The organism is Campylobacter concisus (assembly GCF_002913865.1).
In the GTDB taxonomy this organism is placed as follows: Bacteria; Campylobacterota; Campylobacteria; order Campylobacterales; family Campylobacteraceae; genus Campylobacter_A; species Campylobacter_A concisus_AM.
Genome location: NZ_POYX01000023.1, coordinates 1 through 57,671, shown reverse-complemented (window position 1 = coordinate 57,671; position 57,671 = coordinate 1). Strand labels below are relative to the sequence as shown.

54 protein-coding genes (1 of these 54 running past the window's edge) are annotated in these 57,671 nt (G+C 40.6%); 51 read left to right on the top strand and 3 right to left on the bottom strand.

Features of this window, described 5'->3' with window-relative positions; all coding sequences use genetic code 11:
- The 25 genes from CYP77_RS01550 to CYP77_RS01430 all read left to right on the top strand — a co-directional run.
- On the top strand, positions 1 to 499 hold the final stretch of the coding sequence (locus CYP77_RS01550; protein ID WP_103567235.1) for a UDP-glucose dehydrogenase family protein. Its footprint begins 824 nt before the window's first position; 499 of the gene's 1,323 nt are visible here — the last part of the coding sequence; its start codon lies off the left edge, out of view; the stop codon is at positions 497 to 499.
- Positions 496 to 942, top strand: coding sequence for an ecotin (locus CYP77_RS01545; protein ID WP_103567236.1), 447 nt, complete (start codon positions 496 to 498; stop codon positions 940 to 942). Before CYP77_RS01550 ends, CYP77_RS01545 begins: the two co-directional genes overlap by 4 nt.
- The gene (locus CYP77_RS01540; RefSeq protein WP_103567237.1) at positions 939 to 2,171 is read left to right on the top strand and encodes a nucleotide sugar dehydrogenase; all 1,233 of its coding nucleotides are present in this window, start codon (positions 939 to 941) and stop codon (positions 2,169 to 2,171) included. Before CYP77_RS01545 ends, CYP77_RS01540 begins: the two co-directional genes overlap by 4 nt.
- An 8-nt stretch (positions 2,172 to 2,179) precedes the next feature.
- Positions 2,180 to 4,309 carry an STT3 domain-containing protein gene (locus CYP77_RS01535; protein ID WP_103567238.1) on the top strand — a complete coding sequence of 710 codons (2,130 nt, stop codon included), beginning with the start codon at positions 2,180 to 2,182 and terminating at the stop codon, positions 4,307 to 4,309.
- On the top strand, positions 4,309 to 5,826 hold the full coding sequence (locus CYP77_RS01530) for an MATE family efflux transporter (RefSeq protein ID WP_103567239.1): 1,518 nt from the start codon (positions 4,309 to 4,311) through the stop codon (positions 5,824 to 5,826). The genes CYP77_RS01535 and CYP77_RS01530 overlap by 1 nt, the downstream gene beginning before the upstream one ends.
- The gene (locus tag CYP77_RS01525) at positions 5,827 to 6,588 is read left to right on the top strand and encodes a glycosyltransferase family 25 protein (protein ID WP_103567240.1); all 762 of its coding nucleotides are present in this window, start codon (positions 5,827 to 5,829) and stop codon (positions 6,586 to 6,588) included.
- Entirely contained in the window at positions 6,589 to 7,521 is a 933-nt protein-coding gene (locus CYP77_RS01520) for a glycosyltransferase family 2 protein (protein ID WP_103567241.1), read from the top strand.
- Positions 7,518 to 8,576 carry a glycosyltransferase gene (locus CYP77_RS01515; protein ID WP_103567242.1) on the top strand — a complete coding sequence of 353 codons (1,059 nt, stop codon included), beginning with the start codon at positions 7,518 to 7,520 and terminating at the stop codon, positions 8,574 to 8,576. The genes CYP77_RS01520 and CYP77_RS01515 overlap by 4 nt, the downstream gene beginning before the upstream one ends.
- Positions 8,573 to 9,616 carry a glycosyltransferase gene (locus CYP77_RS01510; protein ID WP_103567243.1) on the top strand — a complete coding sequence of 348 codons (1,044 nt, stop codon included), beginning with the start codon at positions 8,573 to 8,575 and terminating at the stop codon, positions 9,614 to 9,616. Before CYP77_RS01515 ends, CYP77_RS01510 begins: the two co-directional genes overlap by 4 nt.
- Positions 9,613 to 10,737: an N-acetylgalactosamine-N,N'-diacetylbacillosaminyl-diphospho-undecaprenol 4-alpha-N-acetylgalactosaminyltransferase gene (pglJ, locus tag CYP77_RS01505; protein ID WP_103567244.1), complete on the top strand. Its 1,125-nt coding sequence runs from the start codon at positions 9,613 to 9,615 to the stop codon at positions 10,735 to 10,737. Before CYP77_RS01510 ends, pglJ begins: the two co-directional genes overlap by 4 nt.
- The gene (locus tag CYP77_RS01500; protein ID WP_103567245.1) at positions 10,730 to 12,829 is read left to right on the top strand and encodes an STT3 domain-containing protein; all 2,100 of its coding nucleotides are present in this window, start codon (positions 10,730 to 10,732) and stop codon (positions 12,827 to 12,829) included. The genes pglJ and CYP77_RS01500 overlap by 8 nt, the downstream gene beginning before the upstream one ends.
- Positions 12,830 to 12,831: 2 nt before the next feature.
- Positions 12,832 to 13,947 carry a N,N'-diacetylbacillosaminyl-diphospho-undecaprenol alpha-1,3-N-acetylgalactosaminyltransferase gene (pglA, locus tag CYP77_RS01495; RefSeq protein ID WP_103567246.1) on the top strand — a complete coding sequence of 372 codons (1,116 nt, stop codon included), beginning with the start codon at positions 12,832 to 12,834 and terminating at the stop codon, positions 13,945 to 13,947.
- Positions 13,940 to 14,545: an undecaprenyl phosphate N,N'-diacetylbacillosamine 1-phosphate transferase gene (gene pglC / locus CYP77_RS01490; RefSeq protein WP_103567247.1), complete on the top strand. Its 606-nt coding sequence runs from the start codon at positions 13,940 to 13,942 to the stop codon at positions 14,543 to 14,545. The genes pglA and pglC overlap by 8 nt, the downstream gene beginning before the upstream one ends.
- Positions 14,532 to 15,122: a UDP-N-acetylbacillosamine N-acetyltransferase gene (pglD, locus tag CYP77_RS01485; RefSeq protein WP_103567248.1), complete on the top strand. Its 591-nt coding sequence runs from the start codon at positions 14,532 to 14,534 to the stop codon at positions 15,120 to 15,122. The genes pglC and pglD overlap by 14 nt, the downstream gene beginning before the upstream one ends.
- 49 nt (positions 15,123 to 15,171) lie before the next feature.
- Positions 15,172 to 16,263, top strand: coding sequence for a UDP-N-acetylbacillosamine transaminase (gene pglE / locus CYP77_RS01480; protein ID WP_103567249.1), 1,092 nt, complete (start codon positions 15,172 to 15,174; stop codon positions 16,261 to 16,263).
- On the top strand, positions 16,264 to 18,045 hold the full coding sequence (gene pglF / locus CYP77_RS01475; RefSeq protein ID WP_012140180.1) for a UDP-N-acetylglucosamine 4,6-dehydratase (configuration-retaining): 1,782 nt from the start codon (positions 16,264 to 16,266) through the stop codon (positions 18,043 to 18,045). It abuts the gene before it with no gap.
- Between the two features lie 2 nt (positions 18,046 to 18,047).
- On the top strand, positions 18,048 to 18,944 hold the full coding sequence (locus CYP77_RS01470) for a PDC sensor domain-containing protein (protein WP_009294679.1): 897 nt from the start codon (positions 18,048 to 18,050) through the stop codon (positions 18,942 to 18,944).
- A complete protein-coding gene (gene hisH / locus CYP77_RS01465) occupies positions 18,941 to 19,552 on the top strand; it encodes an imidazole glycerol phosphate synthase subunit HisH (RefSeq protein WP_103567250.1) in 612 nt (203 codons plus the stop codon). Before CYP77_RS01470 ends, hisH begins: the two co-directional genes overlap by 4 nt.
- The gene (gene hisA, locus CYP77_RS01460) at positions 19,552 to 20,262 is read left to right on the top strand and encodes a 1-(5-phosphoribosyl)-5-[(5-phosphoribosylamino)methylideneamino]imidazole-4-carboxamide isomerase (RefSeq protein WP_103567251.1); all 711 of its coding nucleotides are present in this window, start codon (positions 19,552 to 19,554) and stop codon (positions 20,260 to 20,262) included. Before hisH ends, hisA begins: the two co-directional genes overlap by 1 nt.
- 63 nt (positions 20,263 to 20,325) lie before the next feature.
- Entirely contained in the window at positions 20,326 to 20,691 is a 366-nt protein-coding gene (locus tag CYP77_RS01455) for a chemotaxis response regulator CheY (RefSeq protein ID WP_002939933.1), read from the top strand.
- The gene (locus tag CYP77_RS01450; protein WP_103567252.1) at positions 20,691 to 21,524 is read left to right on the top strand and encodes a 50S ribosomal protein L11 methyltransferase; all 834 of its coding nucleotides are present in this window, start codon (positions 20,691 to 20,693) and stop codon (positions 21,522 to 21,524) included. Before CYP77_RS01455 ends, CYP77_RS01450 begins: the two co-directional genes overlap by 1 nt.
- Positions 21,517 to 23,442 (top strand): ATP-dependent zinc metalloprotease FtsH, encoded by a 1,926-nt coding sequence (ftsH, locus tag CYP77_RS01445; RefSeq protein ID WP_103567253.1) that lies wholly within the window; start codon positions 21,517 to 21,519, stop codon positions 23,440 to 23,442. The genes CYP77_RS01450 and ftsH overlap by 8 nt, the downstream gene beginning before the upstream one ends.
- 2 nt (positions 23,443 to 23,444) lie before the next feature.
- Positions 23,445 to 24,062 (top strand): phosphatidylserine decarboxylase, encoded by a 618-nt coding sequence (locus CYP77_RS01440; RefSeq protein WP_103567254.1) that lies wholly within the window; start codon positions 23,445 to 23,447, stop codon positions 24,060 to 24,062.
- Between the two features lies 1 nt (position 24,063).
- The gene (gene pssA / locus CYP77_RS01435) at positions 24,064 to 24,795 is read left to right on the top strand and encodes a CDP-diacylglycerol--serine O-phosphatidyltransferase (RefSeq protein WP_103567255.1); all 732 of its coding nucleotides are present in this window, start codon (positions 24,064 to 24,066) and stop codon (positions 24,793 to 24,795) included.
- 140 nt (positions 24,796 to 24,935) lie between these two features.
- A complete protein-coding gene (locus CYP77_RS01430) occupies positions 24,936 to 26,450 on the top strand; it encodes a 2-isopropylmalate synthase (RefSeq protein WP_103567256.1) in 1,515 nt (504 codons plus the stop codon).
- A gap of 905 nt (positions 26,451 to 27,355) precedes the next feature.
- On the opposite strand, the gene CYP77_RS01425 is transcribed toward CYP77_RS01430, so the two are convergent.
- Together CYP77_RS01425 and surE are read right to left on the bottom strand one after the other, a co-directional pair.
- Complete coding sequence (locus tag CYP77_RS01425) at positions 27,356 to 28,006, bottom strand: tRNA threonylcarbamoyladenosine dehydratase (protein WP_103567257.1); 651 nt, start codon at positions 28,004 to 28,006, stop codon at positions 27,356 to 27,358.
- Positions 27,996 to 28,772 carry a 5'/3'-nucleotidase SurE gene (surE, locus tag CYP77_RS01420; protein WP_103567258.1) on the bottom strand — a complete coding sequence of 259 codons (777 nt, stop codon included), beginning with the start codon at positions 28,770 to 28,772 and terminating at the stop codon, positions 27,996 to 27,998. The genes CYP77_RS01425 and surE overlap by 11 nt, the downstream gene beginning before the upstream one ends.
- A gap of 102 nt (positions 28,773 to 28,874) precedes the next feature.
- On the opposite strand from surE, the gene lpxB reads away from it, so the two are divergent.
- The 25 genes from lpxB (at position 28,875) to CYP77_RS01295 (ending at position 55,410) form a co-directional block, all read left to right on the top strand.
- Positions 28,875 to 29,909 (top strand): lipid-A-disaccharide synthase, encoded by a 1,035-nt coding sequence (lpxB, locus tag CYP77_RS01415; protein ID WP_103567259.1) that lies wholly within the window; start codon positions 28,875 to 28,877, stop codon positions 29,907 to 29,909.
- A 3-nt stretch (positions 29,910 to 29,912) separates the two neighbouring features.
- Positions 29,913 to 30,398, top strand: coding sequence for a transcription elongation factor GreA (gene greA / locus CYP77_RS01410; RefSeq protein ID WP_012001423.1), 486 nt, complete (start codon positions 29,913 to 29,915; stop codon positions 30,396 to 30,398).
- 63 nt (positions 30,399 to 30,461) lie between these two features.
- Positions 30,462 to 31,253 carry a UDP-2,3-diacylglucosamine diphosphatase gene (locus tag CYP77_RS01405; RefSeq protein WP_103567260.1) on the top strand — a complete coding sequence of 264 codons (792 nt, stop codon included), beginning with the start codon at positions 30,462 to 30,464 and terminating at the stop codon, positions 31,251 to 31,253.
- A complete protein-coding gene (locus tag CYP77_RS01400; protein ID WP_012001425.1) occupies positions 31,253 to 32,206 on the top strand; it encodes a chemotaxis protein in 954 nt (317 codons plus the stop codon). Before CYP77_RS01405 ends, CYP77_RS01400 begins: the two co-directional genes overlap by 1 nt.
- A gap of 8 nt (positions 32,207 to 32,214) precedes the next feature.
- Complete coding sequence (locus CYP77_RS01395; RefSeq protein WP_103567261.1) at positions 32,215 to 34,566, top strand: hybrid sensor histidine kinase/response regulator; 2,352 nt, start codon at positions 32,215 to 32,217, stop codon at positions 34,564 to 34,566.
- A gap of 10 nt (positions 34,567 to 34,576) precedes the next feature.
- Entirely contained in the window at positions 34,577 to 35,074 is a 498-nt protein-coding gene (locus CYP77_RS01390; RefSeq protein WP_021087872.1) for a chemotaxis protein CheW, read from the top strand.
- A gap of 8 nt (positions 35,075 to 35,082) precedes the next feature.
- Positions 35,083 to 35,709: a phosphoserine phosphatase SerB gene (gene serB, locus CYP77_RS01385; RefSeq protein ID WP_103567262.1), complete on the top strand. Its 627-nt coding sequence runs from the start codon at positions 35,083 to 35,085 to the stop codon at positions 35,707 to 35,709.
- Between the two features lie 4 nt (positions 35,710 to 35,713).
- Positions 35,714 to 36,706: a transaldolase gene (locus CYP77_RS01380; RefSeq protein WP_103567263.1), complete on the top strand. Its 993-nt coding sequence runs from the start codon at positions 35,714 to 35,716 to the stop codon at positions 36,704 to 36,706.
- Positions 36,706 to 37,866 (top strand): type IV pilus twitching motility protein PilT, encoded by a 1,161-nt coding sequence (locus CYP77_RS01375; protein ID WP_103567264.1) that lies wholly within the window; start codon positions 36,706 to 36,708, stop codon positions 37,864 to 37,866. The genes CYP77_RS01380 and CYP77_RS01375 overlap by 1 nt, the downstream gene beginning before the upstream one ends.
- Positions 37,867 to 37,933: 67 nt before the next feature.
- Complete coding sequence (locus tag CYP77_RS01370; RefSeq protein ID WP_002939542.1) at positions 37,934 to 38,470, top strand: 50S ribosomal protein L25/general stress protein Ctc; 537 nt, start codon at positions 37,934 to 37,936, stop codon at positions 38,468 to 38,470.
- Positions 38,471 to 38,481: 11 nt separating this feature from the next.
- Positions 38,482 to 39,030 carry an aminoacyl-tRNA hydrolase gene (pth, locus tag CYP77_RS01365; RefSeq protein WP_103567265.1) on the top strand — a complete coding sequence of 183 codons (549 nt, stop codon included), beginning with the start codon at positions 38,482 to 38,484 and terminating at the stop codon, positions 39,028 to 39,030.
- Entirely contained in the window at positions 39,027 to 40,091 is a 1,065-nt protein-coding gene (locus CYP77_RS01360) for an LptF/LptG family permease (protein WP_103567266.1), read from the top strand. The genes pth and CYP77_RS01360 overlap by 4 nt, the downstream gene beginning before the upstream one ends.
- A gap of 55 nt (positions 40,092 to 40,146) precedes the next feature.
- Positions 40,147 to 41,370, top strand: coding sequence for a diaminopimelate decarboxylase (lysA, locus tag CYP77_RS01355; RefSeq protein ID WP_103567267.1), 1,224 nt, complete (start codon positions 40,147 to 40,149; stop codon positions 41,368 to 41,370).
- Entirely contained in the window at positions 41,354 to 42,433 is a 1,080-nt protein-coding gene (pheA, locus tag CYP77_RS01350) for a prephenate dehydratase (RefSeq protein WP_103567268.1), read from the top strand. Before lysA ends, pheA begins: the two co-directional genes overlap by 17 nt.
- On the top strand, positions 42,433 to 43,530 hold the full coding sequence (gene hisC, locus CYP77_RS01345) for a histidinol-phosphate transaminase (protein ID WP_103567269.1): 1,098 nt from the start codon (positions 42,433 to 42,435) through the stop codon (positions 43,528 to 43,530). Before pheA ends, hisC begins: the two co-directional genes overlap by 1 nt.
- A gap of 4 nt (positions 43,531 to 43,534) precedes the next feature.
- Positions 43,535 to 45,232, top strand: coding sequence for a flagellar basal-body MS-ring/collar protein FliF (gene fliF, locus CYP77_RS01340; protein WP_103567270.1), 1,698 nt, complete (start codon positions 43,535 to 43,537; stop codon positions 45,230 to 45,232).
- Complete coding sequence (gene fliG / locus CYP77_RS01335; protein WP_012001435.1) at positions 45,232 to 46,263, top strand: flagellar motor switch protein FliG; 1,032 nt, start codon at positions 45,232 to 45,234, stop codon at positions 46,261 to 46,263. The genes fliF and fliG overlap by 1 nt, the downstream gene beginning before the upstream one ends.
- A complete protein-coding gene (gene fliH / locus CYP77_RS01330) occupies positions 46,260 to 47,126 on the top strand; it encodes a flagellar assembly protein FliH (RefSeq protein WP_103567271.1) in 867 nt (288 codons plus the stop codon). The genes fliG and fliH overlap by 4 nt, the downstream gene beginning before the upstream one ends.
- A complete protein-coding gene (gene dxs, locus CYP77_RS01325) occupies positions 47,119 to 48,945 on the top strand; it encodes a 1-deoxy-D-xylulose-5-phosphate synthase (RefSeq protein ID WP_103567272.1) in 1,827 nt (608 codons plus the stop codon). Before fliH ends, dxs begins: the two co-directional genes overlap by 8 nt.
- A gap of 71 nt (positions 48,946 to 49,016) precedes the next feature.
- Positions 49,017 to 49,427, top strand: a complete 411-nt coding sequence (locus tag CYP77_RS01320; RefSeq protein WP_009294652.1) for a Fur family transcriptional regulator — start codon at positions 49,017 to 49,019, stop codon at positions 49,425 to 49,427.
- A gap of 139 nt (positions 49,428 to 49,566) precedes the next feature.
- Entirely contained in the window at positions 49,567 to 50,973 is a 1,407-nt protein-coding gene (locus CYP77_RS01315; RefSeq protein ID WP_258032391.1) for a CHAD domain-containing protein, read from the top strand.
- Between the two features lie 13 nt (positions 50,974 to 50,986).
- Positions 50,987 to 51,709 carry a bifunctional demethylmenaquinone methyltransferase/2-methoxy-6-polyprenyl-1,4-benzoquinol methylase UbiE gene (gene ubiE / locus CYP77_RS01310; protein ID WP_103567273.1) on the top strand — a complete coding sequence of 241 codons (723 nt, stop codon included), beginning with the start codon at positions 50,987 to 50,989 and terminating at the stop codon, positions 51,707 to 51,709.
- Positions 51,702 to 52,868 carry an exodeoxyribonuclease VII large subunit gene (xseA, locus tag CYP77_RS01305; protein WP_103567274.1) on the top strand — a complete coding sequence of 389 codons (1,167 nt, stop codon included), beginning with the start codon at positions 51,702 to 51,704 and terminating at the stop codon, positions 52,866 to 52,868. Before ubiE ends, xseA begins: the two co-directional genes overlap by 8 nt.
- Before the next feature lie 2 nt (positions 52,869 to 52,870).
- Positions 52,871 to 53,950 carry a phosphoserine transaminase gene (gene serC, locus CYP77_RS01300; RefSeq protein WP_103567275.1) on the top strand — a complete coding sequence of 360 codons (1,080 nt, stop codon included), beginning with the start codon at positions 52,871 to 52,873 and terminating at the stop codon, positions 53,948 to 53,950.
- On the top strand, positions 53,950 to 55,410 hold the full coding sequence (locus tag CYP77_RS01295; RefSeq protein ID WP_103567276.1) for a class I SAM-dependent methyltransferase: 1,461 nt from the start codon (positions 53,950 to 53,952) through the stop codon (positions 55,408 to 55,410). Before serC ends, CYP77_RS01295 begins: the two co-directional genes overlap by 1 nt.
- A 30-nt stretch (positions 55,411 to 55,440) precedes the next feature.
- Here CYP77_RS01295 and CYP77_RS01290 read toward each other — a convergent pair whose 3' ends face one another.
- Positions 55,441 to 56,181 carry a sulfite exporter TauE/SafE family protein gene (locus CYP77_RS01290; RefSeq protein ID WP_103567277.1) on the bottom strand — a complete coding sequence of 247 codons (741 nt, stop codon included), beginning with the start codon at positions 56,179 to 56,181 and terminating at the stop codon, positions 55,441 to 55,443.
- A gap of 144 nt (positions 56,182 to 56,325) precedes the next feature.
- Here CYP77_RS01290 and CYP77_RS01285 point away from each other — a divergent pair, with 144 nt between their 5' ends.
- Complete coding sequence (locus tag CYP77_RS01285) at positions 56,326 to 57,597, top strand: anthranilate synthase component I family protein (protein WP_103567278.1); 1,272 nt, start codon at positions 56,326 to 56,328, stop codon at positions 57,595 to 57,597.
- Positions 57,598 to 57,671: the final 74 nt, after the last annotated feature.

The window sequence follows — 57,671 nt, the reverse complement described above, 5'->3', positions numbered from 1 at the left end:
CTACACAGCCAGACAAAACGGCTTTGAGCCAGAGCTTTTAAACGCGGTCGAGTCAAGAAATAAGGCTCAAAAAAGAGTGCTGTTTGAGAAAATTTATAACTTCTTTGGCAGCGATTTGAAGGGCAAAACGATCGCGCTTTGGGGGCTTGCGTTTAAGCCAAATACCGATGATATGAGAGAAGCTAGCTCGCTAACTTTGATAAAGCTTTTAAATGAAGCTGGCGCAAAAGTGGTGGCATATGATCCAAAAGCAAGCGAAGAAGCTAAAAAATATATGCCAAATTTAGATATAAAATATGCTAAAAATAAGTATGATGCTCTTGATAATGCCGATGCTATGGTGCTTGTGACTGAGTGGAGCGAGTTTAGATCGCCTGATTTTATGGAGATCAAAGAGAGGCTAAAAAATGCTGTCATATTTGATGGACGCAACCAGTATAACGCCAGAGCTTTAGCCGAGTATGGCTTTAAGTATTTTCAAATAGGCGTCAAAGCGTGAAGCAAATTTTATCTTTTCTTGTAGCTTGCTTGCTGCCTTTTACGCTCTTAGCTAGCGAAACGGCAGGTAAAAACAAAGCAAAAATGCAAGAGCAGGTTTTTGAGCTACCTATCTCAAAGATGCCGAATGATTATTTTAAATATGAAGCTGCATTTTTTAAAGAGGTGCAAACGGATTGCGAATTTGCTATGCTAGAGGGCGGAGGCTTAGATAAAAAAGAGGATAAAAGCGGGGTTTATTATGAATTTAGTGCAGAGGATGTGCCACTTAAATCTTGCGACGGCAAAAATAAAAAGAGGCAAATTTATTATGAATTTACTCAAATTTTGCCTGGCGCTAGCCCCATAAGGATCGTAACTCCGCAAGGTGTAAGCGCAGAGATAAGAATTTATGAACGTGTAGAAACAATAAAACCAAAAATTTTAAAAAGGAAAGAGAAATGAAAATAGCAGTAGTAGGACTTGGATATGTGGGACTTCCACTAGCAGCAGCTTTTAGTGAAAAGTACGAAGTAGTCGGCTTTGACGTAAATGCAAAACGTATAGAAGAGCTTAAGAGTGGCTATGATAGAACGCTTGAACTTAGCAACGAGCAGATGAAAAAAGCTATCGATAATGGCATGAAATTTAGCCTAAATTTAGATGACATCAGAAGCTGCAACTTCTTCATCGTAACCGTCCCAACTCCGATAGATAAGAACAAACGCCCTGATCTAACCCCAGTGGTAAAAGCGACCCAGAGCGTAGCAAAAGTGCTTAAAAAAGGCGACATCGTTGTCTATGAGAGCACCGTTTATCCAGGCGTTACAGAAGAAATTTGCGTGCCACTTCTTGAAGAGAGCGGGCTTAAATTTAATAAAGACTTCTTCTGCGGCTACTCTCCAGAGCGCATAAACCCAGGGGATAAAGAGCACACGGTAACTAAGATCAAAAAGATCACAAGTGGCTCAACTCCAGAGATCGCTGACAAGGTCGATGAAGTATATCGCTCTATCATCACAGCTGGCACTCACAAAGCTTCAAGCATCAAAGTAGCAGAGGCTGCAAAGGTCATCGAAAACACCCAACGCGACATCAACATCGCCTTTATAAACGAGCTTGCGATGCTGTTTGAAAAGCTTCACATCAACACTATCGACGTTTTAGAGGCGGCTGGCACTAAGTGGAATTTCTTAAATTTCCGTCCAGGTCTAGTCGGCGGTCACTGCATCGGCGTAGATCCATACTACCTAACTCACAAAGCTCAAGAAGTGGGCTACAACCCTGAAATGATCCTAGCAGGTCGCCGCATCAACGATGATATGGGCAGATACGCAGCCGATCAGGTGATAAAACTAATGATAAGAAAAGGCGTGCTTATCAACAAAGCGCGCGTGCTTGTTCTTGGTATGACATTTAAAGAGAACTGCCCAGATATAAGAAACTCTCGCGTTATAGACGTGGTTGATGAGCTAAAAGACTTTGGTTGCAAGGTCGATGTGACTGATCCTTGGGCTGATAGCGCTGAGGTAAAACATGAGTACGGCTTTGATCTAGTAAAAGAGTATAACCTAGACGACTACGACTGCATCGTGATCGCCGTAGCTCACAATGAATTTAAAAAGCTCAACCTAAAAGGCCACTTGGTTTATGATATAAAAAATATCTACCCAGAGGCTGACGCTAGGCTGTAAGGAATTTAGTGCACAAAGTAAGCGTAAATTGTAAAATTTTACTTATCTTTCTAGCTGCTTATCTGTTTGGATTTGCAGCTAGGATGCTTTGGGTATTGTGGGCAAAGGATATGCCAGAGTTTTACTTTAATGGCGAATTTATGCTTACGACAAATGACGCATACTATTACGCAGAGGGCGCTAGAGATATGCTGGCTGGTTTTCATCAGCAAAATGACTTTAGCCCCTTTAATCACCCAATCTCAACCATAGTTTTTTATATTTGCAAAATTTTACCTTTCAAGATCGAAAGCGTGATGTTTTATATGAGTGCGCTTTTAGCACCTCTTATCGCGCTTCCAGTTATCTTGATATCAAATGAGTTTAAAGCTCTAAAAGCTGGAGCTGTGGCTGCATTTATGAGCGTTATCTTGCCAGGCTATCTTGTAAGAACGTCGCTTGGCTACTTTGATAGCGATATGCTAAATGTCACGTTTGCGCTTTTTATCATCTATCTTTTGATCAGGCTTTTAAACGCAAATGAACTAAAATTTATCGTTTTACCAGGGTTTTTTGTATCGCTTTATCTTTGGTGGTATCAAAGCTCTTATGCCCTTATTTTGAGCATTATCTTTATCTTTTTTCTCTACACGCTTGCTTTTATGCGAAGCAGGACAGAAAACTACCAAGCGATATTTTTTATGTTTATAAGCATTGTTAGTTTTAATATTTTTTCAAAAGATCCACTCATTGCAAACAAAATTTTGATTTTAAATTTAGCGGTCATTGCTTTATTTTACGCCATTTTTTGCAAATATAAAAAACTACTTTCACCTAGAAATTTGAGCATTTTTCTAGCTATTATGCTAGCTATTTTTATCTATTTTGGCGGTTTTGATTTTATCATCTCAAAGATTGGCAGTTACGTTTTAAAAAGCAGCTCAGAGGTTGCAAGTAAATTTCACTTTATAAGCGAATACACGCTAATTGATGAGGTAAAAAGCACTAGCCCATTATATTTTGTCTATTTCATGGCTGGAAATATCCTTATTTTACTAGCTGCAGCGATTGGTTATTTGACGCTTTGTTTTAAATTTCGCCCATTTTTACTTAGTTTGCCACTGCTTGGACTTGGCGCTTTATCGCTATTTGGCGGAGTTAGATTTGCTATGTATATAACGCCACTTGTTGCACTTGGTTTTGGATATTTCTTACACTTTTTTTTAAATTTATTTGATCTTAGAAATTCTCTTAAAAATTTATCCTTTTTTATTTTTGCAGCTGCTGCGCTTGCTCCAAATTTAGATATCGCCTACTCTTATAGACCTCATACTTTGATCACGCATGAAGAGGCAACAGCGCTTGATCAGTTAAAAAAGACTGCTAAGCGCGATGACTACGTGCTTTCGTGGTGGGATTATGGATATGCGGTAAGGTACTTTGCTGATGTTAAGACGCTAAATGATCCTGGCAGACAAGGCGGTGAGAACGGCTATTTTGTTAGCCTTGCTTTAAGAAAAGATGAGGCAACCTCGGCCAAGCTAGCTAGAGTAGTGAGCGAGTATAGCGACATCTCGTTTGAGAAAAAGAGTAGAGCGCTAGAAGAAATTTTAAAAGATCACAATACAAGCGATCTAAACCTCTTTTTAAACCAGCTTAAAAGCGTAAATTTCACTCTGCCAGCAGCAAAAAAAGAGGTTTTTTACTATCTTGTGCCAGATATGATAGATATCGCTCCAAACATATTTAGATATAGTTACATTGACGTTATGAGTGGCGAGAAGTCAAAAGAGGAGTTTTTTTACTACATTAGTCCTATAAATAGCGTTAGCGAGGCTGGCATAGATCTTGGAAATGGCTATATCTTGCCACTAAAAGAGCCAAAATTTATCACACAAAATGGCGAAAAAGTGGCTGTAAAGTCCTTTTATAAGATAAAAGGCTCTGGCAAAGAGCTACAAATAGATGAAAAAACTATCAATGAAAAGGCGAAAATTTCTGTTTTGTTTTTAGAGGACTATGCGCGCGTGGTTTTAGTTGATGAAAATGCCTTAAATTCAGCTCTTGTACAGCTTTTTATATTTGAGCGAGCCGATGAGCGATACTTTGAGCCATTTGTCATCTCAAGTGGCGTAAAAATTTACAGGTTAAAAGTCTAATGCTAATCAATCTAATAAGCTCTATCGTCGTTTTTGTCGTATCAATGGGCATAAATTTCTTTCTTACGCCATTTATCTTAAAAAGCCTTGGCAATGAGGCTTTTGGCTTTGTAGGCCTTAGCAACGCCATCGTTAGCTACGCCGCAGTCGTAAGTGTAGCCATAAACTCAGTCAGCGGCCGCTTCGTCGCTCATGCGTGGCACAAAAAAGATCTAAGCCTTGCAAACACCTACTACTCATCAGTGCTTGTTGTAAATATCTTCTTTTGCGCCGTTGTCGTAGTGCTTAGCTCTGTTTTCATACTAAATTTGCAAAGCTTTTTAAACGTCCCTGAAAATTTACTTTTTGATGTGAGAATGACCCTTGTTTTTTACTTTATAAATTTCTGCGTTGGGCTATTTAATGGCGTTTTGACGGTCTGCGCCTTTGTGACAAACAAGCTTTACCTGCTCTCCATCAGAAATGCCATCTCAAGCGCGATCCTAGCAGCCCTTATCGTGGCACTCTTTTTCTTTTTTAAGCCGTTCATTTCATACATCGCCATTTCAGCGCTAGTTGCTAGCCTTTTTGTCTTTTTTAGCACCATTTTTATGTCGGCTCGCATCACACCGGAGCTAAAATTTAGCCTTAATAAATTTGACTTTTCTAAGATAAAAGAGCTTTTAAGCTCTGGCATTTGGAACAGCTTTAACGCGCTAAATCGCATACTTTTAACAGGCATGGACCTATTTATTTGCAACATTTTTGTAAATGCAAACGCCACGGGTCTTCTTTCAGTCGCCAAGGCCGCCCCTATCATACTGGAGAGCTTTGTAGCGCAGCTTAGCGGTATCTTTGCGCCAAAATTTGTCGAGCTTTACTCTAAAAATTTGATCACGGACCTCATAAACGAGGCTAAATTTTCGATGAAGGTGATCGCCTTTGTGATGAGCGCTCCAGCCGCATTTTTCGTCGTTTTTGGGCTGGATTTCTACACGCTTTGGCTACCTTTTAAAAGCGCAGATGAGGTCAAATTTATCTACAACGTCTCGATGATTACGCTAGTGCCCATTGTCTTTATAAGCTTTGTTTTCTCGCTTTTTAACCTTGATAGCGCGACAAACAAGCTTCGCCGACCAGCCATTGCCAACACTATCCTTGGCGTTAGCACGATCATAGCGCAGATCGCACTGCTTAAATTTAGTGACTACGGCGTTTATGGTATCGTCATCGTCGCAGCCATTTTTTATAGCATAAGAATTCTTGGCTTTGACCTTATAAATGCTGCTTTAAATTTAGAGGTGAAGCTCACCACGTTTTACGGGGTTTATTTTAAAAATTTAGCCGTTTTTGCGCTCTGCGTGCTTGCGATGTTTGCCTGCAAGGACTTTGTGAGCCTAGATAACTGGCTAAAATTTGCCATCTTTGCTGCGATATACGCCAGCGCAGCTTATGTTTTGGGATATTTTTTGTTTTTTAATGCCTTCGAGCGAGGCATAGTCTGGCGTAAAATTTTAAAAAAATTTAAAAGGTCTTAAATGAATGAAATTTATCTGATCTCTTTGGCAAAAGACACTAAAAGGCGCGAGCTTTTGCAGCAGAAATTTAGCTCTTATAATAGCTTTAATCTAATAGACGCAGTCGATGGCAGGGAGCTAAACGCGAGGGAGTACTACAAGATCATTTCGCCATCATTTAAAGCTTACGGCAAGGTTTTAAGCCCTGCTGAGGTTGGCTGTTCGCTCTCGCACGTAAAAGCTTATGAGGCATTTTTAGCAAGTGATGCGAAATTTGCACTCATATTTGAAGATGACGTGATCGGAGATGATGAGGCGATAAAAGAGGCCTTTTTAGCAGCTAGTAAGATGCCTGAAAACAGCGTGCTGATATGTGGCATGCAAGATGGACTGGAGGGCAGGTTTAGCGCCTTTGGCAAAAAGGTGGATGCTAGCCTAAGTAGGCCGCTTTGGCAGGTCTCAAAGCACTCATTTTCAAGCATTTATAGAGCAGGGGCTTATGTGCTAACCAAAAAAAGCGCTAAAAATTTGCTTGAAATTCACAAAAATGCGCTTTGTACGACCGATGTTTGGGACTATTTGCTAGGCGTTAATGGCATGCAGATGTATTTTTGCGACCTTTTTGCACACCCAACTGATCTAAGCGGCTCAAACATCGAGGGCGAGCGCCTTGAGAGGGGATACAGTGCAAATTTAAAGGCCTATATAAAAACAATTAAATTTATACTTTTCTCACGCCTTGAAAAGCTTCAAGGCTATGAGAGAATTTTTAAAAGGGGCTAAATGAGCGAGCCATTAATTAGCATCGTAACCGCGACTTATAAGCGTCCAGAGCTTTTACAAAAGGCCATAAAAAGCGCTCTAGCTCAAAGCTATAAAAACCTAGAGATAGTTGTAACGGACGATGGCGATGACGAGAGTGCGAGAGAAATTTGTAAGAGTTTTAACGACGCAAGGATCAAATTTGTAAAAAACACCACTCACAAAAAGAGCCCAAATGGCAATAAAAATAACGGCTTTGACAACGCAACAGGCGAGTTTGTCTGCTTGCTTGACGATGACGATGAGCTTTTACCAGAGGCGATTGCCCAGTGTTATGAAATTTTAAAAAGTGGCGAGTATTCGTGCGTTTTTGCAGATGCGATTTGCGAGAAAGATGGCGTGATGACCGAGGTCGTGGCTGGTAGAAGCCCATATAGCAAGAGTGGTGCGATGAGTAAGGTTGATTATCACTGTGGGCGGATAAATGGCGAGTATTTTAAGCTTTTTTCACGTGAATTTATAGACGGCTTTAGATTTGATGAGAGCAGTTTTGGCGGCGAAAACGAGCTTTATATCCGCTTTTTTGAAAAAAATGTCTTCTACCTTAAAAAGCCACTTTACATCTACCGCATCGCAAGAAGCGATAGTGCGACGCTAAATGCCAGTAAGCACGCTCTAAACGTCGCAAATGCCTACATCAAAACAGCAAATTTGCACTACGACATCGCTATCAAAAATGAGCCAAAATTTCTAGCTATGCAGTATAAAAACGCCGCTTACTACGCCAAAATAGCAGGCGAATACGGCTTAATGTTAAGTTGTATCTTTAAAAGCATTAGCATTAAATTTAGCAAAGAGGCGCTTATATTTTTGCTGCTTAGCCCACTTCCAAGTGGCATTTTACCAGCACTTTCAAAGCTTAGAGTAAAGATAAAACAAAGGTTTGGCGTATGAAGGTTTTATTTGTCACATCAACGCTTAGAAGTGGCGGTGCGGAGAGAGTTTGCGCGGTGATCGCATCAAGATTTAGCATGGATCACGATGTAAGCCTTGTTAAATTTGACAAAGATGAGCCATTTTACGAGCTAGCAAGTGGCGTGAAGCTCATAAACTTAGGCGTTGGGGCTGATGAGCTTGGCTTGGTTGGAAATTTAAAAAAGAGAGTTTTAAAGGTACTTGCTTTAAGAGCGCTCATAAGAGAGGGCAAATTTGACGCTGTGATATCCTTTTTAGACGCCGTAAATACCTTGGTACTCTTTAGCTCAGCTGGGCTAAAAACGCCTATTATTATAAGCGAGCACACAAACTACCTTGCGCCAAAAAGAGCCATTTTTAAGGTGCTAAGACGCCTTAGCTATCCATTTGCAAACGCACTTAGCGTCTTAAGCGACGAGGATCTTGGCTACTACTCGAAATTTTGCAAAAATGTGATGAAAATTTACAACCCGCTCTTTGAAGAGATACACAGTGAAAGCTTTACTAAAGAAAATTTAGTCATCTTTGTTGGCAGGCTAAATAAGATAAAAAACTGCGAAATGTTTGTAAGAGTGGCTGCAAGCTTAAAACAAAGCGGCTATAAATTTGCTGTCGCTGGAGATGGCGGCGAGAGGGTAAATTTAGAAAATTTAGCTAAAAATTTGGGTGCAGAGGTGGAGTTTTTAGGAAATGTAAGCGACATCGCCTCACTTTATAAAAGGGCAAAGGTGCTACTCTCTTGCTCAAATTTCGAGGGTCTTGGAAACACATTGATAGAGGCGATAAACTATGACTGCGTGCGGGTTGCGACAAAAACTAGCGGGGCAAAAGAGCTTATAAAAGATAGCTTTGATGGTTTGCTTTGTGAGATAAATGACGTTGATGATATGAGTAAAAAGCTTGCAAATTTGGTGCAAGATGAGGCAAAAATGGGCGAATTTGCTAAAAATGCAAGGGCTAGACTTAATGAGTTTAGCGTGGAGCAAATTTATAAAAAATGGCTGGAGCTTTTAAGGCTTGGAGGTGTGAAGTGAAAATTCTTTTTGTCATCGCTGCGCTTAGAAACGGCGGAGCCGAGCGCGTGCTAAACGTGCTTGCAAATGAGCTTTGCAAGGACAATGAGATCACTATCGCCCTGCTTGAAGAGGACCTTGGGCTTTATAAATTTAGTGAAAAGATAAATATCATAAATGTTAGCGTCACTGGTTCAGGGCTTGCTTTAAAATTTAAAAAAATCCTCGCTCTTAGAGCGCTTTTTAAAGAGCAAAGGGCTGATCTCATAATTAGCTTTATCGACTGGACAAATGTCGCTTGTGTGCTGGCAAATGCTGGGCTAAAGAGCAAACTAATAGCAACCGAGCACCACGAGCATAGCTACTTAAAAAGTAAAGTCGCAAGCGCTATGCGCGACTTTTCGTATAAATTTGTAGATGGTTTAAGCGTGCTAAGTAAAAGCGACTACGACTACTATAAATTTGCCAAAAACTGCAAGGTCATCCACAACCCACTTTTTATCGACGTGCCTGAAATTTGCGAGAAGCAAAACGTCATCTTAAGTGTGGCAAGGCTTGAGGCGGTAAAGGGCTATGATATCTATTTTGAGGCGCTTAGTAAGGTAGATAAGAGCTTGCTTGGTGGCTGGGAGATAAAGATCGCAGGCAGTGGCAGGCAAGAGAGTGAGCTAAAGCAAATGGCGTTAAATTTAGGGCTTAACATCAAATTTCTAGGTCACATGAGCGACGTTACAAAGCTTTACAGCGAGGCAAAAATTTTCTCTCTTTGCTCACGAAGCGAGGGGCTTTCAAACGTGTTAATCGAGTCAGGTGCATTTGGCTGCGCTAGGCTAAGTAGCGACACCGTGGGCGCAAGAGAGCTTATAAATGACGGCATTGACGGGCTTATCTTTAAAAATGGCGACGCAAATGATCTAAAAGAGAAACTTGAGATGCTTTTAAAAGATGAAAATTTAAGGCAAAAACTAGCAAAAAACGCCAGCGAAAGTGCAAATTTATTTAGTAAAGAAAATATCATTAAGCAGTGGCGAGAATTTATAAAAAAGGTTGTTAGCAAGTGAAAAAATTAGCCGTTTTTTTATACTCGATGGGACCTGGTGGGGCCGAGCGAAATGTGGCAAATTTACTGCCATTTTTGGTCAAACGTTATGAAGTTTATCTCATCTTAATGAGCAAGGTCATCGCCTACGAGATCCCAAGCGAGGTGCAAATCCACTTTATAGAAAATAGCGATCCTTACGAGAGCGGGCTAAAGAAGCTTGCAAGGCTCTTTTTAGCGATGCCAATGCTTGCCTTTAAATATAAAAATCTTTGCCAAAATTTAGGCATCGACACGCAGTTTGTGCTGATGAACCGTCCATGCTACATCGCTGGGGTTGCTAGGATTTTAGGGCTAAAGGCTAGGCTGGTTATCAGCGAGCGAAGCTGTCCATCGATCCTATATAAAGACGATCTAAGCGGCAGAGTTAATAAATTTTTACTCACTCATCTTTATAAAAAGGCTGATCTAATCCTCGCAAATGCAGCTGGCAACAAAGAGGATCTGGTGCGAAATTTTGGCATGAGCGAAGCAAAAACAAAGGTGCTTTATAACGCCCTTGATCTAAAAACTATAAATTTGCTAAAAGATGAGCCGCTTGAGAGCGACTTTAAGCCATTTTTCATAAACATAGGTCGCCTTGATAGCGGTAAAAATCAAGCCATGCTAATAAAAATAATAGCTTCGATTAACGACCCTCGCGCCACGCTTGGCATCCTTGGCAAAGGGCCTTTAAAAGATGAGCTGCAAAATTTGATAGATAAATTTGGCGTGGGCGAGCGAGTAAAGCTTCTTGGCACTGATAAAAACCCTTTTAGGCATATAAAAAACGCCTCTTGCTTGCTTTGTGCCTCGCGTTTTGAGGGCTTTTCAAATGTGCTTTTGGAAGCACTAGCATGCGAAAAAACTATCATCTCAACCGAGCACAAGAGCGGCGCAAAGGAGCTTTTGGGCGATAGCGAGTTTGGCATCTTAGTGCCAGTTGATGACGAAAATGCGATGAAAGAGGCGATGATAAAAGTGCTTAACGAGCCAGAAATAAGGCAAAATTTTGAAAATGTTGCGTATAATCGGGCTAAATTTTTTGATAGTGAAAACATAGCGAGCGAGCTTATAAAATTTTTGGAAAATCCTAATGAATAGAAATTTATTTTTTAAAAATTACTCTTTATACCTTATGATATTTGCCGCAGTCATCTTTGGCATGGTTTGCAGGCTTTACTGGGTCTTTTGGGCGAGCGAGTATCCAGTCTTTTTCTGGAACAACGAGCTGATGATCAGCACAAACGATGGCTATGCATTTGCCGAGGGCGCAAGGGATATGTTAGCTGGCTTTCACCAGGAAAACGACCTTAGCTACTACGGCTATCCACTCTCGACACTTACTTACTGGATCGTGAAATTTCTGGGCGTCAAGCTCGAGACGGCGATGATTTATATGAGTGTATTTTTTTCGTCGCTTGTGGCTGTGCCTGTTATCTTGATCGCAAATGAATACAAAGCAAAAATGGCTGGCTTCATAGCTGCACTTCTTGCAGTGATCGCAAATAGCTACTACAACCGCACAATGGCAGGATATTACGACACTGACATGCTCATCATCCCACTTAGCGTTTTTGTCGTTTGGGGACTTGTTAGAGTGCTTGAGAAAAAGGACGCAAAGAGCCTGATAATAGCACCTTTAAGCGTGCTTATCTATATGTGGTGGTATATGAGCGCCTTTTCGCTTATTAGCATTTTAACTGGACTATTTTTACTTTACACGCTCATTTTTGATAGGAAAAATCCACTTTTTTACCTTGAAATTTCACTGCTTTTACTTGCCATTTCTAATCTTGATCTAACTCTTAAATTTATCGCTGTTATCGCTATTTACGCACTTTGCCTATTTAAAAAAGAGGTGATAAATTTAAAAATTGCTCTTGGCATTTTGGCAATTATCTTTGTCGTTTTTGTTGTCCGTGGCGGGCTAAATCCGATAATCTTTCAACTTAAATTTTACGTCTTTAGAGATGCGCCTGAAGTTGGTGGTATGAGCTTTCATTTTTTTAATGTCAATCAAACTATCCAAGAGTCAAGCGTCGTTGATTTTATGCTATTTTGCGAGAGGATCAGCGCAAATGTCATCACATTTTTGATCTCGCTTGCAGGCGTTGCTCTTTTTTGCTTTAAACACCGCTCATTTGCCGTCTCGCTTGGTATGCTCGCACTTGGCTTTTTAGCCTTTAAAAGCGGCCTTAGATTTACCATTTACGCCGTGCCTATCATGGCGCTTGGCTTTGGCTACTTAGTGGAGTTCGTGCTTGCGAATTTAAAGCTAAAAGAGGCCGTTTTAAATCTCATAAGAGCGTTCATAGCGGCTCTTGTGCTTGCTCCAGCGCTCATTCACATCTATGGCTACAAGGCTGAGCCAGTCTTTGTAAATAAAGAGGTTGAAATTTTAAATAAGCTAAAAAGCATCGCAGGACGCGAAGACTACGTGGTTGCGTGGTGGGACTATGGATATCCGATTAGATATTACAGCGATGTTAAGACGCTAATTGACGGCGGAAAGCACCTTGGACGTGAAAATTTTGCCGTGAGTTTTGCGCTTGGAAGCGACGAGATGAGCTCGGCAAATATGGCAAGGCTTGATGTTGAGTATACGGAGCGAAATTTCAAAGAGCACTTTAATGGCAACTTGGCTCAAATTTTAAAAGATAGAAATTTAAGCGTTGATCAGTTTTTTAGCGAGATAAAAGAGGCAAATTTTAGCCTGCCAGCAAAGAGCAGAGAGATATATTATTACCTACCAGATAGGATGCTTAGTATCTTCCCGACCATTTTGCAGTTTAGTAAGATCGATCTAAAAAGTGGTAAAAATTTAAACAACGGACTTTTCATCACCACAAGAGCGATCTCGCAAAGCGAAAAGGGCATTAGGCTAAGTGGTGGATTTACTCTAACAAGTGATGTCACAAATTTGATCTATGATGGCAATGTCTTACCACTAAGATCTTTCATAGAGACCGACTACAACGAGGCTGGCAAGCTAAATGTAAAAGAGTATAAAAATAATGAAAGCTCAAACATTTCTGTCATTTTTATGAGGGATTATGGCAGATTCATCATCCTTGATGAGAGCATTTTAAATAGCGCCTACATACAGCTTTTCGTGCTTGAAAGATACGATCCTAAGGTCTTTGAGTCAGTCATACTTGATGGGGCGGCAAAAGTTTATAGGCTAAAGAGGTAGATATGGCAAGGATAGGATTTTTAAGCCACGCTGATATGAGCATACACTTTTTTAGACGCCCTATCATGCAGGCTTTAAAAGATATGGGGCATGAGGTTTTTGCTATCGCTCCAAAAGGAAATTTCACTAATGAGCTTGCTAAAAGCTTTCACACCGTCACCTACGAGCTTGATAAGGCGAGCCTAAATCCGCTAACCGTGATAAATAACTCAAAAAAACTATCTCAAATTTTAGGCGAGCTAAATTTAGACCTGCTGCAAACTGGCGCTCACAAGTCAAATGTCTTTGGCACATTTGCTGCTAAAAACGCTGGCATAAAGCACGTGATAAATTTGGTTGAGGGCCTTGGTAGCTTTTATATCGATGATGATATTAAGACAAAGGCCGTGCGTTTTGTCATGGAGAGCCTTTATAAGCTCTCTTTTGCAAAGGCTGATGCTTGCATCTTCGTAAATGACGCAGATCCAGACTATCTGATCTCTAAAAATTTGATAGATAAAAGCAAAGTGTACCGCATAAAAAGTGTCGGCGTCGATACTGCTAAATTTGACCCAGCTATCACGCAGGCGGCGGACTTGGGTGAAAAAAAGGTTATTTTAATGATCGCCAGAGCCATGTGGCACAAGGGCGTTCGTGAATTTTACGAGGCAGCAGAAATTTTAAATGGCTATAAAAACTGCGAATTTGTCTTTGTGGGCGAGGGCTTTGCTGGTAATAAATCAACCGCAGACGAGAGCTTTTTAAAAGGTGGCAAAGTGCGATATCTTGGCGCTAGGAACGACATACCACAGCTTTTAAAAGCTTCTTACTTGCTGGCTTTGCCAAGCTATAAAGAGGGCTTTCCAAGAACGGTTTTAGAGGCTATGAGCATGGCTAAAGCAGTCGTTGCAAGTGACGTGACAGGCTGTAATGAAGCTGTAAGAGAGGGCTACAACGGACTTTTATGTAAGGTAAAAGACGCAAGCGATCTTGCTAGTAAGATAAAAATTTTACTTGATGACGAAGCGCTTTGCGCTAAGCTTGGAGCAAATGGCAGGGACTGGGCAGTTAGTGAGTTTGACGAGAAGCAAATCGCAAAAAGATATATAGAAATTTATAGGAAATTTATAGATGTATAGAAATTTTTTAAAGAGGGTGATTGATATTTTGGGAGCTTTGTTTTTGCTCATCTTAACATCGCCTATCATCATAGCAACCGCGATATTTATCTATTTTAAGGTAAGCCGCGACGTCATTTTTACACAGGCAAGACCAGGGCTAAATGAGAAAATTTTTAAAATTTATAAATTTAAGACGATGAGTGACGAGCGTGACGCAAATGGCGAGCTCTTGCCAGATGATCAGCGTCTTGGTAAATTTGGCAAACTGATCCGCTCACTTAGCCTTGATGAGTTGCCACAGCTCTTTAACGTGCTAAAAGGCGATATGAGTTTTATCGGACCAAGGCCGCTTTTGGTCGAGTATCTACCCATCTACAACGAAACGCAAAAGCACCGCCACGACGTGCGCCCTGGTATCACGGGCCTAGCGCAGGTAAATGGCAGAAATGCCATAAGCTGGGAGAAAAAATTTGAGTATGACGTCTATTACGCTCAAAATTTAAGCTTTATGCTTGATGTAAAGATCGCTTTGCAGACAATAGAAAAGGTGCTAAAACGAAGTGGTGTAAGCAAAGAAGGGCAGGCGACGACGGAGAAATTTAATGGCAAAAACTAAGAAAATTTACATCTACGGAGCGAGTGGGCATGGCCTTGTGATCGCTGACATCGCCAAAAATAATGGCTATGATGAGATAGCTTTTTTAGATGATGCTAGTGAGTGTAAATTTAGCCCAGAGCTTGAAAAAGCTGACATCATAATAGCCATAGGTGATAATAAAACAAGGCAAAAGATCAGCCAAAAGGTAGAGGATGCTGGCTTTGAGATAGTAAATTTGATCCATAAAAGCGCGGTTGTGAGCGAGAGTGCTGTGATAGAAAAAGGTGTGGTTGTCATGCCAAATGCCGTGATAAACGCAAAAGCTTGCATAAAAGAGGGCGCTATCATAAACTCTGGTGCGGTGATAGAGCATGAGTGTGTGATAGGTAAATTTGCTCACATCAGCCCAAATGCAGCTCTTGCTGGAAATGTGAGCGTGGGCGAATTTACGCATGTTGGCATTGGCTCAAGCGTCATTCAAGGCATAAATATCGGTAAAAACTGCATCATAGGCGCTGGAAGCGTGGTCGTTAGAGATATAAAGGACGGCATAAAGGCGTATGGCGTGCCTGCATGCGAGCGCGCTAAGTTATAAATTTAAAAATAAGTGCTAAAATCGCCAAAAAATCACGAAAGGTATGAAAATGGATAGGGTTTTTTTATCTCCACCAAACATGAGTGGAAAAGAGCAGGAATATATAAAAAAAGTTTTTGAAAGCAACTACATAGCGCCACTTGGCGAATATGTCAATAAATTTGAAGATAGCATAAAAAGCTACACTGGTGCCAAAGATGCTCTTGCACTATGCGCTGGAACCGCGGCACTTCACCTAGCACTTCGCGTCCTTGGCGTAAAAGAGGGCGATCTTGTGCTAGCTTCTAGCTTTACTTTTATGGCTTCAGTCTCGCCGATACTTTATGAAAAGGCAACTCCAGTCTTCATCGACTGCGATGAGAGCTGGAATTTAAGCCCAGAGCTACTAAAAAAAGCGATCTCAAATTTACCTAAAAAGCCAAAAGCGCTAGTCGTCACTCATCTTTATGGACAAGCTTCAAAGATGAAAGAAATTTGCGAAATTTGCCAAAACGAAGGGATCGCCTTGGTGGAGGACGCAGCTGAAGCACTTGGTGGATTTTACGGTGGCAAGGCGCTTGGCACATTTGGCGTGATGGGCGGATATAGCTTTAATGGCAACAAGATCATCACTACTTCAGGTGGTGGCATGCTAGTTGGAGATAGCGAATTTGTAGAAAAAGCTAGATTTTACAGCACGCAAGCAAGAGAGCCTTTGCTTCACTATGAGCACAAGGACTACGGCTACAACTACCGCTTAAGCAACGTCCTAGGCGCTATTGGCGTGGCTCAGATGGAGGTTTTAGAAAAGAGAGTCGAGCAAAAGAGAAAAGTATTTGAAATTTATGAAAAAGAGCTTGGCGATATTTTAGAATTTATGCCAGAGCTACCAAATTCTCGTGGCAACAGATGGCTCACAACCGGCGTTTTTGCTAAAAAAGATGCACATTTAAAGGTTATAAAAGCATTAGCTGATGAAAACATCGAGAGCCGTCCGCTTTGGAAGCCTATGCACTTGCAGCCTGTCTTTAAAGGTGCGTTAAGCTTTGTTGATGGATATAGTGAAGACCTATTTTCAAGAGGAATTTGCTTGCCAAGCGGCAGCGATATGAGCGAGCAGACACAAGAAAGAGTGATAAAAATAGTCAAGGATAATGCGTAAATGTTTCATGCAACGAAGTTAAAAAGGCTCGTATTTTTCCTTCTTGGCGATGTTTTTATATTTGTTTTTTCGATATATGCAGCATATCTTTTAAGATTTAACGCCGACATCCCGGACATATACGTGCAAGGGCTTTTTGTAACGGCTGGATTTTTGATAGTATTTAAGCTCTTTTTTATGTGGATGTTTAAAATTTACAAGGTGCCGTGGAGATTTTTTGGCTTAAATGAAGCTCGTAAAATTTTCCTAGCTCACGTTTGCGCGGCGATCTTATTTACGATCGTATTTTTCATCATACAAGATTTTTTAAATCCTTACCCAAGAAGCGTCATATTTATCGACCTTCTCATCTCATGCCTACTTATCGGGCTTTTGAGAATTTCAAAGCGTATGGTGCTTGACTTTTCAAACAGACCTCACAAAGGCGAGCCTTGTATCGTTATAGGCGCAACTTCAAAGGCTCTTCACGTCTTACGTGGCTTAAAACAGGGCTATCTTGACTACTATGCAGTTGGTGTGGTAGATGGCAGAAGCGATCTTGTTGGCACATATTGTGATGGATTTTTAGTTCAAGATAAAAAAGATATACCAAGCCTTATAAAAGACTACGACGCAAAGACTGCTATCATCGCACTAGCACTTGATCAAGACGAGCTTCAAGCTTTAGTTGATGAGCTAACTGGATATGGCATAAGAGATATGAAGCTCTTTTCGCTTATCGAAAATGAGCCGATCAAAGATATCTCGATCGAAGATCTGCTCGCTAGAAAGCCAAAAGACCTTAATCCAGAAGCCATTTCAAATTTCTTAAAAGACAAAAAAGTGCTTGTCACTGGAGCTGGCGGCAGCATAGGAAGCGAAATTTGTAAGCAGTGTTTGAAATATGGCGTAAGTGAGCTTATAATGGTCGAGCACAGCGAGTTTAACCTTTATAAAATAGGCGAAGATACAAGAGATAAAAGAACTGTTAGTAAGCTTGTAAATATCACAAATTTAAAAGACTTTGAAGAGGTTTTTGAAGAATTTAGACCAGAGATCGTCATCCACGCTGCAGCCTACAAACACGTACCACTTTGCGAGCTAAATCCTCGCTCAGCAGTTGAAAACAACATCCTTGGCACAAAAAATGCAGTCGATCTTTCTAAAAAATATGGTGCTAAGAAATTTGTCATGATCTCTTCAGACAAGGCAGTGCGCCCAACAAACATAATGGGTACAACTAAGCGTGTTTGCGAGCTTTATGCGCTAAATTCAAACGAAGCAGGTGTCTGCGAGATAGTTTGTGTGCGCTTTGGTAACGTCCTTGGCTCAAGTGGCTCAGTCATACCTAAATTTAAAGCGCAGATCGCTGCAAACAAGCCTTTAAGCGTCACGCACCCAGAGATCACAAGATACTTTATGCTTACATCTGAAGCGTGCCAGCTAGTCCTTCAAGCAGCCTCTATCGCAAAAGGCGGAGAGCTTTTCGTGCTTGACATGGGCGAGCCAGTTAAGATCGTCGATCTTGCTAAAAAGATGCTTCTGCTTTCAAACAAAGAGCATCTGGGTATCGAATTTGTGGGGCTTAGACCTGGCGAAAAGCTTTATGAAGAGCTACTTATCAACAAAGATGACGTTCAAACTAAGTATGAGTCGATCTTCGTGACACACTCACAGCCATACGATCTGACCCTTTTAAATTCACAGATAAATGGGCTTTTGCAGCTTGAAGATGATGAGGTAGCGCCTGCTCTTAAGGTGATCGTGCCAGAGTTTAACCATGCATTAAATTTAAAAGGCTAGTTTTGGTTATAAAAGATATTAAGAGATTTAGTGACACGAGATATAAGGCAAGGGCGTATATCTGCTATTTATTTAGTAGAAATTTGCCAAACAGACTGCCTGGAGTGTGCTTAGAAAACATAAAAGCTGGCTTTGATAAGATCAGCCACGAAATAGAAAATTTTGACGCACTATACATTTTAGACGAAAATGGCATACAGATCGAAGACTCGATAAGTCTAAATGAAAAGTATAAAATTCCAAAAGGTGAAAACCGCGCAAACAAAGCCTACTACTACACCGCTGTGCGCGAGAAAAGGTGCGTTTTAAGTGATCCATATCCATCAAGTCTAAATGGAGGTTTGTGTGTCACAGCAAGCGTGCCTATCTATAATGAAAAAAATGAGCTTAAATTTATCGCTTGCATCGACATAAGCCTAGAAAATATCCTAAATATGGTCGATAGCGGCTTTGTCGAGGAGCATTTTGGTAGATTTTTAAAGACAGTTTATGCGCTCTTTTGTGCATCGCTTTTTATGATCTGCGCATTTTTATTTTGGCACGGCGTAAAGAGCTTTATCTCAAAGAGCATCGAGCATATAAATGTCGAAGAAATTTTTGAATCAACCATCATTTTAACGCTGGCTCTTGCCATTTTTGACCTTGTTAAGACGATATTTGAAGAAGAAGTTTTAGGTAAAAATCACGAAGAAAATAGCGTGATATATAAGACGATGGTTAGATTTATCGGCTCTATCATCATCGCACTTGCGATCGAGGCGCTTATGCTAGTCTTTAAATTCGCTATCACTGCACCTGAAAATATCATAAACGCTATCTATCTAATAGGCGGCGTGGCGATGCTGATGGCGGCACTTAGCTTTTATCTCTTTAGCGTAAAAAGACAAGAGAACAGATGATCGCTATTATTGATTATGGCGCGGGCAACATCAAAAGCGTGATAAATGCTTTTAAATTTCTTGGTCATGAGTGCGTTTTGCTAAGTGAGCCTGATAGTTTAAAAGAGCACTCACACATCGTTTTGCCGGGCGTTGGAGCTTTTGGTGAGGCGATGAAAAAGCTAAAGATGAACGGCATGGATGAAGCTATAAAAGAGGCTGTAAAAAGTGGAAAAGCCTTTATAGGAATTTGCCTTGGCATGCAGCTTTTGTTTGAAAAAAGCTTTGAATTTGGCGAGTATGATGGGCTTTCTCTTTTGCCAGGCGAGGTCGTTAAATTTGATGAAGCTAAATTTGATAAGCCACTAAAGATCCCACACGTTGGCTGGAATACGCTTAGCTTTAAACAAAATAGCCCTTTAAGGTTAGGATTGAAAGAGCTTGAGTATTTATACTTTGTGCATAGCTACCACGTGGTTTGTGATGATAAATTTGCGCTTGCAAAGACAACTTATGGATATGAATTTACAAGTGCGGTGCAGCATGAAAATCTCTTTGGCTTTCAGCCACATCCAGAAAAAAGTCACGAGGTTGGGCTTAAAATTTTAGAAAATTTTGCGAGGTTGTGATGGAAATTTTCCCAGCGATAGATCTAAAAGAGGGGCAGGCGGTTAGGCTTAGTAAAGGGCTCATGCAAAGCGCTAAAATTTACAGCAGTGAGCCAAGTGAGCTTGCTAAGAGGTTTGAAGGCTACGGCGCAAAATGGCTACATGTGGTCGATCTTGACGGCGCATTTGCAGGAGAAACTATAAATTTTAACACGATAGAAAAGATAGTAAAAGCTACAAATTTAAAGGTGCAAGTGGGTGGTGGCATAAGAGATGAAGAGCGCATAAAGCGCTATTTGGACCTTGGAGTTAGCAGGGTGATCCTTGGCTCAGTTGCTCTAAAAGATCCAGAATTTACAGCAAAAATGGCTGGAATTTATAGGGTCGTAGTTGGCATTGATGCCAAAGATGGCTATGTGGCAGTACAAGGCTGGGGCGAGGTTTCAAGTATAAAAGCGGTCGATCTTGCAAAAAAATTTGCAGATGTGGGTGTAGAAGCTGTGATTTGCACCGATATTAACAAAGATGGAATGCTTGGCGGAGTTAATGTTGATTTTAGCTTGCAAATAGCTAGAAGCAGCAAGCTTGAAACCATAGCAAGTGGCGGTGTGAGCGATATAAACGACATTTTAGCGCTAAAAGAGACAAATGAGATCGGCGGCGTGATCGTTGGTAAAGCTTACTATGAAGGACGACTTGATTTAAAAGATGCTTTCAAACAAGTTGGCTAGCGTTAAAGCTTTTATAAATTTTAATTAGCTAGAATAGGGCAATTTTTACTAAAAGGATATTATGTGAAGATTTTGGTTGTAGATGACAGCTCAACAATGAGAAGGATCATAAAAAATACTTTGCAAAGGTTAGGACATCAAGAAATTCTCGAGGCTGAGCACGGGCTTGAAGCTTGGAATATCTTGACACAAAACGAGGGTATTGAGGTTCTTATTACTGACTGGAACATGCCTGAGATGAATGGTCTTGAGCTTGTTAAAAAAGTAAGAGCTGAGCAAAAATATGTTGATATGCCTATTATAATGGTAACAACAGAGGGCGGAAAAGCCGAGGTTATAACAGCTTTAAAAGCAGGTGTTAATAACTACATCGTTAAACCTTTTACGCCACAAGTTTTAAAAGAGAAGCTTGAAGACGTTCTTGGTTAATGAAAGATAAATTTTACGAATTAAGCATCAAAACATCAAATTTTTATGATGAAATTTTAGAGTTAGTTTTCTCTTTTGGGGTCACCTGTGTAGAAGAGCTAGATCATGAGATCATCATCAGGGAAGAGTATGATCTAAAAGATATAGCTTGGGGTGTCGAAGAGTATGCAAAAGGGCTCTCTAGCGTTCGTAAAATTTCAAATGATTTAAAAATTTCTCTTAATTTAAAAGAAAATAAAGACTGGCTAGGCGAATATAAAAAGGCAGTTAAGCCTATTTTGGTTGATAAAATTTATATTAGACCTAGCTGGGAAGAGCCACTTAATGGTGCAACAAATATCATAATCGACCCAGCGCTAGCCTTTGGCTCAGGGCATCATGAAAGCACAAATTCTTGCTTGCAACTTTTACAAAAATATGCAAAAAGTGGCGATAGTGCTTTAGATGTGGGATGCGGAAGCGGGATATTAAGCATCGCTTTAGCAAAGCTTGGCTGCAAGGTCGATGCCTGCGATACAGACGAGCAGGCCACGCAAAGCTCGCTTAGCAATGCCCAACTAAATGAGGTTAAATTTAATAAAATTTGGACAGGATCTATTGCAAATTTAGAGCAAAAATATGACATCGTCGTAGCAAATATCATTGCTGATGTCATTTTTATGCTCTCAAATGACTTGAAAAAATCGCTTAAAAAAGGCGGCTATTTAGTATTGTCTGGAATTTTGAATAAATACGAAGATAGGATTAAAGATACGTTTAAGGATTTGGAGCTAGTTGAGATAAAACAGGCTAATGATTGGGTTAGCTTTGTTTATAAGGAAATGAATGAATAATCAAAATAATAACCAAAATAATGGCGATAATAACGGGTTTTTTAACAAAAATCCCATTTTTATCTTTGCTATTTTTGCGATAGTTATAGTTCTAGCTTTTAGAAGCTTTAGTGGCGACGGACTAGGCAGTACTTTTGGGCTTGGCAGCAACGCTCAAAGCAAGATGATAGCTTATTCTGAATTTAAGGATATGCTAAAAAATAAGCAACTAAATGAGGTTGCGATATCTGAAACCACGATAAAAGGCGTTGGTAATGACAAAACCATCTACCTCGCAAAGCGCATAAATGATCCAACGCTCATTGGCATACTTGAGCAAAACGGTATAACTTACAGTGTTTATAGCGAAAATAACTGGTTTGGAGATCTTATATTTTCATGGATCATACCGGTGTTTATATTTTTTGCTATTTGGATGTTTATCGCTAGCCGTATGCAAAAGAATATCGGCGGTGGCATACTTGGCATAGGAAGTGCGAAAAAGCTTATAAATTCTGAAAAACCAAAAGTTAAATTTGACGATGTTGCAGGCGTTGAAGAGGCAAAAGAAGAGGTTCAAGAGATAGTTGATTATCTAAAGAGTCCAGATAAATATCTAAGACTTGGAGCTAAAATTCCAAAAGGTATTTTGCTAGTTGGCCCTCCAGGTACTGGTAAAACGCTTCTTGCAAGAGCAGTTGCAGGCGAGGCTAGCGTGCCATTTTTCTCTATGTCGGCATCAAGCTTTATAGAGATGTTTGTTGGCGTTGGTGCAAGTAGGGTTAGGGATCTTTTTGAAAATGCAAAAAAAGAGGCTCCATCGATTGTATTTATAGATGAGATCGACGCAATCGGTAAGAGCAGAAATTCTGGTCCTATGGGTGGCAATGACGAGAGGGAGCAGACACTAAATCAGCTTCTTTCTGAGATGGACGGCTTTGATGCGGATAAGTCGCCAGTCATCGTCATAGCAGCTACAAATAGACCTGAAGTTTTAGATGCTGCACTTTTAAGACCGGGTAGATTTGACAGGCAAGTGCTTGTTGATAAGCCTGATTTTAAAGGACGTTGCGACATCTTAAAAGTCCATATGAAAGATGTGAAAATCGGCAAAGATGTAAATATCGAGGATATCGCAAGGCTTACCACTGGTTTAGCAGGTGCTGATCTTGAAAATATCATAAATGAGGCAGCTCTTCTTGCAGGACGTAAGTCAAAGACTTTTGTCGAGCAGGCTGATCTAGTGGAGGCTGTCGAGAGATCGATAGCTGGTTTAGAGAAAAAATCACGCCGCGTAAATCCAAAAGAGAAAAAGATAGTCACTTACCATGAAAGCGGCCATGCCTTGATAGCTGAGCTAACGAAAGGTGCAAAAAGAGTGACTAAGGTTTCAGTCGTGCCGCGCGGTCTTGCAGCGCTTGGCTATACACTAAATACGCCTGAAGAGAATAAATTTATGATGCAAAAGCATGAACTGCTTGCAGAAGTGGATGTTCTTTTGGCTGGTAGAGCTGCTGAAGAGGTATTTATAAAAGAGATATCAACTGGAGCTAGCAACGATCTAGAGCGTGCGACTGATATCATAAAAGCTATGGTTAGCATGTATGGTATGAGCGATGTTGCTGGTCTTATGGTACTTGAAAAGCAACGTGCAACATTTTTAAATGGTGGACAAAGCATAAAAGATTATAGCGACAAAATGGCTGAAAAGGTTGATGAGTTTGTAAAAGCACTTCTTCATGAGAGATATACAGCTGTGCTTGGTCTTCTTGAAATTTATAAAGGTGCCATTGAAAACATGGTCTCAGCACTTTATGAAGAAGAGACTATTGAGGGAAAACGAGTTAGAGAGATCATCAAAAACTACGAAGAAGAAAATGGTCTTGAAAGTAGGCTTGTAGAGCTTGAAGAAGAGGAAAAAGGCAAAAAAGAGGAATAAAAATGAGTGGCTACATCGCAAAAGCAGGGTATAAATTTATATTATTCTTTTTGATTTTATTTGCTATATCTGCATTGTTTGGTATTGCGCCACTATTTTTTCTAGCGCTACTTCTTTTAACTCTTTATTTTTTTAGAGACCCTGAAAGAGAGCCTTTTACTGACGATAAACTAGCCTTACTTTCGCCCATAGATGGTAAGATAAAAGAGATCAGCGTTTCAAATTTTGATGATAAAGAGGCGGCTAAGATAGTTATCTCAAAGCCATTTTTTGGAGTAGGTACGCTAAGGGCTATAAGCGATGCTAGCGTCACTGAAATTAAAAGAAGACATGGGCTCTTTTTATGCCAGGCGATGAAAATTTCAGAGATGCTAAACGAAAGAGCGATAATTCGTTTTGAAAAAGGAAATATCAAATTTGCTATGAAGATCATAGCTGGAGTTTTTAGTAGAAGTTTAGAAATTTATAACATTACCAGTCTAAAAGCCTCTAGAAAATTTGGCTTTTTAGGAAGCGGCGAAGTGATTTTATACTTGCCAAGAGATACTAAAATTTGCGTAAGCGTTGGCGAGAGCGTTAAAGCTGCTTCACTTCTTGGATACTTTGAAGAGGAAAAATAAAATGAATAGCATACAAAAAATGCAGTTAATGTATATCTTGCCAAATTTATTTACCGCAGCAAGCGCTTTTTTGGGCGTTATAAGCATTATTTCATCTATTCAAGGGAACTATTTTAAAGCTATTATTTATATCATTCTTTCGCTGATTTTAGACGGACTTGATGGACGTGTGGCAAGACTTACAAAGACTACAAGCAAATTTGGAGTAGAGTTTGATAGTCTTGCAGACCTTGTAGCATTTGGCGTGGCTCCGGCGATCTTGTTTTATCTAACAGTTGGTGCAAAATTTGGCAGATTTGGCGCACTTATAGCAGCTATGTTTGTAGTTTTTGGAGCTATTAGACTTGCTCGTTTTAACGTCACCACCGGCACATACGAGCCAAATGTTTTCATCGGACTTCCTATACCATCAGCAGCCATCATCGGAGTGCTTTGGGTTGGTATTTATCTAAAGCATGATTTTTTATATGGCTTTGAGTGGTGTTTGATATTACTTGAAGCGGTTTTAGCTATCTTGATGGTTAGCAACATCCGCTACCCAAGCTTTAAAAAGATGAACTTAAAACAAACTCATGTTATACGAATTTTAGTAGCGCTCGTGGTTGTATTTTCTATGCTTTATCTATATCCTTACGAGAGTGCGACATTTTTGATGAGTGTTTATATGCTTTATGGTATTATTAGAGCGGCTATAATGTTTAGCAAAAATCACAAAAAAAAGGAGAGCGAATGAGCGAAAATGGCATAATAAAATCGCGTAAATTTTTACCAAAAATCGAAATCAAAAACTCTCTACTGCTGCTACTTAGGTAGCAAATTCTTCTTTACTTAACTCATTAAATTTAAATATAAAAAATAATAAAAGGACAAAAAATGGATAAAAATAAAATTATAATTTTTGATACGACTTTAAGAGATGGCGAGCAAAGCCCGGGAGCGTCGATGAATACAGCTGAAAAGCTTCAGATCGCACTTCAGCTTGAAAGGCTTGGTGTAGATGTGATGGAGGCTGGATTTGCAGCGGCTAGTCCAGGGGATTTTGACGCGGTAAATCAGATCGCAAAGCAAGCTTCAAACATCACTGTCTGCTCGCTTGCACGTGCAGTTGAGCGTGATATTAAGGCAGCTGGCGAGGCACTAGCTCCAGCAAAAAACAAAAGAATTCACACCTTCATAGCAACAAGCCCAATACACATGGAGTATAAGTTAAAAATGAGCCCAGATGAGGTGATCAGGCGTGCGGTTGAGGCGGTACAATACTCAAAAACATTTTGCGATGACGTAGAGTTTAGCTGCGAGGATGCATGCAGAAGCGAGATGAGCTTTTTAAAAGAAATTTGCGACGCAGCGATAAACGCAGGGGCAAAAACCATAAACATCCCAGATACGGTTGGCTACTTGTATCCAGAGGAGATCACAGCTCGCATTAGCGAAATAGTAAAATTTATAGGCGATAGAGCGGTAGTTTCGGTGCATAACCACAACGATCTAGGCATGGCTACGGCAAATTCGCTAGCCGCCATAAAAGCTGGTGCAAGGCAGGTTGAGGGCACGATAAATGGCATAGGTGAGCGCGCTGGAAATGCTGCGCTTGAAGAGATCGTGATGGCTATAAAAACGCGCCAGGACGTCTTTGCACCACTTTACACAGGCATCATCTCAAAAGAAATTTATCCAACTTCAAGGCTGATCGCTAGCATCACAGGCATCGAGCCACAGCCAAACAAAGCAATCGTTGGCAAAAACGCCTTCGCGCACGAGAGTGGCATCCACCAAGATGGCGTGCTAAAACACAAAGAGACCTACGAGATCATCAGCGCTGAGAGCATCGGCTTAGAGAAAAACTCGCTCGTTCTTGGCAAGCACAGCGGCCGCCATGCGTTTAAAGATAAGCTTGCTAGCCTTGGTTTTGACCTTGATAGTGAGGCGCTCAATAAGGCATTTGAGAAATTTAAAGAGTTGGCGGATAAGAAAAAAGAGATATTTGACGACGATATCAGGGCGCTTGTGGCTGAGGAGATCACGAAAATACCGCAGGCTTACGAGATCACAGGGCTTCTTCAAAGTAGTGGCGGCAGCTTAGCAAGTGCCTCTATGAGCATCAGACACAACGACGAGATCGTTAGCGACTCGGCCCTTGGCAATGGCACTGCTGATGCGATATTTAAGGTAGTTGATCGCATTAGTGGTATTAATGGCACGCTTAAAGACTACAAGGTCACAGCTGTTTCTCAAGGCAAAGACGCTCTTGCAAAGGTCGATGTAAAAGTCGAGTTTGAGGGCAAAACAGCCGTAATGGGTCACGGACTTGATATTGATACGATGATGGCAAGTGCTAAGGCCTATGTTGGCGCACTAAATAGCTACCTTCGCATACATAAAAACTAAAATTTTTGGCCAGCTGCTAATTTTGCAGCTGGCTACTTTAAATTTAACTCTCTTTGAATAAAGGTTTAAATTTATTGGCTTTTTAATTTCTAAAGCTTTACCAATTTAGAAATTTAATCAAGCTATTTTTGAAAATTTTAAAATTTGATAGGGTTTTTGTAATAAAACCGCATGCGGTGCGAAGTGCCGAAGCATGTCACCTCTAATGTGCGAGGGGATTGTGGGATCTAAATGGAGATAAGTGGACGGCCTCGTAACTCGAGTCCCCTTGTCTCCCTTTTGAATAAAAGAGCTTATAAATTTAAAGTCGTGATTTAAAAAATAGAAATTTACTATTTTACAAATTTTAAAATTCTATTCACCCCAAGAATTGACTACTAAAATTTGGCTTTGCTTGCCGCTTAGCTAAAAATTTAGAGCCGAAATTACTCGTTCATGAAATTTTAAAATTTTTCTGACGCTTGCCGATACACAAACGCATGCAGTGCGTCAGCACATTTGCATACACCTTGAACGTGCGAGGGTTTTTACTCGGGCTTCGTCTCGCAACTGCAAGCAGACCGTAATTCAAGTCCCCTTGTCTCCCTTTTGAGTAAAAGAGCTTATAAATTTAATGTCGTGATTTAAAAAATAGAAATTTACTATTTTGCAAATTTTAAACTTTCATTCACTCGCCTTAGCAACTTACTAAATTTAGGGCTCATAGTCATTCGCCACTAAATTTAGAGCCGTGATATGCTAGCTCTAATTTTAAAATTTGACAGGGGTTTTTAATTGCATGCAGTGTTTTAGTGCTACTTTAATGTCGTCTGAGTTGGGATTAGCTCTTTGCTCCGTAGGCAGACCACTAAATTTAAAACCGCGATAGCTAGTTCTAATTTCAAAATTTGTATATAAATTTAGACTTACTGCCCAACTATCTTTTTAACAGCTAATGAGGCTAAATTTAGCCCAAAGCAGGCAGTCACACCCATGAAGCTTCCAAGCGGTTTGCAAAGTGGCTCTTCTGTTGAAAAGACCACGTCAAATTTACCGCTAAAGCCTGATTTTTTGAGCTCATATCTATATTTTCTAGCTAGCGGATCGACTGAGGTTTTCCACACCGAGGCCACCTTTATTTTTGTAGGATCGACCCTTTTTGCACCACCCATCGAGGCTATAAATTTGCTAGGATCTACTGCGTTTGCAAGGGCGATCTTGGCAGCGATATCATCGATCGCATCGATCACCACGTCAAATTTGCTAAAGTCAAATCCAGCGACAAACTCAGGTGTGATGAATGTCTGCATAGGTGTGACGCAAGGATAAATTTTGGCAAACTCCTCCACCTTTACGCCACCCAAATTTTCGCTGTAAATTTGGCGGTTTTGGTTTGTCACATCAAAGATGTCTTTGTCTATCAGCGTGATATGTCCAACTCCGCTTCTAGCGAGCGCATCCACGCACATCCCGCCAACGCCTCCAGCTCCGCAAACTAGCACTTTTGCGCTTTGAAGCTTACTATAACCATCCTCACCAAAGAGCCATCTTATCCTTGTAAATCTATCATTTTGCATCAAATTTCCCTTTTAAGCTCTCCAAGCTCTCGTATGAAGTCATATTTAGTTTTATGGGCGTTATAGTGGCAAAGCCCTCATTTACCTTGCTGATGTCGCTTGGCTCACCTTTTTCGTATTCAAGTGCGGCATTTCCAAGCCAGTAGTACTCGATGCCTCTTGGATTGCGATTAAGCGTGGCATGCGTGGCGTAAGTGCGTTTGCCAGCTGGCACGACGGCATAACCTTTGAAATTTTTGCTAGTTCTAGCTGGGATATTTACGTTTAGAAATTCCCTTGGATTTAGCGAAATTTCATCATTTAGCACCTTTGGAGTGATAAATTTCACCACCTCTTTTGCTAGCTCAAAGCCAAGTTCATTTAGTGAGTTGTTTTCATAAAACTGCGAAAAAGCGATGCTTCTAATGCCCTGTAAAACGCCCTCCATCGCCGCTCCGCACGTGCCAGAGTAGGTGATGTCCTCGCCTAAATTTGCCCCGTGATTTATACCACTTATCACTAGGTCTGGCTTTTTGTTATAAAGTGCGTGAAGTGCGAGATATACGCAGTCGCTGGGCGTTGCGTCGTCAAGTTTAAAAAAGTTATCATCAAGTTTTATAAATCTAAGCGGCCTTGTGAGAGTTAGCGAGTGAGCGCAGGCTGATTTTTCAGAGCTTGGAGCTACGATCGTGACATTTACGCCGTCTAGCTCGCTCAAAGCTTCTTTTAAGGCAAGCAGGCCAGTCGCTTCAAATCCATCGTCATTTGTTATCAAAATTTCTTTCAAATTTTATCCTTTAAAGGGTTGGATTTTATCACAGCTTTCTTAAAATTTTAAAGAATTTTTGCGTATAATGCCCCTAAAAAAAGACCTGATGAAAGTGTGTAAATGAAAATTTTAGTCTCCGCTCTTGAGCCATCGGCAAATTTGCATTTAAAAGAAATTTTGAGAAATTTCGAGGGTGAATTTGAACTAATGGGAATTTTTAGTGAAGAGCTTGGCACGCCATATATGAAAAGCAGCGAGTTTTCAGCGATGGGCTTTGTCGAGGTTTTGCCGCTCATCTTTAAAGCAAAAAAGGCGATGAAAGTAATGAGCCAGATGGCAAAAGAGGCTGATGCGGTGCTGCTAATAGACAGTCCAGCCTTTAACCTGCCGCTTGCAAAGGCGATAAAAGCAGCTGACGCAAAAGTAGCCGTGACATACTACATCTTGCCTCAAGTTTGGGCGTGGAAGCCAAAAAGAGTGAGCGTAGTGGAGAGGTATTGTGACAACCTTGCTTCGATCCTGCCATTTGATGCGAAATTTTATAGCCGATCGACCTACGTGGGCCATCCTTTGATGGATGAGATAAAGCTTAAAAAAACTAGCCTAAGTAGCAGCGGCAAAGTGGCTTTTCTGCCAGGCTCAAGAAGGTCTGAAATTTCAAGACTTATGCCAGTTTATAGAGAGCTTGCTAAAAAGATAGAGGCCACAAGGCTGCTTGTCGTGCCGCCATTTTTGCTTGATAAAGTGGGTGAAATTTATGGCGATGTGAGCGATTTTGAGGTCGTCTCAAACACGCCTGAAGCCTTGTATGAGAGTGACTTTGCCTTTGTTTGCTCTGGCACTGCTACGCTTGAAGCAGCGCTCATTGGCACGCCATTTGTGCTAGCATACAAGGCAAAAGCGATAGATGTTTTCATCGCTAGAAAATTTGTAAAGATCAAGCACGCGGGACTTGCAAATATAATGTTTGACTTCATGGGCAAAGAGCCGCTTCATGAGGAATTTATCCAAGAGTTTGCAACGGCTGAAAATTTGCTAAAAGCTTATGAGAGCTGTGATAGGCAAAAATTCTTAAAAGGCTGCGATGAGCTAAGGGCTTACTTAGGGCATGGCAGCAGTAAAAATGTAGTAAAAATTTTAAAAAATATGGAGTAAAAAATGAGTGAACCAATGACAATGCACGGATATGAGAAGATAGAAGCTGAGCTAAAGGATCTAAGGCTGGTGCAGCGCCCTCAAATCGTAACAGAGATCGACATCGCAAGAAGCCACGGCGATCTAAAAGAAAATGCTGAGTATCACGCAGCAAAAGAGAAGCAAGCCTTTATAGACGCTAGGATCGCTGAGCTTAGCGCACTTTTGGCAAATGCTGAAGTGATCGATCCAAGTAGCTACGAGCATGATAGGGTGAGGTTTGGCTCAAGTGTGACGATAATGGACGAAGAGACTGAGGTTGAGCATACTTACACGATAGTTGGCGTTAGCGAAAGTGACCTAGACAAGGGCTATATCTCAATAAACTCACCTCTTGCAAAGCAGCTTTTAGGCAAGGCTGAAGGCGATGAGGTCGCGCTAAATTTACCAAAAGGCAGAAGCGACGTTGAGATCGTGAAAATTTGCTACAAACCTATAAAATTTGACTAAAAAGACGAGGCAAAGGGCTAAAAACTGTTTTTTGGCTCTGCTAATTTTTAATTAAGGCAAAATTTGAGTGAATATCTATATGCCCCAGTTATAAAAGAAGGCGCGATCTTTTTGGCTGATGCGCATGAAAACATAAACCGCGATGGATTTTTGAAATTCTTGCGCGCTGTCGATAGCGGAGAGATCAAAGAGCCGCCACAGATTTTCTTGCTTGGTGATATATTTGATTTTTTAACGGGCGAGGGCGAATATACAAGAGAATTTTACGCTGAGCACTTAAGTCTTATAAATAAAATTTCACAAAAGGTGGAAATTTTTTACTTCGAGGGCAACCACGATTTTAGACTTTCAAATTTATTTGATAAAACTAGAGATTTTTGGGACAAAGGAGAGAAGCTAAGCTTTGAGGGGGTAAAGGTCTATGACATTTGCGCTCAGCCAGTGAAATTTAGAACTATAGGCGGTGAGCACGTCCAGATCGCGCACGGAGATATATTTTTACCTTTTATAGATAAGTACGCACTTAGGTTTTTAAGGCTTAGATGGTTTTTGAAATTTATGAACGCGCTTGATAAAATTTTGGATTTTAAAATTTCAAAAGCGATACTAGCCAAACTTACTAAGAAAAATCTGCACTATAAAATTTCAAACTTCAAGGAGCTAATGAGCAAGCATTTGCAGGGCTTTGACGCAAGTATAGTGATAGAGGGACACTATCATCAAGGTGAGCTATTTGATATTTACGATAGATTTTATATAAATTTACCTTGTTTTGCATGCGAGCAAAGTTATTTTGTTGTAGAATACGCCCAGCAAAAGTTGAATTTGCTCAAAATGAGTTTGAAAGGACATTGATGTTTGGAGACAACGTACTAAAAACGGGCTCAAACGAGATGGAACTTGTTGATTTTCGTATCTTTAAAAAGGCCGAAAACAAAGTATATGAAGGAATATACGGAGTCAATGTCGCAAAGGTGCGGGAGATCATTAAGATGCCAAATCTTACCGAGCTTCCTGGCGTTCCCGAGTATATCGAGGGAATTTTTGATTTAAGAGGTGTGGTTATCCCTGTTATAAATTTGGCAAGATGGATGAATATCGTCGAGCCAACTGAGGGTGTAGTCATAAAACCACGTGTTATTATCGCTGAATTTAGCGGTATATTAATCGGTTTTATCGTCCATGAGGCCAAGAGAATCAGACGTATAAACTGGAAAGACATAGAGCCTGCAAATTTTGCTGCTGGAGCTGGTACTCTGGATAAGGGCAAAATCACAGGTGTAACAAGAATAGAAAATGACGAAGTACTTCTTATCCTTGATCTTGAAAGCATCGTTGAAGAGCTAGGAATTTACTCACCAAAGATCGAATTTGATGTAACAGACGATCAAAAGATCAAAGGTGCTGCTTTAGTTCTAGATGATAGCTCAACTGCTAGAAAGCTAGTAAAAGATGCACTTGAGAAGATGGGCCTTAGCGTAGTTGAAGCTAAAAACGGCGTTGAGGGATTAGAGAGAATGGAAGAGCTTTATCAAAGATATGGAGATAACTTAACAAAAGAGCTTAGAGTTATCTTAAGCGATATCGAAATGCCACAAATGGATGGATACCGCTTTGCTTCAACTATTAAAAATGATGATAGATTTAAAGATGTTCCGATTGTGTTTAACTCTTCATTAAGCAACGAATTTAGTGAGGTTAAGAGTAAAGAAGCTGGTGGTGCTGCGTATCTTACAAAATTTGATGCTGGTGTATTTTATCAAGAGGTGCTAAAAGTGATTGAAGCACATTCTAAATCTGCGAAGTGAGGTGAAGTATGGATGATATGAAAGAAATAATGGAAGACTTTTTAATAGAGGCTTTCGAACTTATTGAGCAGATAGACCATGACCTTGTTGAACTAGAGGCAAACCCTGAAGACTTGGAGCTTTTAAATAGAATTTTCCGTGTTGCTCACACAGTAAAAGGTAGCTCAAGCTTTTTAAATTTTGATGTTTTAACAGAGCTTACTCACCACATGGAAGATGTTTTAAACAAAGCTAGAAAAGGCGAGCTGAAGATCACTCCGGACATCATGGACGTTGTTCTTGAATCAGTTGATATGATGAAGGGACTACTTGAGAGCATTAGAGATAACGGTAGTGACGCAGCCGCTGGCATTGATATCAAAAATATTTGTGTAAGACTTACTCAAATTTCTGAAGGTGAAGCACCAAGCGCAGCCGCAGAAGCTCCAGCCGCACCAGCACCTGAGCCAGTAAAAGAGCCAGAACCTGTCGCACCAGCCGAAGAAGCAGCTCCTGAAGTAAGTGATGCCGAGCTTTCAAAGCTAAGTGACTCTGAGGTTGAAGCTGAGATAGAAAGACTTTTAAAAGTTAGAAAGGCTGAAGATCAAGCAAGACGTGCTTCAAAAGGCATAGCTCCAAAATCTCCTGAAGAGATAGCTCCAGCCACAGGCGCTGCGTCAGCACCTGCACCTAAGCCAGCTCCTAGTAGAGAAAGAGATGCGGATAAAAAAGTGCCAGCAGCTAGTAGTAACAGTGCAGTAGCACAAGAGCAAACGATACGTGTTGAAGTAAAAAGACTTGATCACTTGATGAATTTAATCGGTGAGCTTGTTCTTGGTAAAAACCGCTTGTTAAAAATTTATGATGACGTAGAAGAGAGATATGAGGGCGAGAAATTCCTCGAAGAGCTAAATCAAGTAGTATCAAGCCTAAGTTTAGTTACGACTGATATCCAACTTGCTGTTATGAAGACAAGGATGCTTCCAATAGCAAAAGTCTTTAATAAATTCCCACGTATGATACGCGACCTTAGCCGCGACCTTGGTAAGCAGATCGACCTTGAAATTTCAGGTGAAGAGACTGAACTTGATAAATCAATCGTTGAAGAGATCGGCGATCCGCTAGTTCATATCATCAGAAACTCATGCGACCACGGTATTGAGGACCCTGAGACAAGAAAGGCAATGGGCAAACCTGAAAAAGGCCTTGTTCAGCTAAAAGCTTACAATGAGGGCAACCATATCGTTGTTGAGATAGTTGATGACGGTAAGGGCTTAGATGCTGATATGCTTAAAGCTAAGTCTATAGAAAAAGGCATCATCACTGAGCGAGAAGCTGATGCAATGAGCGAAAAAGAGGCTTTTGGTCTTATATTTAAGCCAGGATTTTCAACTGCAGCCAAGGTTACAAACGTATCTGGTCGTGGCGTTGGTATGGACGTTGTTAAGACAAATATCGAAAAGCTAAATGGTATCATTGATATTGAGAGTGAAGTTGGAAAAGGCACAGTTATGAAGCTTAAAATTCCACTTACACTTGCGATCATTCAATCACTTCTTGTCGGAACACAAGAGGAATTTTATGCGATACCACTTGCGAGCGTTCTTGAGACTGTTCGCGTGCCTATCGATGATATCTATACGATCGATGGCAAAAACGTTCTAAGACTAAGAGATGAGGTCTTATCTCTTGTTAGACTTTCAGATGTCTTTGGTGTCAATAAAGTCTTTGACGGCGGAGATCAAACTTATGTCGTTATCATCGGCGTTGCCGAGGCAAAACTGGGCATCATTGTAGATACTTTAGTTGGTCAAGAAGAGATCGTTATTAAGTCAATGGGTGATTATTTGCAAAATATCCCAGGCATCGCTGGAGCTACTATAAGAGGCGATGGCCGCGTAACTCTTATCATAGACGTTGGTGCTATGATGGAGATGGCAAAGGATATTAAGGTAAATATTAGAGCCGAAATGGAAGATAGTGCTAAAGCAAAAGAGAAACCAAGCGATTATAAGGTCCTAATCGTTGATGACTCTAAGATGGATAGAACCATCATGCAAAAATCGCTTGAGCCAATCGGCGTCACAATAATAGAAGCAACTAACGGAGTAGAAGCACTCAATATAATTAAATCAGGTGAGCATGCCTTTGATGCGGTGTTAATCGATATTGAGATGCCAAGGATGGACGGATATACTCTAGCTGGTGAAATTCGCAAATACTCTAAGTATCGCACTTTACCGCTAATAGCAGTAACATCAAGAACGTCTAAAACTGATAGATTGCGCGGAGTAGAGGTTGGTATGACTGAATATATCACAAAACCATATTCGTCAGAATACCTTGAAAACGTTGTTAGAAAAAATATTAAATTAGGTTAGGGGTTAGGCGATGAATGATAAACTAAACCAAGTTTTAAGCAAACAAAAACAGCAAATTGACGAGCCTGAGATAAAAAACAACGAAGATATAGTCCAACTTGTAGGCTTTGTTGTTGGCGAGGAAGAGTATGCGATACCTATTTTAAATATCCAAGAGATAATCAAACCTATCGAATACACCCGTGTTCCTAGTGTGCCTGACTATGTTCTTGGTGTCTTTAACCTACGTGGAAACGTTATCCCTCTTATTGATTTGCGAAAACGTTTTTCACTAAATGTTACAAAGCAAAGCTCAAATACAAGATATATCGTCATGAAAGATGAGGATAACATCGCAGGCTTCGTGATAGACCGCTTGACGGAGGCTATCAGAATAGACCGTAACAGGATCGATCCGCCGCCAGAGACTTTGGTAAAAGACAAAGGTATGATCTATGGTATCGGCAAACGCGATCAAAATATTCTTACGATTTTAAAGGTTGAGAGCCTTTTAAAGCGTGATTTTTAGGGCATAGCTTGATAAAACTTTGCGTTTTTGACTTTGACTCTACGATAATGGACGGCGAGACGATTGATATCCTCGCCGCCGCCAATAACGCCAGCGATGAGGTGGCTAGTATAACGAAGCGTTCGATGAACGGCGAACTTGATTTTTTTGAAAGTCTTACAGCAAGAGTAAAATTTTTAAAAGGAATGCCACTCTCAAAGGCAGATGAAATTTGTAAAAATTTACCTATCATGCCAGGAGCTAGCGAGCTTATAGACGCTCTAAAGCAAAAGGGCATAAAAGTCGTGGTTTTTAGTGGTGGTTTTCACATCGCAACTGATAAGATGCAAGAAAAGCTTAAATTTGACGCAAATTTTGCAAATATTTTGCACCATAAAGATGGAATTTTAACAGGTGAAGTTGGTGGAGAGATGATGTTTGGTAGCTCAAAAGGCGAGATGATAGATCGTTTAAAAGGGCTATTAAATTTAGATAAAAGTGAGATCATGTGCGTTGGCGACGGAGCCAATGACGTGTCTATGTTTAGAAAATGTGATCTAAAGATTGCCTTTTGTGCGAAAGAAATTTTAAAAAAAGAGGCGACGCATTGCGTGGATGTCAAGGATCTGCGTGAAATTTTAAATTTTATAAGGTGAAAAAATGTATGACAATGAAGCTAAATTTTCTCTTTGGTGTGACTTTATAGAGAGAGATTTTTTACAAAACGAATTCAACTCTTTATTAGAAAAAGGCGTTATAAACGGAGCTACAAGTAACCCAGCTATCTTTAAAACAGCTTTTGCATCACCTGCTTACAAACAGATCATACAAAATAGCAACAAGCGTCATCCAAAAGACCTCTATGAAATTTTAGCGACTCAAGATATAAAGATCGCCGCATGTAAAATGCTAAAAAACTACGCAAATGGCGATGATGGCTTTGTTAGCATAGAGGTTGATCCAAATTTAAGTGGCGAAACAGCTGCTACGATAGAAGAGGGCATCAGGCTTCATAGCCTCATCTCAATGCCAAATGTAATGATAAAAATTCCAGCTACAAAAGAGGGTTATGAGGCGATGAGTGCGCTCATGGCAAGAGGCATCAGCGTAAATGCGACGCTCATTTTCTCGCCAGATCAGGCTAAAAACTGCCTAGAGGCTTTTAAAGATGGCAGCAAAGCTTATGCAAGCCGCTTTGTGGATACCACTATGCCAAAAGGCGTTATCAGCGTTTTTGTTAGTAGATTTGATAGAAAGCTTGATGAGACAATGTCTGCAAAGAGCTTGCCAACAGGACAGATCGGCATAATGAACGCTGCAAATATCTATCATATCATTGAGGATTTTGGCTTAGAAAATGTAAGGACACTTTTTGCAAGCACTGGCGTAAAAGGCGGTGGCTTAAGAGGGGATTATTACGTTAGAGAGCTAATGTATAAAAACTCTATAAACACAGCTCCGATAGAGACGATAAAAGAATTTATAAAAGAAAAAGCTGAGGCAAAAAATGCCCCTAGCAAAGAGAATATCTCAAGCTTTTTTCACATCATAAAAAATAATGATATCGATATAAATGCTACTTATAAAGAGCTTTTAAATGACGGCTTGAAGCAGTTTGTTGCAGCATTTGATGAAATTATGAAATCACTTTAATGACCAAACAAGACCTAGACTCATATCTGTGCTCTTTAGTCGATAAAGGCGGCAGCGATCTTCATCTAAAGTCTGCAAGCCTTGTTTATGGTAGGTTTAATGGTGAGATCATGCCACTTAGTGAAGAAATTTTAGACCCAAGCGACGCAGCAGCCATCACAAAAGAGCTTTTGGGGGCTAAATTTGATGAATTTATGGAAAAAAAGGACATAGATTTTTCATATCGCCTAAACGATGAGTACTGCTTTCGTGTAAATATGTTTTTGCAGATAAATGGAATTTCTGCTGTTTTTAGAGTCACTCCAACTAAAATTCCAACCATAAAAGATCTAAATTTACCAAGCGTTATAGAAAAAATTTGCGCAGAGACAACTCGTGGCATCATTTTAGTGACTGGTCCAACTGGAAGCGGTAAGACAACTACGCTTGCAAGTATGATAAATTTCATCAACCAAACAAAAAGATCGCACATTGTAACGATCGAAGATCCGATCGAATATGTATTTAATGACGATAAAAGTATAATCAACCAGCGCTCTATCGGGGCAGATGCGCTAAATTTCTCAGATGCGCTAAGAGCTTCATTAAGAGAAGATCCTGACATCATTTTGGTGGGTGAGATGAGAGATCTTGAGACGATTGAGACTGCCATTAGAGCTGCTGAGACTGGACACTTGGTGCTTTCGACACTTCACACACTTGATGCAAAAGAGAGCGTAAATAGAATAGTAAATAGCTTCCCGCAAGGCGAGCGAGATAAGGTCAGCCTTATGTTCTCTTCGGTGCTTGCTTGCGTCATCTCACAAAGGCTAGTTAAGACGCTTTTTGGTACAAGACGCCCAGCAGTCGAGATCATGAGAAAAAATACTCGCATAAAAGAGCTCATATCTGAAGAGAAATTTGATGAGATCGATCTTGCCATAGCTGAGTCAAAAAATACTTATGGCATGCAAACTTTTGATCAGCACCTGCTTGAGCTTTATGAAAATAAGATAATTAGTGCCGAAGTAGCGCTTGATAATGCTAGTAACAGGGGCGATTTGCAGCTTAAGATAAAAAGCTCAAATGTAGCAGGTTTTAGCTTTGAAAATGGTATAAATTTTGGCAAACCTCAAAGCAAACAAGATCAACCTGAAGTGATCGCACTTAAAGAAATTTAGTAAGCTTTATGTGAAATTTATAAAGCATTAGATAAAATCAGCACCTATTTTTTATGAAAGGAAAACGATGTTAGAAGGAATCGTTAGAGAGAGTATCGGTAAGAAGTCTGCGAAGGCTTTGAGAAGAGATGGTTATCTAATCGCCAACATTTATGGCAAGGGATTAGAGAATGTTGCAGCTGCTTTTAAAGTAAATGACTTTATTAAAGAAGCGCGCAAAAAAGAGAGCCTTGCTTTTGATGTAAAAGTAGGCGGAAAAGTTTATAATGTCGTTATTGTTGATTACCAAAGAGATGTTGTTACAAGCGATCTTAAACACGTAGATCTAAAAGTAGCACTTCCAGGCGTTTTATCAAAATATATGATCCCGGTTAAGCCAGTTGGAACACCTATTGGTCTTAAAAATAAGGGCGTTTTGATCCAGTCAAAAAGACGTCTTTGCGTAAAATGCACGGCTGAAAATTTACCAAATTCATTTGACGTTGATGTAAGCAAACTTGACATTGATGATACGATTTTGGTTCGTGATATCACAGCTCCTAAAGGCGTTACTATCATTGACGCTGACCGTGTTGCGGTACTTGGAGTTATTAAAGCTAAATAAAAAGGGCTTTTGTGACACTAATAGCGGGGCTGGGCAATCCTGGCCCCAAATACGAAAATACTAGACACAACATAGGCTTTATGCTTATAGACCTCCTAAAAGACTCAAATTTCAAAGATGTTAGCTCAGCTAAATTTCAAGGCGAAGTTTTTAAATTTAACGACATTATCTTGCTAAAACCAACGACATTTATGAACCTCTCAGGTCAAAGTGTAAAGGCGGTAAAAGACTTTTATAAGCCAGATAGGATCATTGTCATCCATGATGATCTTGATCTTAGTTTTGGCGCGGTTAAATTTAAAAAAGGCGGCAGTAGCGGCGGACATAACGGCATAAAATCGATCGATAATCTAATAGGCAACGACTACGAAAGAGTGCGCGTTGGCATAGGGTATGAGGGCGATGCTAAAAATTTCGTCCTTGGCGAGTTTAGCGATGAAGAAAAAAAGGCTTTAGATGAAATTTTAGCCTATACAAAAAATGCGGTTTGTGAGCTGCTAAAGAGCGACATCAACGAAATTTCACAAAAATTTACGGTAAAAAAAGGTCTTATCAAATGAAACTATACGCCAGATATGTTGGCTGGGTCTATATAAAATCTTTTCTTATCGTATTTTTAGCGCTTGAACTATTTTATGTTGGCATTGATCTGCTTACAAATTTAAAAGATCTGCCGCCATCTGCAAATCTTCAGCTACTCTACGTTGGCCTTACTGCGCTAAGTGCCATTAGCTATGTTTTGCCACTTTCACTCATCTTTGCGCTAATAATTTTACATGTAAATATGGTCAGATTAAACGAGCTAATAAGCTTTTACGCGCTTGGCATCAGTAAAAACAAGCTCATTTTACCACCATTTCTCATCGCGCTTTTTGTGACGATTTTTTACGTTGGGCTAAATTTTACACCATTTGCTTATGCACATGACTATCAAAAAAGTATCGCTAAAAACACCGCTTTTTCAAAAAGTACAAACGACTCATTTTTGAAATTTGAAGGCAAATTTATCTATATAAAAGAGCTAAACTCAGCCAAGCAAAGGGCAAATGACGTGAGAATTTTTGACATTAATGGCACTGACTTGCTCTCAACAACTTTTGCCGACCACGCTAAATTTAAAGACAATGAGTGGGTTTTAGAAGATGTAAATCAGACCTTTTTGCCTCGAAATTTAGAGCTTGGCGAAAATGGCTTTAGCAAGGTAAAAAGTGAAAATTTAGATGCGTTAAGAGGCTTTAAGCCAAAGAGCATCGAGAGTGCTGCAAGCGTTGAAAACTCGAAATTTAACATACCTGATGCGATAAATTTTATAAAGACATTTAAAAACGAAGGCATAGGGCTTGATAGCGCAAGGACTGCATTTTATAACCTAGCTATCACGCCATTTTTTGCGCCATTTTTATTACTTATTTTCTACTATCATTTGCCAGTGACTGGCAGGTTTTTTAACCTCGCACTCTCAACATTTATCTTTGTTGTGATAACGCTCGTAGTTTGGGGACTTCTCTTTATCTTAACCAAATTTGCTCAAACCTCAGTCATCTTGCCAGAGATCGGCATGGTTATCCCTGTTATTTTGCTTTTTGCATACGCCATTTATCTCATAAAATCGCATCGTTAAGCCAAATTTTGGCAACTTTTTTGTAAAATCAAGCCATTTTAAAAAAGGCTATTTTATGGATTTTAAAGAGCTTGCAAGCAAATACAAAACCCCACTTTACGTTTATGATTTTAACTACATTAAAGAGCGCTACGAGGCGTTAAAAAACGCATTTTACGCTAGAAAATCTCTGGTTTGCTACGCTGTAAAGGCAAACTCAAATTTAAGTGTTTTAAAATTTCTGGCTGATCTTGGAGCAGGATTTGACTGCGTGAGCATCGGCGAGGTCAAAAGAGCGCTGATGGCTGGTGCTAAGAGATATCAGATCATCTTTAGCGGCGTTGGCAAGAGTGATGAAGAGCTAAAAGAGGCTTTAGAAAATGAAATTTTGCTGATAAATGTTGAGAGTTTTGCCGAGCTTTTAAGGCTTGAAGAGATAGCAAAAGGTCTAAATTTAAAAGCTAGGATCAGCATCAGGGTAAATCCTGGCGTTGATGCAAAAACACACCCATATATCTCGACAGGGCTAAATGAAAACAAATTTGGCGTTGATGCGGTGACTGCTAAAAAGATGTATATCCACGCTAAAGCTTCAGAGTTTCTTGAGCCAACTGGCATACACTTTCATATCGGCTCGCAACTAACTTCACTAAGCCCGATAATAGACGCTGCAAAGATCGTTAGCGAGCTTTTAAGAGAGCTAAAAGCGCTTGAAATAGATATCAAATTTTTTGACGTTGGTGGCGGACTTGGCATCATCTATAACGACGAAAAAGAGATAAATTTATATGACTATGCACAAGGAATTTTAGGCGCGCTAAAGGGTCAAGACGTGACTATCGTTTGCGAGCCAGGCCGCTTCATCGTGGGCAATGCTGGCTACTTTGTGGCAAGCGTTTTATATGAGAAATTTAACGGCAAAAAGAGATTTGTCATCACTGATGGCGCGATGAATGATCTTATAAGACCAAGCCTTTATGGCGCGCATCACAAAATTTTTGCTTACGGCAAGGATGAAAATTTAGGCACTTGCGACGTGGTTGGTCCAGTCTGCGAAAGTGGCGACTTTTTAGCAAAAGATATCAATCTACCAGAGTGTGAGAGTGGCGATATCATCGTGGTTAAAGGAGCTGGAGCTTATGGTTTTAGCATGAGCTCAAACTACAATACAAGAAACAGAGCCGCTGAAGTTTGCGTGCTTGATGGCAAAGATAGGCTGATAAGAAGACGCGAGAGTTTCGAGGACGTCGTGGCACCTGAGATAGAATTTTTGGAGAGCGCTGATGCAAGAGCTAAATGAGCTTAGAAAAGAGATCGATAGTATCGATGATCTCATTTTAAATAAATTAAATGAGAGGATGAAGCTTGTTGAGCAGATCGGCAAGCTAAAGCAAACGACTGGGACGCCTATATATCGCCCTGAGCGTGAGCGAGCTATCATAAACCGCTTAACTAGTCTTAGTAAAGATAAAGCCTTAAATAAGGCTGCGATCGAGGCTATTTATCTTGAAATTTTTGCTGTTAGTAGAAATTTAGAGATGCCTCAAAAGATCGTCTATCTAGGACCTGAGGGCACCTATACGCATCAAGTAGCGCAGAGTAGATTTGGCGCGATGAGTGCCTATCTGCCACTTGCTACGATTGAGGCAGTTTTTACGAAGCTAGCTCAAAAAGAGGCAAAATATGGCGTCGTACCTATCGAAAACAACACCGAAGGCGCTGTTGGAGCTACGCTTGATTGTTTGGGTAAATTTGATGATATAAAGATAGTGGCAGAGCTCTACGTAGATATCCACCACAGCTTTGTTAGCATAAATGAAAATTTAAAAGAGATAAAGCGAATTTACTCGCATCCGCAAGGCTACAACCAGTGCCGTAAATTTTTAGAAGATCACCTGCTAAATGAGGTCGAATTTATCCCAGCCAAATCAACCGCCGCAGCCGCATATATGGCATCTATGGATAGAGAATCAGCTGCCATTTGCTCAAAAATCGCAGCTAAAATTTACAATGTGCCAATCGTTTATGAAACGATCGAAGATAATATGGCAAATAGAACGAGATTTCTCATTCTTAGTGATTTTAAAAACGCCAAGGTTGAAAACTCAAAAACTTCGGTACTAGCTAAGACCGATCACCGCCCAGGACGCCTTGCTGATCTGCTTTCTATCTTTAAAAATGAAAATATCAATATCACAAAACTTGAGTCACGTCCTATCAAACAGCGCGAATTTAAGTCAATTTTTTATCTTGACTTTGAGGGGCATATCGACGATGAGAAGGTGCAAAACGCCTTTGAACTCGCAAAAGAGAGCGGTGCTGAGATAACGTGGCTTGGAAGCTATTTAAACGGAGATGAGTAATGAAATTTAACGACTTTTTAGATGATCTAGTAAATTACGAAGCTGGAAAGCCAATCGAGCTTGTGGTGAGAGAATTTGGCATCGAGGCAAAAGATGTGATCAAGCTAGCGAGCAATGAAAATCCATTTGGCACGAGCAAAAGCGTGGAAGAGGCGCTAAAAGAGGTCGCTAAGAACGCACATCTCTATCCAGACGATAGCTACTTTGAGCTAAAAGAGGGGCTGGCTAAGAAATTTGGCGTAACTAGCAAAAATCTAATCATCGGCTCTGGAAGCGACCAGATCATAGAGTATGCGCTTCATGCAAAGGCAAACAAGCAAAGTGGCGTTTTGATGGCTGGCGTGACATTTGCGATGTATGAAATTTATGCAAAACAAACTGGAGCTAAAATTTACCGCACAAAGAGCGTGGAGCATAATTTGAGCGAGTTTTTAGAAATTTATAATGCGCACAAAGATGAAATTTCAGTCATTTTTCTTTGCTTGCCAAATAACCCTTTGGGCGAGTGCATCGATGCTGACGAGGTCTATAAATTTATAAAAAACATTGATGAAAACACGCTTGTGGTGCTTGATTGTGCCTACAACGAATTTGCTAAATTTAAAGATAGCAAAAAAGAGATAAAGCCAAGCGAGGTGGTGAAATTTAAAAATGCCATCTATCTTGGCACTTTCTCAAAGGCCTACGCACTTGGCGGTATGCGCGTTGGATACGGCGTGGCAAATGAAGAGATCATAGGCGCACTTTCAAAGCTAAGAGCCCCTTTTAATATCACAACACCGAGCTTAAGAGCGGCGATAGTAGCACTTGGTGATGATGAATTTGTGCAAAAAACTATGCAAAATAACTTCGAACAGATGAAGAGATATGAGGAATTTGCAAGGCAAAATGGCATTGAGTTTATCCCAAGCTATACAAATTTCATCACATTTAAATTTAACGAGCCAAAATCAAGCCAGATATGCGAAAAGATGTTAAAAAAAGGTATAATTTTACGAGATTTAAAAAGCTATGCCTTAAATGCGGTGAGAATCACCATCGGACAGGCATGGCAAAACGATAGAGTTTTTGAAGAGTTAGAGCAAATTTTAAAGTAGGGATATGGATTTTAAGGCATTACTTCATCAAATAAGTCAAATTTATCAAAAGCTTTCACTAAAACAAAAGATCGTCGCAGGCAGCTCGATCGTCTTAGTTGTGGCATTTTTGGTATTTTTAACGCTTTACAAAAGTAAAAGTGATAGTTTTGCAGGATATAGTGTTCTTTTTGAAAACATCAGCCCAAGCGACTCAGCCTTAATAGTCGATCAGCTAAATAAAGATGGCATAAAGTATAAACTAGCAAATGAAGGCACCATCCTTGTGCCAACGAGCGATGTCTATAAAGAGCGTATCGCGGTTGCAACGCTTGGCATACCAAAAGAGAGCAAGATCGGCTTTGAAATTTTTGACAAGCAAGAATTTGGAGCTACTGATGCTGAGCAGAGAGTTAAATTTCAAAGAGCACTTGAGGGCGAGCTAGCTAGAACGATCGAGAGCCTCTCATCTATCCAAAAAGCAACCGTAAGAATAGCCATACCAAAAGAGAGCGTCTTTACTGAAAGACAAGCACTTCCGACCGCTTCTATCGTCGTTGAGCTAAAGCCAGGCGTTAGTTTAAATGCAAAGCAAATTTTTGGCATTAAAAACCTAGTCGCCGCCTCTGTTACAAATTTAAGCACCGAAAATGTCAAGATAGTAAATCAAGATGGCGTCGCACTTGGCGATGAAGACGGTGAATTTGATAGTGATGCCATAGCTCAGCAGATCCGCTATAAGCGCGAGTTTGAAAATAATTACGAGCAAAAGATCGTAAATGTCCTAGCTCCTATCGTGGGCGGGGCAGATAAGGTCGTAGCAAAGGTAAATATCGACTTTGACTTTGATAAAAAAGATACAAAAAGCGAGGTTTATGACCCAAATAACGTCGTAAGAAGCGAGAGCAACATCGAAGAAAAGCGCCAAGGCTCGGCTCCAAATGAAGTAGGCGGCGTACCAGGTGCGGTTAGCAACATAGGCCCTGTTCAAGGGCTTGATGATAGCACCTTAAAAGAGCAGTACAACAAAAGCTCGCAGCAGACAAACTACGAAATTTCAAAGAAAGTGACAAATGTCAAAGGGCAGTTTGCTAGCATAAACAGAGTGAGCGCAGCTGTCGTTATAGACGGACTTTATCAAAGCAAAAAGGATAAAGACGGCAAACCAACTGGCGAGCTCGAATTTGCCCCGCTTACCAAAGAGCAAAGAGAATCAATCACAAATTTAATCAAGCAATCAATCGGCTACAATCAAAATAGAGGCGATGAGGTAAGCTTGGATAACTTCGAGTTTAAAACTGGCAAAGATGTCAGCACTGGCGAGAAGATGGATGGCTTTATGAATAACTACGTGATGCCTTTCTTGCCGCTACTAAAATACATCTTTGCGGCGCTGTTACTCTACATCTTCTACAAAAAAGTCATCGTGCCATTTATGCAAAAGATGCTTGAAGAGACGAAAGAAGAAGAGGAGCAAGCCCAGGACGATCTTGAAGAGATCGAGATGGATGCTGAAGATACGCTTGAGAAATTTAAAGCCGCTCGCAAGAAGGTCGAGGAGCAGCTTGGACTTAGTGGTGAATTTAACGAGGACGAGCTAAAATACGACGTGCTTCTTGAAAAGATGAAGATAGTAGTCACCGAGCGAAGTGAGGAAATTTCAAATTTACTCCAAGATATGGTTAAAAACGATAGTGAATTTAACATGCGTAAGGAAATTTGATGTCTATAAAACTAACCGATAAGCAAAAGATGATATATGATGATCTTTCAATGCCTGAAAAGATCGCTATTTTACTAATCCAGCTTGGCGAAGAGGCGACAGCTCTTATATTTTCTCACATGGATGTTGATGTCATCACTGAAATTTCAGGCTACATAGCAACTGCAAAAAATATAGACAAGCAAGTTGCAGGCGCCATTTTAGAAGAATTTTACGCTCTCATGCAGTCAAATCAATATATGAGAAGCGGTGGCTTAGAGTATGCAAAAGAAATTTTATACCGCACATTTGGTCCAGAAGCTGCGCAGAAAATTTTAGACAAGCTTGCTAAAAGCATGGAAAACTCAAAGAGCTTTGGCTATCTTGATAAGATAAAGCCACAACAGCTCGCAGACTTCATCGTAAAAGAGCACCCTCAAACCATCGCGCTAATCCTTGCCCACATGGACTCAACAAGTGCCGCCGAGACACTAAGCTTCTTCTCAGATGAGCTAAGAAGCGAGGTTGTGATCAGGATGGCAAATCTTGGCGAGATCAGCCCATCAGTCATCAAGCGTGTCTCAACAGTGCTTGAGGGCAAGCTTGAGAGCCTCACATCTTACAAGGTCGAGGTTGGTGGCCCAAGAGCTGTGGCAGAAGTGCTTAACAGACTTGGTCAAAAAGCTAGCAAAAGTACTATCGAGCGCATCGAGCAAAGCGACGACAAGCTTGCCACAACGATCAAAGAGCTTATGTTTACATTTGAAGATATTATCAATCTTAACGCAACTGCGATTAGAGAAATTCTTAAAAATGTCGATAAAAAGGACCTTATGGTTGCATTTAAGGGTTCAAGTGATGGCATTAAGGATAAATTTTTATCAAATATGTCTCAGCGTGCAGCCGAAGCCTTCAAAGAGGAGATGCAATACCTTGGCGCTGTGCGTGTAAAAGACGTTGAAGAGGCGCAAAGACGCATCGTTGAGGTCGTCCAAGGTCTAGCTGATCAAGGTGTCTTCCAAGTTGGCGAAGCAGATGAGATGATAGAATGAAAAGTAGCGTAATAACAAGTGAGACCTCACCGGCTCACTTTATAGAAAATTATAGATTTAAGGTGCTTGGAAGTAACGAAAGAGCCCAAGATAGCACACCTGTTTTGGTAGAAGAAAATAATCTTAGTGAAGAGCTAAATGAACAAAGCTTAGAGCAAGGTGGTGAAAATTTTGCACCTCAGATGCCGCACCCAGTGCAACCAAATATACAAAATCACTTTGCACCTCAGCCTCAAAATAGCCAAGCTCACCAGCCTGGATTTGACTCTAGCTTTGTCGAGGAGCTGCTTAAAAAGACAGATGAGCTAAGCAGCAACATCATCAAGCTTCAAATGCAAATAGAAAATCAAGAGAGCGAATTTGCAAAGCGTCTTGAAGCTGAGATCGCCCGTGCAAAAGAGGATGGCAAAAACGAAGGCATCGCTCAAACAAACGCTGCAAATGAGGCAAAGATAAAGGAGCTTGAGGCTAAATTTAGTGCTTCAGCTGCAAAGCTAGACGAGCAGTATGTTAAATTTGATGAGTTTTTAAAAAAGAGCGAAGACGAGCTTGGCCAAACTGCGATAAAGATCGCAAAAGAGGTGATAGAAAAAGAGGTGTCAAGCGCATCTAGCCAGATCGCTCATCACCTAGCAAATTCGCTTATAAAAGAGCTAAGCGACGTAAAAAATATAGAAATTCGCGTTAATCCAGAAGATAGCGACTATCTAAAAGAGCAATTTAGTAAAAACGAACGCGTAAAAGTAAGCGCTGATGATGCCATAAGCAAAGGTGGCGTGGTGATCATAAGTGAGGGCGGAAACATCGATGCAACGATGCAAACAAGGCTTGAAAAGCTAAAAATGCTGGTAAATAATGAATAAAGATGTTAAAAGCCTAAATGTCGATGAGCTAAATGCGCTTTGCCACGACATCAGGGATAAAATTTTAGCTACCGTTAGTAAAAATGGCGGTCATCTTAGCTCAAATATCGGCGCAGTCGAGATCATCGTTGCGATGCATAAAATTTTTGACATTACAAAAGATCCGTTTATTTTTGATGTGAGCCACCAAAGCTACGCGCACAAGCTACTAACTGGGCGCTGGGATAGCTTTGATACGCTTAGAAAATTTAACGGCATCAGCGGCTACACAAAGCCAAGCGAGAGCAAATTTGACTACTTTGTAGCAGGCCATAGCTCAACGTCCATTTCGCTTGCAGTTGGCGCTGCAAAGGCGATCAAACTAAAAAATGAAGAGCGCTTGCCAGTGGCTGTCATAGGCGACGGCTCACTAAGTGGCGGCATGGCGTATGAGGCGCTAAATGAGCTGGGGGATAGAAAATATCCTTGTGTCATCATCCTAAACGACAATGAGATGAGCATAAGTAAGCCAATAGGCGCGCTTAGCAAGTATCTAAGCCAGATGATGGCAGGGCAGTTTTATCAAAAATTTAAAGGCAGGGTTGAGCGCTTTTTAAGCTACATGCCAGACTCTGCAGCCTACATGGCTAGACGCATGGAGGAGGGCATCAGGCTCATCACTCCTGGTATGTTTTTTGAAGAGCTTGGGCTTGAGTACATAGGCCCAGTCGATGGACACGACCTTTCAGCGCTTCTTAGCACATTTGAAACTGCCAAAAACATGAAAAAGCCAGTCATCGTGCACGTGCAGACGCTAAAGGGCAAAGGGTATGAATTTGCCGAGGGTTACTATGAAAATTGGCACGGAGTTGGGCCGTTTGATCTAAAAAGTGGAGAATTTATCAAAAGACAGTCAAACAAGTCAGCCACGGCGATCTTTAGCGAGCAGCTTTTAAAGATGGCAAGAGAGCACAGCGACATCGTTGGCGTAACGGCTGCGATGCCAACAGGCACTGGCATGGACGCGCTCATACATGAGTTTCCAGACCGCTTTTGGGACGTGGCGATAGCCGAGCAGCACGCAGTCACCTCGATGTCGGCCATGGCAAAAGAGGGCTTTAAGCCATTTGTCGCGATATACTCGACCTTTATGCAAAGGGCATACGATCAGGTCATCCACGACGCTTCTATACTAAATTTAAACATAACTTTTGCGATGGATAGGGCGGGCATCGTGGGCGAAGACGGCGAAACGCATCAGGGCGCTTTTGATATTAGCTTTTTAAACGCTGTGCCAAACATGGTTCTTTTTGCTCCAAGGTGCGAAGAGAGCATGAAAAATGTTATGGAATTTGCCTACTCTTACAAGGGTGTTAGTGCGTTTAGATATCCGCGTGGGGCGTTTATCTTAAGAGGTGAGTTTAAAGCTAAGTCACTTGAGTTTGGCAAGGGTGAAATTTTGGCTGACGCAAAGAGTGACATCGCATTTTTAGGCTATGGCAACGGCGTTGGCAGAGCAAATTTGGTTAGAAATTTACTAGCTGGCAAGCTCGAAGCTATCCTTGTTGATCTAGTCTTTGCAAAGCCGCTTGATAGAGAGCTTTTGCTGGGTCTTGCAAAACGCACTAAAAAGTGGTATATCTTTAGTGATAGCGCTAAAAAAGGCGGCGTTGGCGAGATAGTGAGTGCCTTTTTACAAGAAAATGGCATATCAAATGTAAGCGTTGTTAGCTTTGAGTATGATGATAAATTTATCCAGCACGGCTCGACAGCTGAGGTCGAAAAAAGCCTTGGCATAAGCGCTGAGCAAATTACCCAAAAATTACTAGAGAATAATTAATATCATTTAATAAAGAAACGTTTAATATTACTTTTGCTAGCATAAAGCAAAAATTTGTATAGGGGAAAATTATGCAATATGTATCGTTGCTAAAACAGTCTGGGCTTAAAGTAACGCCGCAGCGTCTTAGCGTTTTGAGAATTCTTGATCGTCACACACATCCAACGATCGATGAGCTTTATGATGAAATTTTGAAAGAAAATCCATCAGTTTCGCTCGCAACTGTTTATAAAAACCTAAACACTCTAAAAGATGAGGGTCTAGTGGTTGAAGTAAATATCGTAAATCAAAAGGCAAGATACGACATTTACGAGCATCCGCACATCCACGTGGTTTGCGAAAACTGCGGTAGCGTCGAGGATATGAGCTATGACGACTCAGAGCTTGGCAAATACCAAGAGGCGCTTGAAAAAAAGATCGGTAACATCATCGAGCGCCTAAATATCGTTGCTAGCGTAAAAAGCTGTAAACACTGCCGATAAGGCAAAATTTATGTTGCATAATGCAACATAAATTTTTATTTTTCTTCATAAAACACTTCAAACAAGCCTGAAATTAGCATTTTTCTCATTATTTTAAGCACTAACTTGCTAAAATAAACAAAAAATTTCGGAGAAAAATGTGGGTTTGGAGATAGAGCGTAAATTTTTACTCAAAAATTCTCAAATTCTAGATTTTCTAAAAGATGCTGGAGTAGTTTTTAAGCACCTTGAAATTTCTCAGTTTTACACCAAGATCACGCAAAATGAAGAGATCCGCTTCAGAAGTGAAGAGGGTAAATTTATAAAAACGATCAAGGTCGGCAAGGATCTTATAAGAGAAGAAAACGAGGAATTTTGCGAAAAGGCGGAGTTTAAAAAGGCTCTAAAAAACCGCATCGGCCACGTCATCACAAAAGATAGATACATTTTTTGGCTAAATAATAATCCCTGCAACATCGATATTTTTAAAGACGGCTTAAACGGCCTTTGCACATTTGAGATCGAATTTAGTGATGAAAATGAGGCTGTTTATTTTAAATTGCCACCATTTTTAGAGCAGTTTTGCCAAGCTGATGTCACCTGCGATAAAAGATATAAAAACAAATTTCTAGCCATCCACGCAAACGAAAATGAACAAATCGACTACAAAAGAGCCTACAATGTCTTTAAAAACAAAGAAATTTCGCCAAATTTTACTGCAAATTTAAAAAGTGGCGAGGCACTTAGAGCTTTACTTTTAAGCACATATAAAGAGATAAAGAGGCTAAAGAGTGACTATCTGCAAGATCACGACGAAGAAATTTTGCACAACCTGCGAGTAAATTTAAGAAAAGTTAGGTCGCTACTTAAAATTTTTAACGGAGTTTTTGATGAGAAAGTGACACTCTTTTTTGGAGAGAATTTTAAAATTTTGGCAAATTCAACCAACAAAAAGCGAGACCTTGACATTTTTCTAGGCTTTTTAAGCGAGCAAAAGCACGCAAATGAGCTTATTTACTTTGTGCAAAAGGCTCTAAATTTAGAGTATGAAAACGTAAAAAGCTACCTAGGTGACGAGGAAAACTACGCATTTTTAAAAGAGTGGGAGATATTTTTAAACGAGGGTGAGTTTTATAGGTCAAAGCTCTTTGATGTAAGCCTTTCGCGCCTTGGCTCGTTTAAGCTAAGAACGCTTCTAGTTTTGGCTCAAAAGAGGCTAAAAAGCCTAGATCAAGACTGCCCAAATGATAGCTTTCACAAGATCAGGATCGAGCTAAAAAAGGTGAGATATACCTACGAGTTTTTGAGTGAGATTTTTTATTTTGACGGGCTTAAAAAGTATGAAGAGCGGCTAAAAGATATGCAAGAGATCTTTGGTGCGCTTCAAGACTATGACGTTTGGCTTGGCATCTTAGAGCGTTTGCCAGAGGCTGCTGGCAAAGAAAAACTTGAGAGCAAAATTTACAAACAAATTTACAAAACCAGAGAAGAGATATTAAAAAAACGGCTTAAATTTATAAAAGCAACTCGCAAGATCTCGCGAAATTTAAAAATTTACTACATATAAAGGTCTAAAATTTATGCAAAAACAAGAAAAAATAGTTGATATGTTTAACCAGATCGCCCCGACTTACGACGTCGCAAACAGGGTGCTAAGCCTTGGCGTGGATGTGAGCTGGAGGAAATTTGCTTGCAGGTATATGCTAGAAATTTTTAAAAATAAAAGCATAAATATCGTGGATGTGGCTTGCGGCACTGGCGATATGATGGGGCTTTGGAGTGAAATGGCAAAAGAATTTGATGTGGAGGTAAAAAGCCTAACTGGCATCGATCCATCAAGTGGCATGCTAAAAGAGGCGAGAGTAAAGTTTCCAAATTTTAAATTTATAGAGGCCTACGCTGATAATACGACGCTTGCAGGCGGTGAGGCTCAAATTTTAAGCATAAGCTACGGCATAAGAAACGTGGTCGAGCGAAAGGCTGCACTAAGAGAGTTTAATAGAGTGCTTGCCCTAGATGGCTACGTCGTCGTGCTTGAATTTACCAAACGCCAGAAAAAGGGCTTAATAACTGCACTAAGAGATTTTTACCTAAGTAAAATTTTGCCAAGTATAGGCGGCTTTATCTCAAAAAACAAAGAGGCATACGAGTATCTGCCAAGCTCAATCGAAAATTTCTTGGACGCAAAGAGCTTTTGCGATGAGCTTGTGGAGGCTGGCTTTGAGATAGAGCTTTGCAAGGGCTTTAGCATGGATATCTCGACGCTATTTATCGCCAAAAAGGTCAAAGAGATCAATGCTTAGCGTATCTGAGCTAAACGAAAAAGCAAAGGCACTGCTTGAAGCAACCCTTGACTACGTCGAGGTAAGTGGTGAAATTTCGCGCCTAACAAAGCACGCTTCTGGGCACTGGTACTTCACGCTAAAGGACGAAAAGTCAAGTATCTCAGCTGTGATGTATCGCATGAATAACCAAAAGGTGAAATTCCTGCCAAAAGAGGGCTTGAAGGTCAAAATTTATGGCAAAGTAACCATCTATTCGCCAAGTGGTTCGTATCAGCTAGTGGCTAGTGCGATGCTGCCTGATGGTGAGGGCGAGCTTGAGCTTGCGTTTAGACAGCTTAAAGAAAAGCTCGAAAACGAGGGGCTTTTTGATATCAGCATAAAAAAAGAGATACCAAATTTACCTAAAAAAATAGCCCTTGTCACAAGCGCCACTTCGGCTGCACTTCAGGACATGCTAAAAGTCGTCACGAGCCGCTGGAGGCTAAGTGAAATTTATATATTTGACGCACTAACTCAGGGCGAAAGCGCCCCAAGCTCACTTATAAAAGCCTTGCGAAGGGCCGATAGATACGGCGTTGATGTGATCGTTTTGGCTCGCGGAGGCGGCAGCAAAGAAGACCTTTGGTGCTTTAACGACGAGGGTTTGGCACGTGAAATTTACGCTACCAAAACGCCAGTCATAAGCGCTATCGGCCACGAGATCGACTACGTCATAAGTGACTTTGTAGCAGACCGCAGGTCGCTCACGCCAAGTGCGGCTATGCTTGATCTACTGCCTGATGAAGAGGCGTTTTTCCAGTATCTTGATAGGCTCAGCGACGATCTTGATAATGCTTTAAATTTAAAGATCACTAAAAAGCAAAATTTATTAAATTTACTACTTTCTAAATTTTCATCAAACGCCCTAAAAGCTAGGATCGAGCTAAAATTTAGTGAGGTAGCAAACAAGCAAAATGCTCTAACAAACGCTGTGCAAAGAAAGATCTTGCTTCTTGACTCAGCCCTTAGCTCTTTGGAGAAAGCCTATGAGATGAGGGGGCTCTTTTTTGAGAGCACGAAGGGGCTTATCGAGGTTAGAAAAGATGGCAAGAGAGCTGATCTTAGGGATTTAAATTCAAATGATGAGATCGAGCTTATCTCGCAAAATACACATAAAAAAGCAATTATCAAGGAGTAAAAATGAGTAGAAAAATCAACTTTAGCGCAGGCCCAAGCGCGATACCACTAGACGTTTTAGAGCACGCAAAGGCCGAATTTACCGACTATAGAGGCGAGGGCTACTCGATCATGGAGATCAGCCACAGAAGCAAAACCTTCGAGGAGATCCACTTTGGTGCGATGGAGAAGATAAGAAAGCTTTATGGCATCGGCGATGAGTATGAAATTTTATTTTTGCAAGGCGGCGCACACTTGCAATTTAGCATGATACCGATGAATTTATATCAAGGTGGCAAGGCCGAGTACGCAAACACCGGCGTTTGGACGAACAAAGCGATCAAAGAGGCAAAAGTGCTTGGCGCCAATGTAGATGTCGTAGCAAGCAGCGAGGATGAAAATTTCTCTTACATCCCTGAGTTTAAATTTAGCGATGACGCCGACTACGCCTACATCTGCTCAAATAATACGATCTATGGCACGCAGTATAAATCTATGCCAAAGACCAAATCGCCCCTAGTTGTCGATGCTTCGAGCGACTTTTTCGCTAGACCGCTTGATTTTAGCAGTATCGGCTTGCTCTACGGCGGCGCTCAGAAAAATGCAGGCCCAAGCGGCGTGACTATCGTCATTTTAAGAAAAGATCTAGTTGGTCGCGTGAGCAGCCAAAACGTCCCTATGTTTTTACGCTACAAAACGCACGTAGAGGCAAACTCACTTTACAACACACCGCCAACTTTTGGAATTTATCTTTTAAATTTAACCATGCAGCACCTATTAGATCTTGGCGGACTTGCTGAGGTTGAGAAGATAAATGCCAAAAAAGCAAGCACGCTTTATAATATCATCGATAGCTCAAATGGCTTTTACGTGGGTCACGCTAAAAAATCAAGCAGATCAGATATGAACGTGAGCTTTACGATACCAAAAGATCATGCGCTTGAGCCAGTTTTCGTCGAAGAGGCGCTAAAAGAGGGTATGCTTGGACTAAAAGGTCACAGACATCTTGGGGGCATAAGAGCCTCTATCTACAACGCCGTTAGCCAAAGCGACGTTGAGAAACTTGGCGAGTTTATGAGAGAATTTGCCAGAAAGCACGGCTGATGAATAAGGCAAAAAAAGCTTACGATGAAATTCCTTATTTCTCGGCTGCATTTAGCGACTGCTCGCCTGTTAGGATAGAGGCGGTTGCTAAATTTTTAGGCTTAAAGGCGGCAAATTTAAAAGACGCTAGAGTGCTTGAGCTTGGCTCATCATACGGCGGCAACATCTTGCCATTTGCAGCTTCACACAAAGAGGCAAAGGTCGTTGGCATCGACATCTCAAGCCACCAAGTAGAAGAGGGCAACAAGATCGCAAAGAAGATGAATTTAAAAAATTTCACCCTTCTAGAGCGCGACTTTTTGCATATGAATGAGCACGACATCAAGGAGCTTGGCGAGTTTGACTACATCATCGCTCACGGAGTTTATAGCTGGGTGAGCCCAAACGTAAGAGATGCGCTACTTGCAACGATAAAGGCGCTACTTAGCAAAGATGGCATCGCCTACGTCTCTTATAACACCTACCCAGGTTGGAAGAGCCTTGATATCTTAAGAGACTTCATGCTCTTTGCGAGCGCAAATAGGGGCGATAAAGACTCACTTCCTCACGTCAAAGAAGAGTTAAATTTCTTGCAGGATTATTTGAAATTTAGCCTGCAAAACCAAAGCGACGTTGTCTATAAAGATAGTATGAAGCTACTTTTGACGCAGTTAAATTTCTTGCAAGGCATCATCGCAAAGGGTAGCGACTACTATATCTTGCACGACTTTTTGGAGGCGAGTAACGAGCCAACTTACTTTCATAAATTTGCCAAACACATCGATAAACACGGACTTTGCTACGTCATAGACGCCTCGTTAAACGATATCTTTGCAAGCTCGACTGGGATTTACCGCTTTGACGCGCACATCGAGCAAAGCTATAACACTCGCATCAAAAAAGAGCAGCTAAACGACTTTTTGTTTAATAGATCGTTTAGAAAGAGCCTTATCGCTCACAAAGAAAGGCTTGAGGGCGCTGATGACTTTGACGCGGTGCTTGGAGAGAGCGAGCTAAATAGCCTAAATTTTGCCTACTTTAGCGAGCAGCCAAGGACAAAAACGCAAGAAATTTTAAGCAAGGCCTACCCGCAAAGCTTAAATTTAGACGAAGTCAAAGCCGCTCTTGGCGAAAATGAGAGCGAGGGCTTTATGGGGCTACTTGAAATTTTAAATGATCAAAACACTAAAATTTCATCATCAAAGCTTATTGCGCTTGATTATGAGCCTAAAAAAACTAGGCTAAAGCCTATGGCAGCAGCGTATCTGGGGTATTTTTTGGAGGCTAGTTTGCCAGTTATTTCTTTGGCAAATGAGCTAAATGGCAAGCTTAGCTTAAGCGTTGAAGAGATCAAAGCCGCCTTGAAATTTGACGGCAAGACTAGCTTTAAAGAGATCGCAAAGGGCGTAAATTTAAGCGAAGATGAGCTAAAAGAGCTTGCTTTTAAACTAAGCGAAGCCTACTTTTTTGAAGAAATTTAAAAAAAGAGCGTGGCAAATTTAGCCATGCTCTTACTCAAAAAACATATCTTTTAATATCAAACATATCATCGCTATGTAAAAGACCAAAAACCATTTTTTAAGTGTTTTTTTGTCGGTATTTTGCGTCTTTTTAGTGCCAAAGTATGCGCCTATTAGCGAGCCAAGACCTAAAAATGCGCCCTCAGCGTATGAGATATGGCCATTTAGCGAGAGCGAGATGAAGCCAGCGATGGCTGCGAACATAACGAAAAATACGCCCATAGAAACGGCTTTTTTTAGCTCGTAGCGTAAAAAGCCTACCAAGATCGGCGCGATAAAGACGCCTCCACCGATGCCGATGCTAATGGCAAAAACGCCAACAAAAACGCCAACTAAAAATAGCAAAAAGAGCGAATTATTCGCATTTGAGCCGTCGCTGTTTGGTGAAAAGTATAGTTTTATAAGCGAAAAGATAAAGGTTGCTAGAAGCATAGACTCAAGTAAGAGTGCAGGCGCGTGTGATACGATGATACCGCTAAAACTTGCCCCCACAAGACCGCCAAGCCCCAAAAATACGCCGCGGTTTAGCTTTAAAAGTCCAGCTTTGTAGTTTAGATACGAGCCAAATGTTGCGCTAAAGATCATCTGCATGACGCTTATGCCAATGGCAGTTTTGACGTCGTATCCAAAGGCGACCATGATAGGAACGACGACCGTGCCGCCACCGATGCCAAAAAAACCAGCTATATAGCCAACGCCGATACCTAATATAAAAAGTTCTACAAAAAGCATTTTTTCTCCCTTGACTAGTGCAAATTTTAGCCAAGGGGCTCTTAAAAAAATAGTAAAAAAGGCGTAAATTTAAAAATTTAGCCAAAATTCTAAAAAGTAAAAGCGAAAATTTTTTATAATCAATAAAAATTTAAAAGGAAAAAGATGCTCTTAGAACAACCACTTTTTTATTATGAAGCGATCAGAGAGAAATTTAAAAATAGCTACCTTGCTGAAGACAAGACACAGACGATAATCGGCATCGACTGCGAATATATCGATGAAAAAGATATGGACTTTTACGGACTTAGAAGCTACTTTGATACCAATCGTAACAGATCACTCGCACCTTTTGCTGGGCTTTTTGGTGTTTTTGCTTATGATGGCGTGAGATATTTCGAGTATATAGGCGAAGAGAAAACTAAAAAATATGAATTTCCAAAATTTATCTACGCCGATGCTAAAGCATATCTGCACTTTGATAAGATGAGTAAAATTTACACTTTTTATGGAGATAAAGAGAGGTATTATGACTTTTTGCTAAATTTAAAGGCAGAGCATAAGGGTGAAAAAGAGTGCGAATTTAGCATAAAAACTGATCTTAGTGAAGAAAAGAAACACTTTGAAGATATGGTTGAGGTGGCAAAAGAATACATAAGAAGCGGTGACGTCTTTCAAGTGGTGCTTGGCGAGCTACTTGAAATTTCAACAAATATGAATAGCTTAGACTTTTACAAAAAGCTAGGCACTGCAAATCCTAGTCCATATATGTTTCATTTTCCTACGCCTTATGGCGATGTGGTTGGCTCTTCGCCTGAGCTTGTTTTTGAGATGAAAAGTGAGCAAATTTTTGTAGCGCCGATCGCAGGCACAAGGCCAAGAGGGGGCGACGCAAACGCTGACGTGGCGCTTGAAAATGAGCTACTAAGTGATGAAAAGGAGCTAGCTGAACACAAGATGCTAATCGATCTTGCCAGAAACGACATCGGTAGGGTCTCAGAGCCAAAGAGCGTGGTGGTAAAAAATGCGATGCATATCCAGAAATTTGAAAAAGTGATGCACATCGTTAGCGACGTCTATGGCAAGTGCGCTAGGGAGCTTAATCTTTTTGACGTGCTAGCTAGCATCTTCCCAGCTGGCACGCTAAGCGGTGCGCCAAAGATCAGAGCGATGCAGATAATCAATGAGCTTGAAATTTTTGAGAGAAATATCTATGGCGGGGGCATTGGATTTTTGCATTTTAATGGCGACGCTCAGGTTGCGATCCTTATCCGCTCAGCCATCTTTGTGCCAGCTAAAAACGGCTTTAGCGACGTCTTTGTCGGAGCTGGAGCTGGCATAGTCTATGACTCAAAAAGCGAAAAAGAGTATGCTGAAATTTGCCACAAACGAGCCAGCGTGGTAAATGTCTTTAAAAACAGCGCAAAAGAGGTTTAAATTTAAGTCGCGCAAGTGAAAACTTTAAAAATAAAAGGATAAAATAGCCAAATAAGCGATGAAAAACATAAATT

Excerpts from the sequence above, each read along its gene's own strand:
- CYP77_RS01540 (WP_103567237.1), top strand. The coding sequence starts at position 939 with ATGAAAATAGCAGTAGTAGGACTTGGATATGTGGGACTTCCACTAGCA.
- CYP77_RS01530 (WP_103567239.1), top strand. The coding sequence starts at position 4,309 with ATGCTAATCAATCTAATAAGCTCTATCGTCGTTTTTGTCGTATCAATG.
- CYP77_RS01525 (WP_103567240.1), top strand. The coding sequence starts at position 5,827 with ATGAATGAAATTTATCTGATCTCTTTGGCAAAAGACACTAAAAGGCGC.
- CYP77_RS01520 (WP_103567241.1), top strand. The coding sequence starts at position 6,589 with ATGAGCGAGCCATTAATTAGCATCGTAACCGCGACTTATAAGCGTCCA.
- CYP77_RS01515 (WP_103567242.1), top strand. The coding sequence starts at position 7,518 with ATGAAGGTTTTATTTGTCACATCAACGCTTAGAAGTGGCGGTGCGGAG.
- CYP77_RS01500 (WP_103567245.1), top strand. The coding sequence starts at position 10,730 with ATGAATAGAAATTTATTTTTTAAAAATTACTCTTTATACCTTATGATA.
- pglA (WP_103567246.1), top strand. The coding sequence starts at position 12,832 with ATGGCAAGGATAGGATTTTTAAGCCACGCTGATATGAGCATACACTTT.
- pglC (WP_103567247.1), top strand. The coding sequence starts at position 13,940 with ATGTATAGAAATTTTTTAAAGAGGGTGATTGATATTTTGGGAGCTTTG.
- pglD (WP_103567248.1), top strand. The coding sequence starts at position 14,532 with ATGGCAAAAACTAAGAAAATTTACATCTACGGAGCGAGTGGGCATGGC.
- pglE (WP_103567249.1), top strand. The coding sequence starts at position 15,172 with ATGGATAGGGTTTTTTTATCTCCACCAAACATGAGTGGAAAAGAGCAG.
- pglF (WP_012140180.1), top strand. The coding sequence starts at position 16,264 with ATGTTTCATGCAACGAAGTTAAAAAGGCTCGTATTTTTCCTTCTTGGC.
- hisH (WP_103567250.1), top strand. The coding sequence starts at position 18,941 with ATGATCGCTATTATTGATTATGGCGCGGGCAACATCAAAAGCGTGATA.
- hisA (WP_103567251.1), top strand. The coding sequence starts at position 19,552 with ATGGAAATTTTCCCAGCGATAGATCTAAAAGAGGGGCAGGCGGTTAGG.
- CYP77_RS01450 (WP_103567252.1), top strand. The coding sequence starts at position 20,691 with ATGAAAGATAAATTTTACGAATTAAGCATCAAAACATCAAATTTTTAT.
- ftsH (WP_103567253.1), top strand. The coding sequence starts at position 21,517 with ATGAATAATCAAAATAATAACCAAAATAATGGCGATAATAACGGGTTT.
- CYP77_RS01440 (WP_103567254.1), top strand. The coding sequence starts at position 23,445 with ATGAGTGGCTACATCGCAAAAGCAGGGTATAAATTTATATTATTCTTT.
- pssA (WP_103567255.1), top strand. The coding sequence starts at position 24,064 with ATGAATAGCATACAAAAAATGCAGTTAATGTATATCTTGCCAAATTTA.
- CYP77_RS01430 (WP_103567256.1), top strand. The coding sequence starts at position 24,936 with ATGGATAAAAATAAAATTATAATTTTTGATACGACTTTAAGAGATGGC.
- CYP77_RS01425 (WP_103567257.1), bottom strand. The coding sequence starts at position 28,006 with ATGCAAAATGATAGATTTACAAGGATAAGATGGCTCTTTGGTGAGGAT.
- lpxB (WP_103567259.1), top strand. The coding sequence starts at position 28,875 with ATGAAAATTTTAGTCTCCGCTCTTGAGCCATCGGCAAATTTGCATTTA.
- greA (WP_012001423.1), top strand. The coding sequence starts at position 29,913 with ATGAGTGAACCAATGACAATGCACGGATATGAGAAGATAGAAGCTGAG.
- CYP77_RS01400 (WP_012001425.1), top strand. The coding sequence starts at position 31,253 with ATGTTTGGAGACAACGTACTAAAAACGGGCTCAAACGAGATGGAACTT.
- CYP77_RS01395 (WP_103567261.1), top strand. The coding sequence starts at position 32,215 with ATGGATGATATGAAAGAAATAATGGAAGACTTTTTAATAGAGGCTTTC.
- CYP77_RS01390 (WP_021087872.1), top strand. The coding sequence starts at position 34,577 with ATGAATGATAAACTAAACCAAGTTTTAAGCAAACAAAAACAGCAAATT.
- CYP77_RS01380 (WP_103567263.1), top strand. The coding sequence starts at position 35,714 with ATGTATGACAATGAAGCTAAATTTTCTCTTTGGTGTGACTTTATAGAG.
- CYP77_RS01375 (WP_103567264.1), top strand. The coding sequence starts at position 36,706 with ATGACCAAACAAGACCTAGACTCATATCTGTGCTCTTTAGTCGATAAA.
- CYP77_RS01370 (WP_002939542.1), top strand. The coding sequence starts at position 37,934 with ATGTTAGAAGGAATCGTTAGAGAGAGTATCGGTAAGAAGTCTGCGAAG.
- CYP77_RS01360 (WP_103567266.1), top strand. The coding sequence starts at position 39,027 with ATGAAACTATACGCCAGATATGTTGGCTGGGTCTATATAAAATCTTTT.
- lysA (WP_103567267.1), top strand. The coding sequence starts at position 40,147 with ATGGATTTTAAAGAGCTTGCAAGCAAATACAAAACCCCACTTTACGTT.
- pheA (WP_103567268.1), top strand. The coding sequence starts at position 41,354 with ATGCAAGAGCTAAATGAGCTTAGAAAAGAGATCGATAGTATCGATGAT.
- hisC (WP_103567269.1), top strand. The coding sequence starts at position 42,433 with ATGAAATTTAACGACTTTTTAGATGATCTAGTAAATTACGAAGCTGGA.
- fliF (WP_103567270.1), top strand. The coding sequence starts at position 43,535 with ATGGATTTTAAGGCATTACTTCATCAAATAAGTCAAATTTATCAAAAG.
- fliG (WP_012001435.1), top strand. The coding sequence starts at position 45,232 with ATGTCTATAAAACTAACCGATAAGCAAAAGATGATATATGATGATCTT.
- fliH (WP_103567271.1), top strand. The coding sequence starts at position 46,260 with ATGAAAAGTAGCGTAATAACAAGTGAGACCTCACCGGCTCACTTTATA.
- dxs (WP_103567272.1), top strand. The coding sequence starts at position 47,119 with ATGAATAAAGATGTTAAAAGCCTAAATGTCGATGAGCTAAATGCGCTT.
- CYP77_RS01320 (WP_009294652.1), top strand. The coding sequence starts at position 49,017 with ATGCAATATGTATCGTTGCTAAAACAGTCTGGGCTTAAAGTAACGCCG.
- ubiE (WP_103567273.1), top strand. The coding sequence starts at position 50,987 with ATGCAAAAACAAGAAAAAATAGTTGATATGTTTAACCAGATCGCCCCG.
- xseA (WP_103567274.1), top strand. The coding sequence starts at position 51,702 with ATGCTTAGCGTATCTGAGCTAAACGAAAAAGCAAAGGCACTGCTTGAA.
- serC (WP_103567275.1), top strand. The coding sequence starts at position 52,871 with ATGAGTAGAAAAATCAACTTTAGCGCAGGCCCAAGCGCGATACCACTA.
- CYP77_RS01295 (WP_103567276.1), top strand. The coding sequence starts at position 53,950 with ATGAATAAGGCAAAAAAAGCTTACGATGAAATTCCTTATTTCTCGGCT.
- CYP77_RS01290 (WP_103567277.1), bottom strand. The coding sequence starts at position 56,181 with ATGCTTTTTGTAGAACTTTTTATATTAGGTATCGGCGTTGGCTATATA.
- CYP77_RS01285 (WP_103567278.1), top strand. The coding sequence starts at position 56,326 with ATGCTCTTAGAACAACCACTTTTTTATTATGAAGCGATCAGAGAGAAA.